Genomic DNA, 57,671 nt, shown 5'->3' on the forward strand with positions numbered 1-57,671 from the left:
CCCACGCCCACGCCCACGCCCACGCCCACGCCCACGCCCACGCCCACGCCCACGCCCACGCCCACGCCCACGAAGAGCAGCACAGGGAAGTTCGAGTCGAGCCCGATCGGGTTCGGCGCGGGCACCACCGGCGGCGCGGGCGGCACTACCGTGCAGATCACGTCGCTGTCGCAGCTGAAGACCGAGGCCGCCTCGGACGGCAAGAAGGTTCTGCAGCTCTCGACCGTGCTGAAGGGCTCCGGCACGGACGAGGTCGTGGTCTCCTCCGACAAGACGATCGTCGGTGTCGGCGCTGACGCGGGGCTGACGGGCGGCGGGTTCTTCGTCAAGAAAGCCAGCAACGTCATCATCCGCAACTTGAAGATCTCGTTCGCGCAGGCGCCGGTCGACCTGATCGCCGCGCAGAAGTCGGACCACCTCTGGTTCGACCACAACGAGCTGTTCAACGACACCAGCCACGACAAGGACTTCTACGACGGGCTGCTCGACCTGACCCACGCGACGGACTTCGTGACGGTCTCGTGGAACCACCTGCACGACCACGCGAAGGGCTCGCTCATCGGGCACAGTGACAGCAACGCCGCCGAGGACACCGGTCACCTGCGGATCACGTACAGCCACAACTGGTTCGACAACGTGGCGTCGCGGCTGCCGCGGGTCCGCTTCGGCACCGTGCACCTCTACGACAACCTGTTCACCGACGCCAAGACCAGCGGCATCCACTGCCTGATGAACGCGCAGTGCCTGGTGCAGAACAACGTCTTCGTGAACGTGAAGCTCCCGGTCTGGACGACCGAGGACTCGGACCTGGACGGGTTCGCGGTCGCCACGGGCAACGACTTCGGCGGCGAGGAGCCGGTCATCACCCAGGCCGGCTCGTTCAAGGCCGCGCCGTACTCCGTCACCCTCGAACCCGCGTCGGCGGTGTCCGCTCTGGTCGAGGGCGGCGCCGGAACGGGCAAGATCTAAGTCCCCGGGCACGGCGTCCTCGCCTGGTGTACAACAATCAACCGAGTTGATCAACGCCAGGCGAGGACCCCGAGTGAACACAGACGATTACGCGCCGTACGCCTCGATCCCGGAGATGCTGTTCCACCGCGTGCGTGCCACGCCCGGCTCGCGCGCGTTCGCCGTGCCGACCCCGGACGACACCGGCCTGAGCTGGCTCACCTGGGCGCAGACCGGTGAGCGGGCAACGCGGATCGCCGCCGGGCTGCGCGGGATCGGCGTCACGACCGGTGACCGGGTCGCGCTGCTGTCGGGCACCCGCCTGGAGTGGGTGCTCGCCGACCTGGGCGTGAACTGCGCGGGCGCGGCCACCACCACGGTCTATCCGACGACCGCGCCGGACGATGCCGCGTACATCGTGGCGGATTCGGGCTCGAAGGTCTTCATCGCCGAGAATGCCTCGCACGCTGCCAAGATCTCCGGCGCGCAGACCTCCGTGACGCATGTCGTGCTGATCGACGGTCCCGCCGACCCGGCCGCGCAGCCACCCCAGCTCACCCTCGCCGAGCTGGAGGACCGGGGTGCGGCGGCGCTGGCGGCCGAGCCAAGCCTGATCACGGACATCGTGGCGACGATCGGGCCGGACGACCTGGCGAGCCTGATCTACACGTCCGGGACGACGGGGCGCGCCCGCGGCGTCGAGCTGACCCACGGCGGCTGGGTCTGGCAGGCCGTCGCGCAGGACGGCGTCGGCGTCTTCGACCCGGCCGGCCTGCAGTACCTGTGGCTGCCGCTGTCCCACTCGTTCGGCAAGTCGCTGCTCTGCGGCGTCATCCATGTCGGCGTGCCGACCTACGTGGACGGGCGGGTCGACAGGATCGTCGACATGCTCGCCGTGGTCCGCCCGACGGTGATGTGCGCCGCCCCACGCATCTTCGAGAAGGTCTACAACAGGGCCGTCACCACGGCGATCGCCGGCGGCGGGCTCAAGGCGATGATCTTCCAGTGGGCCGTCACGACCGGCAAACGCAAGGTCGCCGCGGAACAGGCCGGCAAATCGGTGGGTACGCTCCTCAGGGCACGGTACGCCGTCGCGGAGAAGCTCGTGTTCAGCAAACTGCAGCGCCGCCTCGGCGGTAAGGGCATCGTCCTGGTCTCCGGCTCGGCCCCGCTCGGCCGCGACATTGCCGAGTTCTTCGCCGCGGCGGGCCTGCCCGTCCTCGAGGGCTACGGCCTGACCGAGTCGAGCGCGGTCAGCTTCGTGAACCGCCCGGGCGCGTTCCGCATCGGCACGGTCGGGCAGCCCCTCGGCAACCTCGAGGTGAAGACCGACACCGACGGCGAGATACTGCTGCGCGGCCGGTCGATCATGCGCGCCTACCACCACCTGCCCGAGGCCACGCGCGACACGTTCACCGACGACGGCTTCCTGCGCACCGGCGACATCGGCCACGTCGACGCCGACGGCTACCTCACCATCACCGACCGCAAGAAAGACCTGGTCAAGACGTCGGGCGGCAAGTACATCGCCCCCAGCGCCATCGAAAACCAGTTCAAGGCCGTCTGCCCGTACGCCTCCCAGGTCCTGGTCATCGGCCAGTCCCGCAACTTCGTCACGATGCTCGTCACCCTCGACGAGGAGTCCATCGTCGCCTGGGCCGGCGGCAGACCGTACGCCGAGGTGGTCGCGGACCCCGGCACCGAGACGCTGATCGCGGGCTACGTCGTGCAGCTCAACACGAAGCTGAACCGCTGGGAGACCGTCAAGAAGTTCGCGATCCTCCCCCGCGACCTCACCATCGACGACGACGAGATCACCCCGTCGATGAAGGTCAAACGCAAGGTCGTGGAGACCAACTTCGCCTCACAGATCGAGCATATGTACGCGGGAAGCGTCGCCCAGCTGTAGGCGTACTCTCCATTCATTGATGCTTGTCGATGATTAGGAGCGCGACGTGACCACGATCCGAAGAATCCTGCTCACCCTGCTGGCAGCAGTCCTCCTGATCCCGGGCGGCGCGGGGGTGGCCCACGCCGCCCCCGCCACCTGGAGCCCACCCGCCGGCCTCGTCACCCCGCTGAACGAGGTCTGGCAGCACGTCGAGTCCACGTACAACAACGGCAACCTGTACGGGTTCCGCAACTACGGCTGGGACCAGGTCATGGCCAACGGCGGGTACATCAACTACTGCGTACGCTGGGATTCCTCGGCGACCGTCACCGCGGCGCAGCGTGACCAGATCCAGGCCACCCTCGCCCGCCAGCACAAGAAATGGATGGACGAGCTCGCCGGCCACAACGGCTGGCCCTACACCGACGTCCCCGTGCGGGTCGTCGGCTGGGCCGTCCGCGACCGCGCCCAACTCCAGTGGACCGACACGTCGGTCGACATCTACGTCGGCAACATCAACGAGAACGCCCCGCAGTGCGCACCCCCGTGCGGCCGCTTCTTCAACCAGACCGGGCAGTACCCCACCTGCCCCGGCGGCATCACCCACCACTACGACCAGTCCCTCTGGCTGACCGACGGCTTCAACGGCGGCGCCGGCGGCGACTGGGGCCAGCGCATCGGCCGCGAGTACTACATGTCCAACCTCAGCACGGACAACATCCACATCCTCCTGCACGAAATGGGCCACACCTGGGGCCTCGACGACTTCTACGACTGGACCCCCACCGGCGTCGGCGGCTTTCTCATGCAAGCAGGCTCCGCCACCCGCATCACCGAATTCGACGCCTGGATGTTCCGCGACTGGTGGCGCCACCTCAAGAGCCGCTACGGCCTCTAGCCCACACTGGGCTATTCGCAGGCCACGCCGTCGCCGTCCCGGTCGAGCTTGCGGGAGTAGCCGGGATCACCGGCGTAGATCGGGTCGGCACCGACCGCCCTGACCGCGGCGCAGTTCGCGTAGTAGACCTCGGCGGCCGGCTTCTTGGTCTTCGGCTTGGTGGTCGGCCTCTTCGTGGTCGGCTTTTGGGTGGTCGGCTTTTGGGTGGTCGGCTTTTGGGTGGTCGGCTTTTGGGTGGTCGGCTTTTGGGTGGTCGGGCGTGGCTGCGGGTTCGTGGTGGTCGGCTTCGGTTTCGGGCTGGCTGTCACCGCCGGCTTCGACGTCGTCGGCACCGGCTCCGACTCCGACTCCGGCGAGCTGGCCGTCGGCGACGCGGTCTCCGTTGGCACGGGGGTGTCCGCGCCGGCCGTTGCGCTGCTGGGCGCGACGATCAGCTTCGAATCCGCGGTGTCCTTCTTGGCGGGGTCGCCGGCAGCCAGGCCGATCGCGGTAACTCCACCGCAGCACAGCAGCACTCCCAGCACGGACGCACCGACAATGATCGGCCACTTCTTACGCTTGGCGGGCGGAGGGACAGGCAGCTGCCACGGTTGCGCCGGTGTGACCATCGAACCACTGTGGTCCACAACCCCAACCCTGTGGATCACCTGTCCGGCCAGCCCCCCAGCGACGATCGGGGCCCAATTCCGCATCCCAGCCAACCGCACCGCACCGCACCGCACCGCACCGCACCGCACCGCACCGCACCGCACCGCACCGTCGAGCCTTCACCGCGCGACTCGCACCCTGCGTGACCGTCAAGCGACGCAGCATCACGCCTCATAATGAATATGTGATGGGCGAAAGCACGATGTTGCGCGTTTGACAGCCGTCGCCACATAGCATTGCGCCGATCCAAAGCGAACCGCAGCATTCCGCCATCAACGACAACAGTTAACTTTCGCCAGCCTCACCCTGCGCTCCTCCAGGCTCACACGCGGTGGCGAGATCCAGATCGGTGCAGGCATACAGGACCGGTCCGTCGACTGTGCTTCCCTGACAAGCAACCACCGAGGACAGCCCGACCCGATCCGCCGCCGTGCCACCATGCCCGCCGACCCCACGGCCCACCGCGCCGGCCTCGCGCCGCCAGCCCTGAGCCCCTGGACCCAGCCTGTGCAGCTGGTCAAGGGCAGCGGGCCAAGGACAGCACGCCAAGGAGAAGTCCCTCCCAGAGCGGAAGGGACCTCTCGATGGTTGTGGGTGTCGGTCAGTGCTGGGCCTCAGCCGCGTACAGGGCGGCGACCTCGGTGTCGGTCAGTGCATGGTCGAATGCGTGGACCTGGTCGATCGAGCCGGACCAGTAATCCGTCTTGTTCCCCGCGTACTTCGCTCGACCGGCGGACAGCGGGCCTGTGCTGACGACGTCGGGGCCGGCTGTGGCGTTACCGGCGGGTCGGCCGTCGACGTAGAGCCTGACCTGGCCGGTGGTGTGGTCGCGGACGCCGACGAGGTGGTACCAGCGGTTGAGGTCGGGGGTGATGGCCAGGCGGGCGCGGTTGCCGCCGGGGGTGCTGAAGGCGAAGGCGCCCTGGCCGTACTGGAGGTAGAAGGGGCTTTCGGTTTTGCGGCCGTCCTGGCTGATGGCGGTGGCGTAGTTGCCCGGGATCTTGTCGAGGGTGACCCAGGAGGCGATGGAATAGTCGCGGGTGGTGTCGACAACCGGGCCGGCGGTTTCGGCGGAGTCGCCGTCGCCGTCGAAGGCGAGGGCCGTGCCGGTCACGCCGGGGGCCCACTTCGCGTCGCCCTTCAGGGAGAGGGGGCTGCCGCCCGTGCTGCTGTCCGCTGCGGTGGTGCCGGTGCCTTCGTTCAGGGTCCAGTCACCACGGCCCGGGAAGGTGGCGTCCTTGCCCGCGTCGGCGCCGGCCTGGATGACCATGCGGTTGATGGCTCGTACGGGGGCCGGGTCGACCTTGATCTCGCGGCGGTCGTACGTCCACAGGCCGTTGAGCTCGGTTTCGAGGTCGGTGATCTGGGTGTAGACCGAGCCGGACAGTTCGGCGCCCGCGGCCTCGAGGTAGTACGTCTGGGTGTTGTCGACGTACTTCGCGGTCAGCGCCGCCTTGTCAGCCACACCGCTGTAGATGGCCGCGGGCGGGCCGGGCCACATGTGCCCGGGCGTACGCAGGGTGAAGCCGCCGTGCTCGCCGTCCATGGCAACCCGGGTGGCGTCGGGGTACGGGGCCTCGCGGTTCAGGTAGTCGTGGTGGTCGATGACGTCGCCCTTGCCGGAGTCACCCTTGGAGTCGCAGCAGTTGACGCCGCTGTGCGCGTTCACGATTCGGCTCGGGTCGGCGGCCTTGACCTCTTCGGCGATGCGGCCGGTCGCGGTGCGGTCCCATTCGCCCCAGCCCTCGTTGAAGACGACCCAGCCGATCAGCGCCGGGGAGTTGTGCAGCTGCGCCATCTCCTGGTCGGCCTGGGTGCGCCAGGCCTGCTGACCCGCGGGCGTGCGGATGGCCGCGGAGACGAAGTCCTGCCAGACCAGCAGGCCCAGCTCGTCGGCGTGGCGGTACCAGCGGGCCGGTTCCACCTTGATGTGCTTGCGGATCGCGTTGAAGCCGAGCGCCTTGGTCGCCTTCAGGTCGAAGAGCATCGCCTCGTCGCTGGGCGCGGTGTAGAGCCCGTCGGGCCAGAAACCCTGGTCCAGTGTGGCGAGCGAGAAGATCGGCTTGCCGTTGAGGACGAGCTTCTGGAAACCGCCGACGTTCTGCACGGCGATGGACCGCATGCCGAAGTAGCTGCGTACGGTGTCCTTCTTCAGCGTCACGTCGAGGTCGTAGAGGTACGGGTCGTCCGTACTCCACAGGTGTGGCTTCGCGATCTTCAGCCGGAGCGCGGTGTTGACGGCGCCGGAAACCGTGCCGACCTTGTGGCCTTTCTTGTCCCGTGCGGTCGCGGTGACCTTGGTGCCGGCGGTCGCGGTGGCCGACTTGACCGTCACGGCCAGCGAGCTCGTCGCCAGGTCGGGGGTGGTGACGATGTCGTCGATCGAGACCGGCGCCACCGGCTCCAGCCAGACGGTCTGCCAGATGCCCGACGTCGGGGTGTAGACGATGCCGCCCGGGTTCGTGGACTGTTTGCCGATCGGCTGGTCCTGCCCGGTCGTGTCGGTGACGGCGACGACGATCTCCTGCTTGCCCCGGCCCCGGACGGCGTCGGTGATGTCCGCGGTGAACGCCGTGTAGCCACCGGTGTGCTCGGCGACCAGGGTGCCGTTGACCCACACCTTCGCCTGGTAGTCGACCGCGCCGAAGTTCAGTTTCAGCCGCTTGCCCGACCAGTTCTGCGGGATCGACACGAGCTTGCGGTAGAACGAGTGGTCCTCGTGGCGCTCCACACCGGACAGCAGCGACTCCATCGGGAACGGCACGGTGATCCGCTCACCGAGCGCCCTGCCGAAGACCGGTTGCTGCGCCGCGCCCGCCCCGGCGAACTCCCACTGTCCGTTGAGGTTCAGCCAGTCCTTGCGTACCTGCTGGGGCCTGGGGTATTCCTGCAGTGGCCTGGCGGGGTTGACCTTGTCGCCCCACGTCGTGGTGAGGCGGTGGGTGGAGGCGTTCGTCGCGGTCCGGATGACCTGCGGCACGGCTGCGCCGCCGACGATCAGACCACCATTCCCGTCGTACGAGACCCGCACACGCTGGCCCTTCTGCACCGGCTCGCTCAGTGTGATGACGAGCTTGTCCCCGGCGACCCGCACGGACTTGATCGGCATCGGCGTGGTGTCCGCCTCGACAACCAGGTGCTGCGCCGCTTGTCCAACGTTGTCAATCGCGCCCTCGAAATCGGCGACGACCTTCGTCCCGGCCCGGTCGACGGAGAAGTCCACCGGGTACACCTGGAACCCGTCCGGCGGGGTGAACGCCGACTCCGGCACGAGCTGCCTGGCGATCCCGGCCCCGGCCCACCGCAGGAACAGGTTCGCGCCGCCGACATCCTGGAACATCTCTATGCGTACGTCATGAGCCTCACCGGCCACCAGATGCACCGGACTGCTGGTCTGCTCGACATCCCAGTCCCCGACCCAGTGATCGATCACCGCGGCATCGTCGATCAGGAACCGGAACCCGTTGTCCCCGACCATCGAGAACGTGTAGTCCCCGGTCGCCGGCGCGGTGATCTTCCCGGTCCAGCGCGCGGTCGTGTGCTCGGTGCGCCCGGTCAGCGACTCAAACGTGCCGGCCAGCCCGGGCAGGTCGATGTTCGGATCCAGCAGCACCCCGCCGAGCTCGGCGAAGTCCCGCGCCCCCGGCGCGGACATGCGGAAGTATTCGCCCTTCAGACCGTGCACAGTGGCCGCCCCCGCGGGGCTCGACGGCACGGCGAGGACCGAGATGGCCAGCATGACAACCAGCAGAAGTGGCCTCAGAGATGATCGGCGCATGCCACACACATTGACGCAAATGTATGCGGCATGTCAACAGAAGGTAACAGGAACGGACATTTGCTCCCGCCCGCAACTCGCAGCCGCAACTCGCAGCCGCAACTCGCAGCCGCAGCCCGCCGCCCGCGGAAGGGTTGGTCAGTGGGGGCGCTCCCGGCCGGGCCGCAGCCGGCGCAGGAGGACGACCGCGGCCAGTGCGGAGAGGATTTCGCCCAGGGCCAGGGCGATCCAGACGCCTGTTGCTCCGAGGTGAGCGAGCGAGATCACCAGGGGCGCCTTGATGACGACCAGTGTGCCGATGGAGATGGCGTAGGAGATCGCCGGCCGGCCGATCGCCTGGCTGTATGCCGATATCAGGGGTGTGACCCCGGCAGCGACGAACCCGGCGGCGATGATGCGCAGAGCCTGCTGAGTGGTCGTCGCGGCGTCGCCGCCGGGCAGGAACAGCGTCACGAGGGCGTCCGCGCCCACGATGACCGCGACTGCCGCGACTGCGCCGTAGCTGACGGTGGCACCCAGAGCCAGGGTCCTGGCGCGCGCCACCCGGTGGTGCAGGCCGCGCCCGGCGTTGTATCCGACGATGGGTTGCAGGCCCTGGCTGATGCCCAGTTGCGGCATCATGACGAACGTCTGGATCCGGGCGCAGACGGCGTAGGCGGCCAGCGCGGTGGCGCCGCCGGCGTGCGACAGGGTGTTGTTGACCAGTACGGCGACCAGGGTCGTACCGAAGCCGGCCAGGAAGGACGGGGCACCGACGCCGATCAGGGCGCGCAGGGTCGGGCCGTGGGGGCGCAGGTCGGCCCGGGCGATGCGGTAGGGCCGGTCGCGTTGCAGGAAGAAGAACCAGATGCTCATCGCCGCGGAGACCGCTTGACCGACGACGGTGCCGAGGGCCGCGCCACGAACGCCCCAGCCGAGTCCGAAGATCAGCAGCGGGTCGAGGGTGATCTGGACCAGGACCGGGACAACCCACAGCAGGGTGGAGAACCGCAGCCGGCCCTCGGCGCGGACCAGGCTGGAGAAGCCGGTCGAGACGAGGGCCCCGCAGAGCAGCACGATCGTGTAGTCGCGGGTGAGGCCGCGGGTCGCGGGATCGGCACCGAGCGCGGTGAGCAGCGGCTCGACGGCGAGCAGGCCGGTGACGGTGATCAGGGCGGCGGTCAGCCAGAAGACGACGAAGGCGTTGCCGGTGGCGCGGGCCGCGCCGGCCGGATCGCCGGCGCCGAGACGCCGGGAGACCAGCGACGCGCCGCCGGCTCCGACGGTGGTGGAGACAGCGCCGAGGAGGAGCAGAACCGGGGCGGCGAGGTTGACGGCGGCCATGGCGTCGGTGCCGACGCCGCGGGCGACGAACCACGCGTTGGTCAGGGCGTAGATGCCGTAGACGCCGACCGACAGCGTGGTCTGGGAGCAGGCGTGCCACAGCAGCCGCCCGATCGGGCGGCTGCCGAGCATCGCCGTGGTCTCGGCCGGGGGCCGGCGGGTGGAGCGGCTCAGCGGGATTCCCGGCCGAACAGAGCCATGACCTCGTGCAGGCGTTCGCGGGCCCAGTCGTACTGCCCGGTGTCGGTGTGGCCGCGGTAGTCGGTCTCGATGATCATGATGAGGACCAGGTAGAGGGTGTAGAGCCTGCGGCGCTGCCGGTCACCGGTGGTGAGTCTTGCGTGGCCGTACCCGCGCAGGAACGCCGCGGGGTCGCCGAACGCGGGCAGATCGACAGCGGTGAAGCCGGCCTCCATGAGCGGGTCGCCGTAGAACGCGCGTTCATGGTCGATGATCGCGATGATCTTCCCGTCGCGGATCATGACGTTGCTGTCCCACAGGTCCCACTCGACGAACCGGGGCTCGGTCACCTCGTCCAGGCAGTCCTGGTTCCCGGCGATCACGTCGCGGATCAGCTCGTAGTCGTAGCCGATGCCGACGGACCGGCGTTGCCCGTCGGCGAGGACGTCGCCGATCATGCGGGTGAAGCACGCCCGCCAGGTCGGGTCGCCGGGCCCTGCGAGGGGGCCGAAAGCGCCGCCGCGGATGCTGTTGAGCTCGCGGTTCGCCGCGCCGAGCGCCTCGTTGTACGCGTCGAGCTCGGCGGCGGTCAGGCTGTCCTTGACGATGCCGAAGTTGTCCGCGTCGATATAGGGCATGAAGAACCAGTCGGCGTCGCAGAGTTCGTGGCTGCGGTCGGCGTAGTCGACGCGCGGGACCGGCACGCCGGTGCGTTCGGCGATGAGCCGCAGCGATGCCAGCTCGATCCCCATCGCCCCGCGCTCGTACGTCATCACCTCGATATGCGGCGGCGGCGCGATCTTGAGCACCACCTCGGCGCCGTCCCGCAGCCGGATCCGGTAGGCCACGTTGAACCAGCCGTGTCCCAGCTCCTGCACCCGGTCGCCGTCCTCGGGGACCTGGTCCGGGCCGTACGCCCTGTCGATCATGGCGCGCAGGGTGTCCAGGGACTGCCGGTTCTTGGTGATGCTTTCCATCGGTGCCTCGACTCGTATGCGGGATGAGCCGTTCTACCTGGCCCAGGTCGTCGCACGGTACGGGCGGGACCGCTCTCACCACCAGCACCGCCGGAAGATGTCCCGGCGGGTCCCGGATCTGCTTCGCGTGTGAAGATCGATCAGCGGAATTGGCCGGCTGACGAGAGAGGGATCTGTGGCGCACAGCGACGAGTTGGCGGTTTCGGTCGAGGCGGGTATGGCGCTGGTGGAGATCCGGCGGGCGCCGAACAACCATTTCGACGAGGGGCTCGTCGGTGGGCTTGTCGAGGTGATGGGCGGCCTCGGGGACGATCCGGGGTGCCGGGTCATCGTGCTGGCGTCGCAGGGTAGGCATTTCTGTGCCGGCGCCGACTTCGCCACGGCGGACTTCGCGGGCGATCCGGCGGCTGCGGCCGGGCGGTTGTACCGGCGGGCGGCGCCGTTGTTCGAAGTGCGGGTGCCGGTGATCGCGGCGGTGCAGGGTACGGCCGTCGGTGGCGGGCTGGGGCTGGCCTGTGCGGCGGATTTCCGGGTGGCGGAGGCGTCCACGCGGTTCGTCGCGAACTTCGCGCGGCTGGGGTTCCCGCAGGGGTTCGGGCTCAGTGTGACGCTGCCGCGGCTGGTGGGGCCGCAGCTGGCCGGGGACATGCTGTTCACCGGACGGCGGGTCGGTGGGGAGGAAGCGGTCGCCGCGGGGCTCGCCGATCGGCTGGCTGCTCCGGGCACGGTTCGGGAGACCGCGATGGAGTGGGCGCGGTCGTTCGCGGCGGCGGCACCTCTGGCCGTACGGTCGATGCGGGAAAGCCTGCGGGGCGACCTGCCGCAGCGGGCCCGCGCAGCGATGGAGCACGAGCTGGCCGAGCAGGCGAAGCTGTGGCAGACCCGGGACAGCGCCGAGGGCATCGCCGCGAGCCTGCAACGCCGCGAGCCGATCTTCCGCGGAGAATGAAAAGGTGAGTGAGTGATCCGAATCCAGCTCGGCGAGTCGACGCTCGACCGCACCCGGATCGCGATCAGCCCGCTCAACGAGCTGGTCGCCGGGCTCGAGCTGGTGCATCGCGAACGGGCGAACGAGCGGGCGCCCTGGCCGTACACGGAATGGGTCGATCGTGCCCGTAAGGTCCTGCGGGATGTCCCGGAGACCGCGCCGTTGCGGGTCTACGCCGAGCTCTACGGCGCCGAGCACGCCCGCAGGACGCCGGATCTCTTCACGCACGTGCCGATCGGGGCCCGCCCTGCGCTGGCCGAGCAGGTGGAGCAGCTCCGCGCCACCCCGCACGAGACCGTCGAGGAGCAGTTCACCACGCACTACCCCGAAGGGCTTCCGAGCTTTCTGGAGCCCTATATGTACGACGGGGAGCGCGCGTTCACCCTCCTCGCCGACGCCATGCTGGCGTTCTGGGCGGGGGCGCTCGCGCCGTACTGGCCGGTGATGCGGGCCGCGCTGGACGAGGAAGTGCTGCTCCGGGCGCGTACGCTCGCCGCGCACGGCCCCGAGGCGGTGCTGACCGGGCTGCGCTGGGTGGCGCGCTGGGACCGGCCGGTGCTGTCCCTGCCGAAGCGGCGCGAGTCGGTGCTGCCCGCGCACGACAAGCGGCTGCTGCTGGTGCCGCTGATCCTCGCGCAGGACCGGCCGAGCGTGTCCACGGATCATCCCGAGATCCTGATGGTGACCTATCAGGCCCGGGGCGCGGCGGTGCTGGCCCGCAAACCGGTGCGCCCCGCGCGGGACCGGCTGGCCCAGCTGATCGGGCCCGGGCGGGCCGGGGTGCTGCGGGCCCTGACCGAGCCGGCGACGACCACCGCGCTCGCCGCCACGCTGGGCCTGTCCCCCAGCACGGTCTCCGAGCAGCTCAGCTCGCTGCTGGAGACGGGGGCTGTCACGCGGTCGCGCACCGGCCGGCACGTGCTCTACGAGCTCGAGCCCGCGGGTGCCGCCCTGCTCGCCCAGTTCACGGACGATCCGGATCCGGCCGAAGCGTTGGAGGACCCGCCGCATCGTTCCTAGCGTCTGAGGGCATGCGATCCCTCCTCACCGGCGTGCTGCGGCGCCGGGCCCGCCCGCTCGCCCTGGCCTGCGCGGCGTCGACCGGGCACCAGATCTGCGAGGCGCTGGTCCCCCTGGCCATCGGCCTGGCCGTCGACCGCGCGGTGAACGGCGGGTCCGCCACCTCGATCCTGATCGCGGTCGGCGCGATCCTGGTGCTGTTCACCATCCTGGCGAGCGGCGGCGGCACCACCTTCTGGCAGCTCACCGCGGCTTCCGCCGCCGAGGCCCACGATCTGCGGGTACGCGCGACCGCCGCGATCCTCACCGATCCGCACCCGGGCGCGGGCCGCCGCTCCGGGGACCTCGCCAACGTCCTCGTCTCTGACGCCAAGGCCACCGCGGACGTCATGCGCGCGGTGGTGAACGTGGTCTCGGGAGCCGCCGCCGTGATCGTGACGGTGGTGGTGCTGCTGGGCGTCGACCCCTGGCTCGGGATCGGCATCGCCGTGGGCGTACCCGTGCTCACCATGGGGATCGACCGGATCAGTCCCCTGGTGGAACGCCGGATCGCCGCCCGGCAGCAGAGCTCCGGGCTGGCCGCCGCGCTGGCTGCCGAGCTTGTGCACGGGTTGCGGCCGTTGCGGGGCTTCGGTGGTGTCCCGCAAGCGGTCCGGCGCTATCGCCGGGCGAGCAGGGAGTCGCTGGACGCCGCACTGCGGGGCGCCACGGCGACGGCCGCGGTGGAGGGTGCCGGGCAGGTCGCCACGGGAATCGTGCTGGTGGGAACCGCTGCCGCCGCGGGGGCGATGACGCTCTCCGGGCGGATCACGATCGGCGAGCTCATCACCGTGGTCGCCATGGCCTCCTTCGCCGGCGAACCGGTCCAGCGTCTCACCGCGGGCATCAAACTCGCCGCCATCGCCCGCGCCGGCGCCGCCCGGGTCGCCGCTCTGCTGGACCGCGCGGACCCGGCGGAACAATCAGGCCCGGCGGAACGGTCAGGCCCGGCGGAACGGCCGGGTACAGCGGAACGGCCGGGTACAGCGGACACGGCGGATCCGGCGCCGGCGGGAGCTGGGGACGGTGCGGTGGGTGCGGGTCTGTGGCTTCGGGGTGGGGGGCTCGAGGTCGAGGTGCGGGTGGGTGAGTTGCTCGGTGTTGTCAGCGTGCGGCCGGAGGTCACGGACTCCGTGATCGAGTCGCTGCGGGGTCCGGGGGTGCTCGTGGAGCCGCACGCGGTGCACCTGTTCGGACGGAGCCTGGCGGAGGCGCTCGACACCGGCCGGGGTGGGGACCCTTCCCGGGCTCTCGCCGCGGCGCAGGCGGCGGAGGTGAGCACCGCGCTTCTCGACGGTGGCGTGAACCTCTCCGGTGGGCAGCGGCAACGGGTCGCGCTGGCCCGCGCACTCGCCGCCCGGCCGCCGGTGCTGGTGCTGCGCGACCCGCTCACCGCGGTGGACGCCGTCACCGAGGACGCGGTGGCCGAGGGGCTGGCCGCACTGCGCCGGGACGAGGCCAATGCGGGTGCGGGTGGCGGTGGCACCACGGTTGTCGTCTGTTCCTCGCCGCCGTTGCTCGCCCGTTGCGACCGGGTGGTGTTCTTCCCCGGCGACGGGCCACCGGTGCTGGATACGCATGCACGGCTGGCCGGGGACGCCGGCTACGCCGGGGCGGCGCTGCGATGACGACCAGCATCCCCACGCTGCCCATCGCCACCGCGCGAGAAAGTTTTGCGGTGCTCGGGGAGACTGTTCGGGCTCATCCCGGGGCGGCCCGGCTCGCGTTCGGGTGGACCGGGCTCGGGGCCGCCGCCACCGTCGCCGTGCCGTTGGTGCTGGGGCGGTTGGTGGACGCGGTTCGGGGCGGGGGTGCGTACCCGTATGGATTGATCGTTGTTCTGGCCGCGGCGGTCCTGGCCGGGGCGGTCTGCACCGCGCTGGCCCTGCGCGGCAATGAGCGGCTCGGGTCACTGATCGCGGCGGACCTGCGCGAGAGGGTCGTGGAGCGCACGCTCGGGCTGCCACCGGCGCTGCTGGAGAACGTCGGTGGCGGCGAGGTGTCGTCCCGGGTGACCGAGGATCTGGAGGACTTCGTCGCCGCCGTTCCGGTGGTGGCGCAGGTCCTGAGCGCGGGTGTCACCGTGGTGCTGTCCGCGGTGGGGTTCCTCGCGCTGGACTGGCGGCTGGCGCTGGCTTTTGTCGTGGTGTTCCCGATCTACGGGTTCAGCCTGCGGGCCTACCTGCCCCGGGCGGCGCGGCTCTACGCCACGGAGCGCGGGCTGGCCGCCGAACGGGGACGGGTCATGCTGGAGTCGTTGCACGGCAGGTCCACCGTCCACGCGTACGGAATGGCGGCGCTGCAGACGCGGCGGCTCGCGGCGGCCTCGCAGGACAACCTGACCGTGGCTCTGCGCGCGGCCCGCAGCTATCTCTGGTTCAGCAAGTCGATGAACGCGGCCGAGGCGGCCGGGCTGTCCGCGGTGCTGCTGACCGGGTGGTGGCTGGTCCGCACGGACGTCGTCACGGTCGGTGCGGTGACGGCTGCCGCGCTGTTGTTCCACCGGCTGTTCTCGCCGCTGGGTGAGCTGCTGCTCTCCTTCGACGACGTGCAGCGTGCGCAGGCTTCGCTGGCCCGGACCGCGGGGGTGCTTCTCGTGGCGCCGCCCGCGCCGGGGATCCGGGCCGCTCCCGGGCGATCCGTTGCGGTCGCGGTGAGCGGGGTGCGGCACGCGTACGGCGAGGGGCCGGTGGTGCTCCAGGGCATCGACCTCGACGTGCCGGCGGGTACGTCGCTCGCGCTCGTCGGCGGCAGCGGGGCCGGGAAGACGACCCTGGCGAACCTGGTGGCCGGGACGTTCCCCGCGACGGCCGGCACGCTGACGCTGGACGGGACCGGCATTCAGGACCTCGACGCGGGAACGCTGCGTGACTGGGTCGGGGTCGTCTCGCAGGAGACGTATGTGTTCACGGGGACGCTGCGCGACGATGTCACGTTCGCGGCGAAGGGGCCGTGCGGTGACGATCAGATATTCGCGGCGCTGCGGGCCGTACGCGCGGACACCTGGGTGAAGGCACTGCCGTCGGGCCTGGACACGCTGGTCGGGCCCGGCGAGCACCCGCTGACCGCCGCGCAGATCCAGCAGCTCGCCCTGGCCCGCCTCGCCCTGCGCGACCCACCCGTGATCATCCTCGACGAGGCCACCGCCGAGGCGGGCAGTGCGGGCGCCCGTGACCTCGAGGAAGCGGCGTCGGCCCTGATCGCCGGACGCACCGCGATCGTGGTGGCGCACCGGCTGACCCAGGCCCGTGCCTGCGACGCCATCGCGGTCCTGACCGACGGCAGGATCGCGGAGACGGGTACGCACGACGAGCTGCTCGCGCGCGGGGGCCACTACGCAACGTTGTGGGCGGCGTGGTCCCGGTGACCCGTACTGATTGTGCGTGGTTACCGGCCGGCCCGGAATCTACGTTCTGATCATGAACGAACAGAACCCGGTCATCCTGGTGCACGGCATGTGGCACGGAAGCTGGTGCTGGAGCCGGCTGACGGGACAGTTGGCGGCTTCGGGCGTACCCTCCATCGCTGTTGACCTTGATGGTCACGGCCTGAAGGCACGCTCGCCGCGCTCCCGATGGTCCCGGCCCTTCGACCCGGCGGCCTTCGCGACCGAGCCCGCGCCGTCGGCCGGTGTGACCGCGTCGTCCGCGGCGGCCGACCTGGTCGCGCAGATCCGCCTGGCCGGCAACGGACGGCCGTGCGTCGTGGTCGCGCACAGCATGGGCGGGGTCGTCGCCACCGCCGCGGCGGAGCTGGCCCCCGAGCTCTTCGCCGAGCTGGTGTATCTCGCCGCGTTCGCGCCGGTCAGCGGGGTCCCGGCCGCCGACTACATCGCGAGCCCGGAGAACGAGGGCGAAAAGGTCGGCGCCCTGCTGCGCGCCGACCCGGCCGTGGTCGGGGCCCTGCGGCTGGACCCGGGTGACCCGGCCGGGCACGCCGCCGCCCGGGACGCTTTCTACCACGACGTCGACGAGCCGACGGCCGAGGCGGCGATCGCCCTGCTCACCCCGGACGGCCCCGCCGGCATCCCGGGCGAGACCTTCCCGATCACCCCCGCACGGTACGGATCCGTGCCGCACACCTACATCGTGTGCACCGGCGACCGCGCCGTCCCGGCCGCCCTGCAACGCCGCTTCGTCGAGGAGATCGACGCGGTGTCCGTCGCGCCCACGACGGTCGTCGAGCTGGCCACCTCGCACTCGCCGTTCCTGTCCGCGCCGGAGGAGCTCGCCGAGGTGATCGTTAAAGTAGGGCGATGAGCCTCGACCAGCTGGGGGATTTTCTCCGGCACCGCCGCGAATCACTGGCACCCGCGGCGGCGGGCATCGCCGTCATCGGGCGGCGGCGCACCCCCGGCCTGCGCCGCGACGAGGTGGCGACCCTGGCGAGCATGTCCCCGGTCTACTACGAGCGCATCGAGCAGGGCCGCGGGCCGAAACCGTCGGCTGCCGTCCTCGGTGGCCTGTCCCGCGCCCTGCAACTGACCGGTGACCAGCGCGAACACCTCTACCGCCTCGCCGGTCAGGCCGCGCCGCTGCAACCCGAACCCGACGGGTACGTCGACCCGGGCCTGCTCTGCGTCCTCGACGCGGTCGCCGCGACCACACCGGGGTTCATCTCCGACGAGCTCGGCACCGTGGTCGCCCAGAACACGCTCAACGTCGCCCTGTTCGGGCAGTTCGCCGGGCGGCCCGGCTTCGAGCCGAACCTGGTGTGGCGGTGGTTCACGTCACCGGCGTGGCGGCTCAAGCTGGAACCCGAGGAGCAGCACGAGCAGACCGGGCGGGCGTACGTCGCCGACCTGCGCACGATCGTCGCCCGCCGCGACGGCGATCCCGCGACCGCCACCCTGGTCGCGGAGCTGAGCAAGGCCAGCGACGAGTTCGCGGCGATGTGGAGCGACCACGAGGTGTCGGTGCTGCACTGCGCGACGAAAGAGGTCCACGACGAGCGGGTCGGCCGCCTCGACCTGGACTGCGTCGTGATGCTCAGCCCGCTCTCCCGCCAGCGGATGCTGCTCCTGCGCCCCGCCGCCGCGGACACCGCCACCGCGCTCACCCGCCTGCACTCGATGATCACTCAGGCTTGACGCCCAGCAACGCCGACAGGGTGGTCGTGGCGAGTTCTTCCGGCTCGCCGCCCAGGCCGTAACGCTCGTGCGGGCGCTGCAGGTGGAGCACCGCGAGGCCGTGCAGCGTGGCCCAGATCGAGCGGGCGGTGAGCTCCGGCGACGCGTACGCGGGGATCGCGCCGCTCTCCTGCGCGGCGAGGACCGCACGTAGCAGCGTCCCGAACGCGGCCTCGCCCGCCGCGGAGGCCTCACCGCCCGGGCGGCTGCGGAACATCGTGACGAACAGCCCCGGATGCTCGTGCGCGAACCGCACGTAGGCACCGCCGAGACCCACGAGCCCGGTGGCCTTTTCGAGATCGACGGCGAGGGTCTGGTACCCCTCCTCGGCCACGGCGCTCAGCAGGTCGTCGCGGTTGGTGAAGTGCCGGTAGGGCGCGGCCGTGCTGACCCCGGCACGACGGGCGACCTCGTTGAGGCTGAACTGCTCGTGCCCGCTCTCGGCGAGGATCTCCTTCGCCCCGTCGATCAGCGCCTGCCGCAGCGCCCCGTGGTGATACGTCTTCCGCTCCGCCATGTTGACGACTCTAACATTGCTGCTATGTTAGTGCCGTTCACATAACTACTTGAGGGCGGTTTTCATGCAGCAGATGACGGCAGCACAGTTCCAGCGCTACGGCGGCCCGGAGGTCCTGGAGATGGCGTCGGTGCCGCGGCCCACGGCAGGCCCCGGCGAGGTGCTCGTGAAGATCGAGGCCTCGGCGGTCAACTGGCACGACGCGGTGGTCCGCAGCGGCACCCTGAAGATCGTGACCGGCCGCAAGTTCCCGCTCGGCGTCGGCCTCGACTTCGCCGGGACAGACCTTGCCACGGGTACGCCCGTCTGGGGCATGGTCTCCCCCAAGTCAGGCCACGTCACCGGAGCCGCCGCGGAATACGCCGTGGTGCCCGCGGACCGGATCGCCCCGATGCCGTCCACGCTGACCTGGACCGAAGCCGCCGCCCTGGTCACCTCGGGCACGACGGCGCTGACGGCCCTGCGCGACATGACCCACGTCCGCCCCGGCGAACGGGTGCTGATCCGGGGTGCGGCCGGCACTGTGGGGATGGTCGCCGTGCAGCTCGCGGTCGCGCTGGGCGCCCACGTGGTCGCTCTGGCCGGCAGCCGTGACCTCGATTTCGTGGCGGAACTGGGCGCGCACGAGGTCATCGACTACCGGACGGTGGTGCCGGCCGATCTCGAGCCCGCCGACGTCATCCTGGACACCGTCGGCGCGGACCTGCTCGCCTACCGCCGCCGCCTCAAGCGTGGCGGCCGCATGGTCACCGTCAACTTCGGCTCAGCGAAGGCCATGACCGCGATCGCCGCCTCGGCCATCTTCGGCGAGCAACGCGTCCGCACGTTCAGCAGCTACCCGGACGCCCGCCTCCTCGACGATCTCGCGGGATTCGTCGCCGCCGGCTCGGTCCGGCCCGTCGTGGACACGATCTTTCCGCTGCAGCGCATCGCCGACGCCCACCGCGCCCTCACCGAACCGGGCCACCGCGGCAAACTCGTCCTGGTCCCCTGACGCTCCGAGAAGATCAGTTGACGGCTGGGAGCGTGGCCGAGCGTGGGGCGCGTACGCTCCGGGTGTGGTTGAGGAGCAGATCGAGAAGCGGCAGGGGTCGTTCTGGCGGGAGCTGCCGATTCTTGTCGGGGTGGCGATTCTTGTTGCTGTCCTCATGCGAGCGTTCGTGCTGCAGACCTTCTTCATACCGTCGCCGTCGATGGAGCACACGCTCAATATTGACGACAAGGTGCTGGTGAACAAGCTCGTCTACGACTTCCGTGACCCTCGGCGCGGTGAGGTCATCGTGTTCAGGGCGCCGAAGCAGTGGCAGAGCGGCGACGAGGGCGAGGACTTCATCAAGCGGATCATCGGCGTCGGTGGCGACCGGGTGCAGTGCTGTGACGCCGAGCAGCGCATCACGGTCAACGGTCATGCGCTCGTGGAGCCGTACATCTACAAGGATGCCGATGGGGTGTCCAACGAGGCTGCCGGTGCGCCGTTCGACATCACCGTGCCCAGTGACCGGATCTGGGTGATGGGTGACCATCGCGAGGCCTCCGCCGATTCCCTGGAGCACTGGCGGACCAGCCAGAACATTCAGGAGGCGACGATCCCGGCGGATTCGGTCGTGGGCCGGGCTTTCACCGTCTTCTGGCCGGTCAGCCGGGCGACGTGGCTGACCGTGCCGAAGACGTTCGACAGCGTTCCCGCTTCCTGAGCGCTACCCCACAGCGTTACGCCATCGATCTGATCCCGCGGCTGAACGTCGCGACCAGGGCGGACACGCCGACGAGCAGGGGGAAGACCAGCATCGCCAGGTCCGGGGCGAAGTGCGCCATCAGCAGGCCCGCGAGGCCGGGAGCCAGCGCCGCCGCTGACGTGGCGGCCAGGAAGATCACGCTGACCACCCTGCCCTGCAGGCGGTCGGGGGTGATCGCCGCCTGGTATCCGAAGAGGACGGCGTTGCAGGTCGGGCCGAGGAAGACCGCGGCGGCGAGCGGGACGGCGGCGAGAATGCTGTCGGTCAGGCGGGTGCTGGCGACCATCAGGGCGACGGTGGCCCAGCACAGGACGATGACCAGGGTGGGCAGGCGGAACCAGCGCTGGATGGCGGGGGCGGCGAACGCGCCGAGGAAGCCGCCCAGGCCGAAGATGGTGCTGGCGAGGCCGACCAGCACCGACGGGGTGCCGTTGCGTTGCAGGGCGATGATCAGCGAGAAGATCATGCCGGTGAACGCCATGTTGAGCGGCGCGGCGATGATCAGCAGGGCGCGCAGGAACGGGTTGGCGAGCACGAAGCGGATGCCTTCGCGCGCTCCGGTGCCGGTGTCCTCGGTGGTGGGTTCGCGGTGCTCCTGCAGTGGTGAGCGGATGAGCAGGATCGTGACCAGCGACAGCACGTAGGTGATCGCGTTTCCCACGAACGGCAGGGAGCGGGACAGGCCGAAGAGCAGGCCGCCCAGGGGTGGGCCGGCGAGCGAGGTTCCGTACGACCGTGCCTCGTTGCGGGCCACCGCGGTGCTGAGCTGTGCCGGTGGCACCAGGTTGCGGATCGCGGCGTGCTCGGCGGTGCTGAAAAGGGCGTTGGCGGCCGCGGCGATGACGGCGACCACGATGATGGCGAGCAGCGTCGCGGTGCCGGTCACGACCATGATGCCGAGCACGCCGAACGCCGCGATCCGGACGGCGTCGCAGATGACCATGAGCCGGCGGCGGTCGAGCCGGTCGGCGAGCACCCCGGCGGGCAGCCGGCAGGCGAGGGTGACGAGCAGCCCGGCCGTGCCGACGAGACCGGCCTGCGCGGGTGAGCCGGTCAGGGCGAGGACCAGCAGCGGCAGGGCCAGGTTTGCCACCGCGCTGCCCAGGTCGGACAGGACCTGGCTGGACCAGAGCAGGTTGAAGTCGCGGTTGCGCCAGAGGCTCGGCGGGCGCACGTCGGTGGCGGTCATCGGGGCCACCACGAGCCGAGGGCGGGCCGCAGGTCGCTGAACCATTCGGCGCCCGGGTCGAGGTGGGCGAGGAACTGCCGGCCGACCTGGGCGGGGTCGCGGGACTGAAGCATCCGCAGGGAGAACACGTCGGTGCCGGCGACGGTCATGGTGCCGTCGATCAGCACCTTGCCGGGGGCCGCGGACATGACAGGGCCGCGAGCGGTGCGGGCGAGACCGGACACCTGCCGGACGGCGTCGGTGTAGACCTGAAGAGCTTTGACGAGGGGTACGCCGAAGTAGCTCTGCGCCCCGGTGTCCCGCTCGACGAACATGTAGTAAGGGATGGCGCCGACCTCCACCAGGCCCTGCCACAGGGTCGCCCAGTCCTCGGCGCGATCGTTGACGTGCGCGGTGACCGGGGCCTGCGCGCGGATCACGGCGCCCGTGGCCCGGATCCGCCGGATCGCCTCGCGGACCAGCGGCGTCTCCAGCTCGCGCGGATGCGTGAAGTGAGCCATCACAGCAACATGCTTACCAGCCGCGACGCAGCGTTCAAAGAGCCGCAGCAGGTCGTCGGCGTCGGCGTCCGTGGTGAAGCGGGCCGGCCAGTACGACAGTGCCTTGGTGCCGAACCGCAGGGTGCGGACGTGCTCCAGCTCGGGGGCCAGCGCCGGGGACACCCACCGGTCCAGCACCGCGGCGCTCATGATCATGGGGTCGCCGCCGGTGAAGAGCAGATCGGTGACGTTCGGGTCGGCGGCGACGTACGCCATCACCTCGGCGACGTCCGGCGCGGCCTGCTTGAGCTCGCTGTTGCCGACGAACTGGGCCCAGCGGAAGCAGTACCCGCAGTACGCGTGGCACGTCTGCCCCTGTGCGGGGAAGATCAGGACCGTCTCGGCGTACTTGTGCTGGACGCCTTCGAGACGCCGGCCGTGCCGGGTCGGGACGTTCGCCGACACCTGGGCCCCGGGGTTCGGGTTGAGCTGCGCGTGCGCGTCCAGGGCCGCCTTGCGCAGGACGGCGGGCTCGGCGGAGCTCTGCATCAGCTGCGACAGGTGCTCGAAGATGGGTTCCGGGAGCATGTCGCGGTGCGGGAAGGTGAGCCGGAAGATCGGGTCGTCGGGGGCGGCGGACCAGTCGATGAGCTCGTTCACCACGTAGTCGTTCACCTTGAACGGGAGCACGGACGAGACCACCCGCAGGTCGTGCAGGTACTCCTCGGACATGCCCCGTCCGGCCGCGAGCCGGGCCAGGCGTTCGTGCGAATAGACCTTCATACCGTCACCTTCGATCGTGGAGAGGGAGCGGTCCGGGCGTGGTGGCCGCCCGGACCGCACTCGCAGGGGTCAGTTGCCGGCCGCGGCCATCCGCTCGCGCAGGCTCAGCGGGCGCATGTCGGTCCACACCTCGTCGATGTGGGTCAGGCAGTCGGGCTTGGTGCCCTCGAAGCCCGTCGCGCGCCAGCCGGCCGGGATCTCGCGGTCGGCGAACCAGATCGAGTACTGCTCCTCGTGGTTGATCACGACGCGGTAGGTGCGGGTGTCCTCATCGGTGGTGGCCATTGCCGTACTCCTTCTGTCGTCACGGTTTCGGATCGGTGCGGGCCGGTCGGCGCTCAGAGCCGGACCGGGAGTTCCTCGAGGCTGCGGTTGAGCAGCGAGGGTTGCCAGCGCGGCGGGCCGCCGGCGAGCGCGATGCCGGGGGCGGCGGCGAGCAGGTCGGTGATCGCGGAGCCGGCGACGAGCCGGGCGAGCGGGGCGCCGAGGCAGAAGTGCGCGCCCTGACCGAACCCCACGTGCGGGTTCGGGCTGCGGGTGATGTCGAGGCGGTCCGGGTTCTCGAAGCGGGCCGGGTCGCGGTTGGCGGCGGCGTGCACGAGATACATCCGCTGGCCGGCGCGCAGGTGCTGCCCGGCGAGGTCGAAGTCGGTGCCGACCTGCCGGATGGACATCTTGGACGGGCCGTCGAAGCGCAGCAGCTCCTCGACCGCCGGGCCCGCGAGCGCCGGGTCGGCGCGCAGCCGGTCCAGCTCGGCGGGGTGGCGCAGCAGGTTCCACATGCCGACCGCGATCAGGTTGCTGGTGGTCTCGCCACCGGCGAACGCGATGTGGGTCAGCATCGCGACGAACTCGTCGTCGCTGACGGAGTCGCCGACCAGGCCACCGGCGAGAGCAGCGCTGATCAGGTCCTCGCGCGGGTCGGCGCGGCGTTCGGCGACGAGTCGCTTGAGATAGCCGAAGAGGTCGAGCAGTGCCTGCTGGGAGCGTTCGTCGTCCTCCGGCGACTGCACCGCGCCGAGGGCGAGGTCGCCGACCCGGATCGCCCAGCGCTGGAACATCGCGGTGTCCTCGACCGGCACGCCCATCCAGGCCGCCGCGACCGTGGCGGGCAGCGGGCGGGCGAAGTCGGCGACCAGGTCGGTCACCGTACGCCCGGCACCGGCCTGGGCCGTGAGCCGCGCGACGGCCGCCTCGACCATGGGCCGGTTCCGGCGGACCTGGCGGGGGCCGAACGCGCCCTTGAACACCGACCGCAGCCGGCGGTGCTCGGGCGGGTCGACGAACACCATCCAGCCCGCCATGATCTCGAACGCGCGCGCCGCCTCGGGGGTCAGGAGGTGCTTCGGGGTCAGCCGCATGACCGGGCTGATCCGGTCGGCGGAGACGGCGGGCTCGTGGAAGCACGCTGCCACCTGCTCGTACCCGGTGATCAGCCAGGCGCGGTGCACGGAGCTGAAGTGGACCGGTGCGGCGGCGCGCAGCTCGCCCAGGTAGGGGTACGGGTCGGCGACGAGCTCATCGTCCAGCAGGTAACGGTCGCGAATCCCGGTGATCATGCGATTTCTCCGATCAGTTCGGCGACGGCGGCCACCTCGGGGGCGGTCATCATGCTGCGGTGGGTGCCGGGCAGGTGGTGCACGGTGAGGTCGCCGGGGAACATCCGCCGGCATTCCCGCTCGTACGTGGCGTATCCGGCGGGAGCCACCACGGACGGGCGCCCGGGTCCGGCGGTGAGCGCCTCCGCGGTGACCACGAGGTGCACCGGGCCGTGGTACTCGACGGGACGGTAGGTCGCGGAGGCGCGCAGCAGCGCCGTCCACATGCCGACCGGCCAGTCAGCGCCGAGCTGCGCCTCGGCCTCGTTGACGCCGGCGGCGAGCAGGGTCGCCACGAGCTCCCGTTCCTGACTCAGCCGGGCCGGGGTGCCGGGGGCCAGCTCGCGGATCGCCGCCCGCATGGTGACCGCCCGGTCGAGCAGGTCGAGCGCCTCGGTGACGGTGAACATCCCGGCCTCGTCGGGGGCGGCCGGTTCGAGCAGCAGCAGCGGCGCCACCTCGGCCCCGGCGGCGGTCAGCTGGATCGCCATCTCCTGCGCGATCGTGCCGCCCATCGACCAGCCGGTCAGCGTGTACGGGCCTGAAGGCCGGTAGGCGCGGATCTGCCGGACATAGTCCGCGGCGAGCCCCGTCATGGTGTCCGCGTCGGTGCCGCCGTCCATGCCCCGGGCCTGGATGCCGATGACCGGCCGGCCCGTGGTGACGTGCTGCGCGAGCGGGAGGTACCAGGCGACGCTGCCCCCGCTGGGGTGCACGCAGAACAGGGGGTCTCCGGTGCCCTCGCGCAGCATCACGAGGCCGTCGCCGGCGCGGCGGGTGTGCTCCTGTCCCCCGCCGGTGCGCCGGTCGACCGCGGCGGCGAGCGAGGCGACGGTCGGGTTCTCGAGGATGTCCGCGACGCCGATCGCGATGCCCTGGTCGCAGGCCCGCGCGGCGAGCCGGACGACGGCGAGGGAGTGGCCGCCCAGGTCGAAGAAGTCGTCGTTGATGCCGACCCGGTCGAGCTTGAGCGCCTCGGTCCAGAGCTTGGCGAGGAGACGTTCGGTTTCGGTACGCGGTTCGGCGTACGGCCGGTCGTCATCGGCGTAGCTGTCCGGGGCGGGCAGCGCGTTCCGGTCGAGCTTCTGGTTAGCGGTCATCGGCAGTTCCCGCATCACGACGTACGCCGCCGGCACGAGGTAGGCGGGCAGCCGGTCGCGCAGGTAACGACGCAGTTCCGCGGCATCGGGCGGGGTGTCGCCGACCGGCACGACATAGGCGACCAGGCGGGCATCACCCGAGGTGTGGATGACCACGGCGGCCATCGCCACGTCCGGGCGGCCGGACAGCACCGCCTCGATCTCGCCCGGTTCGATGCGGCGGCCCCGGATCTTGACCTGGCCGTCGATCCGGCCGCCGAAGTCGAGCTCGCCGTCGGCGCGCCAGCGTCCCCGGTCGCCGGTGCGGTAGAGCCGCCGGCCACCACCGGCCGGGTCGGGGCGCAGCCGGTCCGCGGTCAGCGCGGGCAGCCCGACATAACCACGGGCCGCGGCGTCGCCGCCGAGGTGGATCTCGCCGGTGACACCGACCGGGACGGGCCGCAGCTCGTCGTCGAGCACCAGCACGGCGGTCCGGGCGAGGGGGCGGCCGATCGGCACGCTGATCGCGTCCTGCGGCACGTCGTTCACCTCGTGGGCGGTGGCGAAGAACATCGTCTCGACCGGGCCGTACCCGTTGATGATCGCCAGCTCCGGCCAGCGGGCCCGCAGGTCGCGCAGGTGGGTCGGGGAGGCCGCCTCGCCGCCGAGCAGGATCCGGCGCAGGCCGCCGAGGTCGTCGAGGCGTTCCTCGGTGACCAGGTTGAACAGCGTGGTGGTGAGGAACGCGGTGGTGACGTGGTGCCGGTCGATCGCGGCGACGATGCCGTCCGGGGTGATCGGCGCGTCCGGGTAGAGCGCGCAGGTGCCGCCGTGCAGCAGCGGCCCGAAGATCTCGAAGACCGCGGCGTCCCAGCTGAAACTGCTCAGGTGCAGCACGGTCTCGTCGCCGGACAGGCCGAGCACCTCCTGCTCGACCAGCGAGTCGGCCAGGGCGCGGTGGGCGAGCGCGGTGCCCTTGGGCCGGCCGGTGGAGCCGGAGGTGTAGAGCACGCAGGCCACCTGGTCGGCGTCCGGTGCGGGAAGCGTCCGGGCGGGTCCGTCGATGTTGTCGTCAAGCGCGACGATGTGGCCGGCCGTGACCGCTGTGGTCCACTGCGGCTGGGCGAGCACGATGCGGGCGCCGGTGTCGGCGATCAGGGCGTCGAGGCGGCGGCTCGGGTCGCGCGGGTCCAGCGGCAGGTACGCCGCTCCCGCCTTGAGGATGCCGAGCACCCCGGCGATCAGCTCGACCGAGCGCTGGGCGCACAGGCCCACGACGTCCTCGGGGACGGTGCCCGCGGCGAGCAGGTAGCGGGCGATCCGGTCGGCACGCTCGCGGAGCTCGGCGTACGTGAGACAGCCCTCGTCGGTACGCAGTGCCACGCGGTCCGGCTGCGAAGCGGCGTACCCGTCGAAGATCTCCACCACGCTGCGGTCGTCGTGCCGGGAGGCGGGGCGGGCGGTGACCGGGTCGGCGTCGAGGGCGGGCACCGGGCGGCGGTCCGGGTGCCGGACCATGTCGGCGAGCAGCGTCACGAAGTCGTCGGCGAGGCTCTCCACCTGCGCCGCGGACATCCGGCCGGCGTCCGCCTCGAACGACACCCCGCCGGGCCCGGTCGTCACCATCAGGCCGAAGTTGGTGCGGGCGATCTCCTCGATCTCCTGCTTGTGCTCGGTGTCCAGGCCGTGGAAGTGGACGTAGTTGAACGCCGTGTCGACCAGCACCTCCCCCGCCCAGCGGCCCTTCTGCAGCTCAGCCAGGGGGTAGCGGCGATGCGGCATCAGCTCCTGCTCGGCGGTGAAGACGTCGGCGAGCAGACCGGTCCAGCTCGGGGCGGACGACTCCACGCCGAACGGCACGATGTTGAGGAACAGCCCGCGCATGCCCTCCGATCCGGCGCGCTCCGGACGGCCGTTGGTGGACATCCCGGTCGAGTACGCCTCACCGCCGGCCAGCCGGCCCATCAGGACGTGGTACGCCGTGAACAGCACCGTCCTGCGCGGCACCCCGGCCCGCGTGGCGAGCTCCTCGATGCCGCTCAGCAGCTCGTCGCCGAACGCGCGCAGGGCCTCGGTGGTGGACTTGTCGCCGTCCCCGGCCACCGAGCGCGGGATGCGTACCGGCGGGAACGTCTCGATGATGTGGTCCCAGTAGGAGCGTGCGGCCGGGTCGTCGAGCGCGGCCCGTTCCAGCGCCACGTACTCGGCGAAGCGCGGCCCCGGCGCTCCGGTGGCGGGCTCGTCCGCGCCGGTGAGCAGCGCGCGGTGCCGTTCGACGATCTCGGCGATCAGCGAGGTGAGGCTCCAGCCGTCCAGCACGGCGTGGCAGTCGGTGATGGTGAGCCGGTACTCGCGGGCGTTGAGGCGGTGGGCGTGCAGCCGGATCAGCGGCGGGACCGACAGCTCGAACCAGTGCACCGACTCGGCCCGCACGTAGTCGCGGACAACCGCGGTCTGCGCGTCGTCGTCGAGCCCGCCGAGGTCGTCGACGCCGACCGGCAGTGCGGCCTCGTGGTGCACGAGTTGCAGCGGTTCCTCGTAGGCACTCCAGTCGAAGCCGGTACGCAGGATCTCGTACCGCCGGACCACGGCGTCGACGGCCTCCTGCAGTGCCGCGGCGTCGAACCCGGCGGGCTCCTGCACCCGGAAACTGGTGACGTTGTGGTACGCGCCCTTGCCCGCGTCGGCGAGCAGCTCGTACAGCATGCCCTGCTGCATCCGGGTCAGCGGGTACGCGTCGTCGAGCCCCGCCGGCAGCCGGTCCCGGTCGGCCGCGGTGACCATCGAGAACCGGTCCACCGGCCCGTCGTGCCGATCGCCGTGGTCCACCTCCTCGTCCACCGCGCGGGCCAGGTCGCCGAGCGCCTGGTGTGCGAAGACGTCCCGCAGGCTGACCCGCAGGCCACGGCGTTCCGCGAGCCCGACCACGCGCAGCGCCAGGATCGAGTCGCCGCCGAGGTCGAAGAAGCGGTCCAGGATGCCGACCTGGTCCGCGTCGAGGGCCTCGCACCAGACGTCGGCCAGGATCCGCTCGGTCGGGGTGGCCGGGGGGACGTGCCGCCGGGCGGTGTCGAGGGCGGCGACCCGGCCGGTGGGCAGCGCGGCCCGGTCGACCTTGCCGTTCGCGGTCAGCGGCAGGCGGTTCAGGACGTTGAAGGCGGCGGGCACCATCGGCTCGGGCAGCCAGCCGAGCAGCCAGGCTCGCAGTTCGTCGCGCGACGGGCCGGCGGCGGCGTCCAGCACCAGGTAGGCGTCGAGGCGGTACTCGCCGGAACGCTCGCCGCGGGCCACCACGGCGGCCTGGGCGACGCCGGGGTGCCGCAGCAGCGCCGCTTCGACCTCGCCGAGCTCGATGCGGTGACCACGGATCTTGACCTGGTCGTCGGCGCGGCCCCGGAATTCGAGGTCGCCGTCGGAGGTCCAGCGGGCGCGGTCACCGGTGCGGTACATGCGGGCGCCGGGGGCGTACGGATCGGGCACGAAGCGGTCGGCGGTCAGTCCGGGGCGGCCGAGGTAGCCGCGGGCCAGGCCGGCGCCGCCGACGTACATCTCGCCGGTGACACCGATCGGGACCGGGCGCTGGTTGCGGTCCAGGACACGCACGGTGAGGTCGCCGAGCGGGCGCCCGATCGGGGAGGTCGCGTCGGCGGTCAGGTCGGCGGCGGTGACCAGGCGCTGCGTGACGTGCACGGTGGTCTCGGTGATGCCGTACATGTTGACGAGCAGTACGCCGTCGCCCGCAGGGGTGCCGAGCCAGCCGTCGAGCTCGGGGACGTCGAGCTTCTCACCGCCGAGCACGACCGTGCGTACGCCCAGCCCGGTCAAGGGTCGCTCCCCCAGCGCCGCCCGCAGGTTGCGGAACGCGCCCGGGGTCTGGCTCAGCACCGAGACCTGCTCGGCTTCGAGCAGGGCCGCGAAACGGTACGGGTCCCGCGCGGTCTCCCGGTCCACCAGCACCACCCGGCCGCCCCGGGTCAGCGCACCCCACAGCTCCCACACCGAGAAGTCGAACGCGTACGAGTGGAACAGGCTCCACACCCCACCCGCGGGCAGGTCCAGGGCGTCGTCGCAGGAGTCGAGCAGCCGGATCACCTGGCGGTGCGCGACGCACACGCCCTTGGGCCGGCCCGTGGACCCGGACGTGTAGATGACGTACGCGAGCCCGTCCGCCCCGGTGAGCGCACCAGGATCGCCGTCCGGCGCCGCCGCGATCGCCGGATCGTCCAGGAGCAGCAGATCATCGGGGTCGAGCGGCACCCGGTCCCCGAAGCCTGACGACACCACGGCGAGCCGTACCCCCGCGTCCCCGACCATGTATTCGAGGCGTTCCCGCGGGTGCTCCGGGTCGAGCGGCAGGTACGCGCCACCCGCCTTGAGGATGCCGAGCACCCCGACGGCGAGGTCGACGTCCCGGCTGACACACAGGCCGACGATCGTTTCCGGTCCCACTCCGGCGAGACGCAGCCGGTACGCGAGCCGGTTGGCGCGGCGGTTCAGCTCTGCATAGGAAACCCGATCAGCGCCCGCGGTGACGGCGACAGCGTCGGGGTGGGCGGCGGCGTGGCGCTCGAAGCGCTGGTGCAGCATGTCCGCCGACGGGTAGGAACGCGGCACCTCGGTCCAGCCCGCGAGCTGCCGCTCCTCGGCGGCGGGCAGCTCCAGCATGGACAGTGGCGCGTCGGGCCGGGTGGCGACCTGCTCCAGCAGCAGCCGGTACTGCGCCACCCAGCGGGCGACGGTCTCCGGCCGCCACAGCCCCGCCTTGTGGAAGAACGCGCCTGCCAGCCCACCGGCGCGCCGCGCGACCTGCAGGATCAGGTCGAACTTGACGGCGTCCAGGTCCAGGTCGAACCGCTCGCCGAGCACGTCACCGAGGCGCACCGGGCGGTCGTCGGTGTCGTCGTCGAGGCTGAACATGGTCCGGAACGGCGGCTGCGACGGGTCACGGCCGGGGCGCAGGGCGTTGATGACCTGCTCGTACGGGACGTCCTGGTGCTCGTAGGCCCCGAGCGCGTCGTCGCGTACCCGGCCGAGCAGCTCACCGAACGACGGATCGCCAGACAGGTCCGCGCGCAGGACGAGGGTGTTGACGAAGAACCCGATCAGGTTCTCCACCTCGGGCCGGTCGCGTCCCGCGACGGGGGTGCCGATGCCGAAGTCGTGCTGGCCGCTGAGCCGGGCCAGCAGCACCTGGTACGCGGCGGCCAGCGTCATGTAGAGCGTCGCGCCGTGCGCCCGGCCGACGCGTTCCAGCCCGGCGAGCAGCTCCGCGTCGAGGGTGAACTCCTGCGCCCCGCCGGCCCACGAGCTGCCGGGTGCCCCGGACCGGTCGGCGGGCAGATCGAGGGCCGGCACCCCGGTGAGCCGGTCCCGCCAGTAGCCGAGGTCCCCGGCGAGCCGGTCACCGGTCAGCTCCCGGCGCTGCCACGCGGCGAAGTCGGCGTAGCGCACCGGCAGCTCCGCGAGCTCCTCGCCGGCGTAGAGGGCCTCGATCTCGCGGACCAGAACGCCCATCGACCAGCCGTCCGCGACGATGTGGTGGACGCTGACCTGCACAACGTGCTCGCCGGCGCCGAGCCGCCAGACCACGACCCGGAACAGCGGGCCTGCGGACAGGTCGAACGGGAGCCGGGCCTGCGCCGCGGCGAGCTCGCCGACGGTGTCCGGGCGGTCCGACAGGTCGGCGACGGTGATGCCGTACCAGCCGGGGTCGATGTCCTGGCGCACCTCGCCGTCCTCCAGGGAGAACCGGGTCCGCAGTACGTCGTGCCGGGCGACCAGGGTGTCGAACGCGGCGGACAGCCGGTCGAGGTCCAGCGCGCCGGTGAGCCGCCACGCGACCGGGACGGTGTACGCGGGCCCGGAACCCTCGAGGCGGTCGAGGAACATCAGCCGGGCCTGGCCGAACGAGACGGGAAGCCCGCGGGTGGCCGTGCCCCGGGTCATCGGCTGCGCGGGTGACTGCGGCTCGATGCGTCCGGCCAGCCGCCTGCTGAGCAGCTCGCGTTGCGCGGTGGTGAGGACGGTCATGCGATTTCCTCCAGCTTCCGGGCGAGCCTGGCGATCGTGCGGGCCTCGAAGAAGGCGCGCAGCGTGAGGCGTACGCCGATGCGGTCGCGCAGCCGGGAGATGACCCGGAGCGCGGTGAGCGAGTGGCCGCCGAGCGCGAAGAAGTCGTCGTCGACGCCGAGGTCGCCCCGGTCGAGCAGGTCCTCCCACACCTCGGCGAGGACCTTCTCGGTCGTGGTGCGCGGCGCGACGTACTCGCGGGCCGGTGCCGCGGCGGCGATCTCGGGCAGCGCGGCCCGGTCGACCTTCCCGTTGCCCAGCAGCGGCAACTCGGGCGCCACGAGCAGGTCGGCGGGCACCATCGCGTGGGGCAGCCGCTCCTCGAGATGGGCGCGCAGGGCGGCGGTGGTGAGCCCGGGGCCGGCCTGGGCGTACCCGGCGAGTTTCCATCCACCGGCACCGTCGGGGCGGGCGAGCACCGCGGCGCCCCCGACCCCGGGGCAGGCCGCGAGCGCCGCCTCCACCTCGGCGGGCTCGACGCGGACCCCGCGCACCTTGACCTGCCGGTCGAGCCGGCCCCGGAACTCCAGGGTGCCATCCGCAAGACAGCGGGCGGCGTCTCCGGTGCGGTAGAGGCGGGTGCCGTCCGGGGCGGGCACGAAGGACGCGGCGGTCGCCCCGGGACGGTTCTGGTAGCCGCGGGCGACCCCGGCACCGCCGATGAAGATCTCGCCGAACACGCCGGCCGGGACCGGCCGCATCCCCCGATCGAGGATCTGCACGGTCGTGCCGGGCATCGGGCGGCCGATCGGCACCCGGTCGTGCTCCGCCGCCGGGTCGAGGTCGTGGACCGTGGTCGTGATGGTGGCCTCGGTCGGGCCGTACTGGTTGACGACCCGCCGCAGGCCCGGCAGCGCCCGGTGGAGCTTGGTGAGCAGGCCGGGCGTGCAGGCCTCGCCGCTCACCGTCAGCAGGCGCAGGCCGGGCAGCTGGCCGGCGGTGAGGTCGCCGCCGTCGAGCAGGTGGTGCAGCAGCGACGGCACGATGCTGAGGATCGCCGTCGGCGCGGGTCGCCCGGCGAGGTCGGTGCCGAGCGTGGACAGATCGGACTGCTCAGCCATCAGCACGGTGGCGCCGACGGTCAGCGGCCCGACGCAGTCCCGCAGGAACGCGTCGAACGACGGGGTGGCCCGTTGCAGGACGACGTCCGCGCCGCCGAGGCGGTAATGCTTCAGGATCGTCTCCAGGTACGCCGCCACGTTGCCGAAGTCGGTCAGCACTCCTTTCGGGCGACCGGTCGAGCCGGAGGTGTACGTGACGTAGGCGAGGTGATCGGGGCGGATGTCCACGGTGGGGGCGCTCTGGGCGTACCCCTCAAGGCTTGTCATTGTTCGGGGGGTGACCAGGAGCTGGGCGTCGGAGTCCTCGCGCAGCTCGGCGATCCGCCGGGCCGGCAGGTCCGGGTCGAGGGCGACGAACGCCGCGCCGGCCTTCCAGATCCCCAGCACCGCGACCAGCGTGTCCGCGCCGCGGGGCAGCCGCAGCCCGACCCGGCACTCCGGTCCTGCGCCGTGCGCGAGCAGGTAGTGCCCGAGCTGGTTGGCGCGTCCGTCGAGCTCGGCGTAGGTGAGGGTCGCGTCGGCGGCGATCACCGCGGTGGCGTGCGGGGTGAGCCGGACCTGCTCGGTGAGCGTGTCCAGGAGCAGGGTGGACTGTCGCGGGGGTGATGCCGTGACAGCGCTCGGGAACAGGTCACCCAGCCGGGTCGCGGGGTGGTCCACGATCACGGCGAGCAGCTGCCGGTAGGCGCCGGCCATCCGCTCGGCCGTCGCGGTGTCGAGGATGTCGGTGCTGTAGTCGAGGCTCCCGGCGAGCCCGTCCGGGCCGTGCACCATTTCGAGGGTCAGGTCCAGCTTCGCGGCACGGCGGTCCAGCGGCACCGCCGGCCCGGTGGCGGATCCGAGATCCAGCTCGCCCAGGGTCCAGTCGTTGAACGTGAACATCGTCTGGAACAGCGGCGACCGGGCCAGGTCGCGGTCCGGGTGCAGGGCCTCGACCAGCTTCCCGAAGGGCACCGCCTGATGACGGTACGCGTCCAGCGCCCGGTCACGCACCCGGTCGAGCAGCTCCCCGAACGCGGGGTCGCCACCGAGATCGGCCCGCATCACCAGCGTGTCCAGGAAGAACCCGACGACGTCGCGGATCTCCGCCCGGCCCCGGCCCGCGACCGGCGTGCCGACCCCGAAGTCGTCCTGCCCGGTCCAGCGCCCGAGCAGCGCCTGGAACCCCGCGAGCAGCGTCATGTAGAGCGTCGCGCCGTGCTCCCGGCCCAGCTTCTCCAGCCCGGCCGCCACCTCGGGGGCGACGGTGAACTCGCAGGTGCCACCCTCGCCGGTGCGGCGCGCGGGCCGCGGGTGGTCGGCGGGGAGCTCCAGGTCGGGCAGTGCGGCGAGCCGGTCGCGCCAGTAGTCCAGGTCCGCCGTCGCACGGTCCCCGGTCAGCTCGCCGGCCTGCCACGCGGCGTAGTCGGCGTAGCGGACGGGCGGGGCCGGGAGGTCCGCGCCGCCGTAGAGGGCCTGGAGGTCGTTGATGAGGACGCCGAGGGACCAGCCGTCGGCGACGCTGTGGTGCATCGCGAGGAGCAGGACGTGCTCGTCGTCGCGTACCTGCCAGAGGACGGCCCGGAAGAGGTTGCCCGCGGTCAGGTCGAACGGCGTCCTGGCAGCGTTCTCGGCTGCCTGCACTGCTTCGGCGAGGGTGGGCGCGGTGTGCCGGGTCAGGCCGGTCCAGCCGGGTTCGAGGTCCTGGCGCACCTCGCCGTCGGTGAGCGTGAAGCGGGTACGCAGCGCGTCGTGCCGGGCCACCAGGATGTCGAGCGCGGTGGCGAGGCGGGCAGGGTCGAGCGGGCCGGTGAGGTGCCAGGCCACCGGGATGATGTACGCCGCCCCGGCGTCCTCCAGGCGGTCCAGGAACACCAGCCGCGCCTGGCCCGAGGTGACCGGCAGCCCGGTCGTCGCGGTGCCGCGGACGATCTCACCGGTCACCGGGGATGCGTCGTCGAGGAGCCGGGCGAGCGCGGCGACCGTCCGGGTGGCGAAGAGGTCGCGGAACGAGATCTCCCGGCCGGTGCGGGCGGCGATGGCGCTGACCACGCGGATGGCGAGCAGCGAGTGGCCGCCGAGGTCGAAGAAGTCGTCGTCGGTGCCGGGTTCGGGGATGCCCAGGACGTCCGCCCAGACCTCGGCCACGGCGTGTTCCATCGGGGTTCCGGGGGCCCGGCGGTTCTTGGTCGGCGTGGGTGTGGGCTCGGGTAGTGCCGCGCGGTCGACCTTGCCGTTGGCGGTGATCGGGAGGGCGGCGAGGATCTGGACGGTGGCGGGCACCATGTACGCGGGGAGCTGCTGGGCCACGAAGCCGCGCAGGTCACCGGGCTCCTGGTCGGCTATGGCGTATGCGGCCAGGGAGAGGGTGCCGGCGCGGTCCGGGCGGGCCACGACGACGGCGTCGCGGACGGCGGGGTGGCGGCGGATTGCCGCTTCGATCTCGCCGAGCTCCACGCGGAAGCCGCGGATCTTCACCTGGCCGTCGGCGCGGCCGATGAACTCGAGGGCTCCCGTCCTGTTCCAGCGGACCAGGTCGCCGGTGCGGTAGAGCCGGCCGCCGGGCTCGCCGAAGGGGTCGGGCACGAAGGACGAAGCGGTGCGGGCCGCCGCGCCGAGGTAGCCGCGGGCCAGGCCGGGGCCGCCGAGCAGCAGCTCACCGGTCACGCCTTCAGGCACCAGTCGCAATTGATCATCGACCACGTAGGCGGTCGTGTTGGCCAGCGGCCGCCCGATCGGCACCCGCGCCACGTGGTCGGTGACCGGCCGCTCGCTCGGCTCCTGCGCCGCGGGGTCGGTGACCGGCTGCTCGCTCGGCTCCTGCGCCGCGGGGTCGGTGACCGGCTGCCAGGTGGCGAACGTCGCTGCTTCGGAGGGGCCGTACATGTGCAGGAGGGCGCCGGCACGGGCGCGGTGGGCGATGGCGTTCACCGCGGTCGGGTCGGCGGCCTCGCCACCGAACAGGACGTGGCGCAGGCTGTCGAACGCGTCGGGGCGCTCCCGGACCACCTGGTTGAACAGGGCGGTGGTGAGGAACAGCGTGGTGATCCCGTGGCGGGCGAGGTGTGCGGTGAGCGCGGCGGGTGACAGCACCACGTCGGGCGGGGTGACGACGACGGTGGCGCCGGCGACCAGGGGCGCCCACAGCTCGAACGCGGCGGCGTCGAAGACCGGGTTGGCGGCGAAGGCGACCCGGTCGCCGGGGCCGAGGTCCGCGTATCCGCCCTCGCGCACGGTCCGGACCGCTGCCCGGTGGGTGATGCCGATGCCCTTGGGTCGGCCGGTCGAGCCGGAGGTGTAGACGATGTACGCGAGGTTGTCCGGGTGCACGCCTGCGTCGAACGCCGCCGCAGCGGGATATTCGGCCGTGGGGTCGACGATCCGGCAGCCGTCGGCGCGGCCTTCCACGGTGATGAGCAGGTCGGCGTTGCAGTCGGTCATCATGATCCGGGTACGCGCGGCCGGCTGCGCGGTGTCCAGCGGCAGGTACGCGCCACCGGCCTCGAGCACCGCGAGCTGCGCGACGACAAGCTCCGCCGAGCGCGGCAGGCTCACCGCGACCACCGTCTCCGGCCCGACGCCGAGGCCGCGAAGGTGCGCGGCGAGCCGGTGCGCCCGCTCGAGCATCCCGGCATACGACCAGACGCGCTCGCCGTCGACGATCGCCGGGCCGTCGCCTGTGACGAGCTGGTGCAGGCAGAGCTCGGGTAGCCGCGGCCGGTCCGCCGTGCCGAGGCTCAGCAAGCGGTCGCGGTCGCCGGCGCCGAGAGCTTCCTCTCCGTCGAGCAGGCGCCGGAAGCCGTCGGCGAGCCGCTCCACCGTGGAGTCGTCGAACAGGTCGGTGGCGTACTCGAAGAGGCCCGAGAGCGTGCCGTCCGGGCCGCGATCGATGAACAGCGTGAGATCACACTTCGCGGTGCGCCAGCCGACCGGCACCTCGGTCACAGTCGTCCCGGGCAGCCGCAGCGCGGTCTCCCCCGTGTCACGCAGGGCGAACATCGCCTGGAAGACAGGCGTACGGCTCGCATCGCGTACCGGCCGCAGATCCTCGACCACCCGCTCGAACGGCAGATCCTGGTGCTCCTGCGCGGTGAGCACAGCCTCGCGGACCCGGTCGATCAGCTCGCCGCGCGCCGGGTTACCCGTCAGGTCGGCCCGGATCGCGAGCGTGTTGACGAAGAAGCCGACGACGTCCTCGGTCTCGGGGCGCGACCGGCCCGCGGCGGGCGTACCGATGGCGAAGTCCTGCTGGCCGCTCCACCGGCCGAGCAGCACCTGGAACGCCGCGAGCAGCACGGTGTGGACGGTGGTGGCGTGTTCCTGGGCGATCCGGGTCAGCGCCGGGACCACGTCGGCGGGCAGCTCGAAGCGGTGGGTGGCGCCGGCGCTGCCGAGCACGGTGGGCCGCTGCCTGTCGGTGGGCAGTTCCAGCGCGGGTACGCCGCCCAGCACGCCACGCCAGTGCGCCAGCTCCCGCTCCTCGCGCTCCGGGGTGAGTTCGGCGCGCTGCCACGCCACGAAGTCCTGGTAGGAGGAGGCGGGAGCGGGGGTGAGCACGCCGGCGTAGAGGTTGCCGAGTTCCTGGGCGATCAGGCCGAGCGACCAGCCGTCCGCGACCACGTGATGCAGCACCAACAACAACACGTCGTGCTCCGGCAGACGGAACAGCACGGCTCGCCACAGCGGCCCGGCGGCCAGGGCGAACGGGCGGCGCAGCTCGTCAGTGGCCAGCTCGCCGGTCCACTCGTCGTGGTCGGCGCGGCGCAGGTCCACCGCGGGGGTCTCCTCGACGACCGGCTCGACCTGCCCGGCGACGACCGGGAAGCGGGTGCGCAGCGCGTCATGCCGGGCGGCGAGCCGTTCCAGCGCGCGCCGCAGGCCGGTCTCGTCGAGCCGCCCCTCGATCCGCCAGGCCACCGGGATCACGTAGGCGGGGCTGTCCGGCTCGAGGTGCTGCAGAAACAGCAACCGATCCTGACCGGAGGAGGTACGCGGACCAGCGCCCTCCACCACCTCGGCGGCAGCGGCAACCGGCGCAGCCCTGGTAGCGAGCGTCTCCACGGTCAGGCCGTCGAACAGCTCGCGGACGGTGAGGTCGACGCCCACCTCCTCGCGCAGCCGGGCGATCAGGCGCACGGCGAGCAGCGAATGGCCACCCAGCTCGAAGAACGTGTCGTCGATCCCGACCGCGCCGATGCCGAGCACCGACGCGTACACCGCGGCGATCCGTTCCTGCGCCGGCGTCTGTGGTGCGCGGTAGGCGGTGGCGATCTCGGGGCGTTGCGGGGCGGGCAGCGCCTTACGGTCCAGTTTGCCGTTCGGGGTCAGCGGCAGCTCGTCCAGCGCCACGAACGTCGACGGGATCATGTAGGAGGGCAGCCGGTCGGCGAGGCGGTCCCGCAGCTCGTTCAGGTCGAGGCCCGCGCCGACGACGTACGCGATGAGGCGCACCTCGGCAGCGGACCCGGCCGCCACGACGACCGCGGCACGGACCCCGGGCTGCTCGCCGAGAACGGCCTGGATCTCGCCGGGCTCGACCCGGTTGCCGCCGAGCTTGAGCTGCTCGTCGACGCGGCCCAGGCAGTCGACCACCCCGGGGCTGTGCCAGGCGGACAGGTCGCCGGACGCGTACATCCGGGTGCCGGGCTCGCCGTAGGGGTCGGGCCGGAACCGGTCCGCGGTGAGCCCGGGCCGGCCGAGATAGCCACGGGCCAGCTGGACGCCCGCCAGGTACAGCTCGCCGGAGCGTTCGGCGGGCCGCAGCTCGTCGTCGAGGATGTGCAGCTGGGTGTTCGCGACGGCGGACCCGATCGGGACGCGCGGGCCGGTCCAGCCGGGCTCGCAGTGCCAGGCGCTGACCTCGATCGACGCCTCGGTCGGACCGTAGAGGTTGTGCAGGTCCACGTCGGGCAGCAGCCGCATCAGCCGCTCGGCCAGGTCGACCGGCAGGGCCTCGCCGCTGGTCATCACGCGGCGCAGGCTGTGGCACCGCTCGACGCCGGGCTCGCCGGTGAACATCGCCAGCATGGTCGGGATGAAGTGCACGGTGGTGATCTCGCGGGAGCGGATGAGGTCGAGGAGGTAGCGGCTGTCGCGGTGGCCACCGGGGCGGGCGATCACGAGCCGGGCGCCGGCGATGAGCGGCCAGAACAGTTCGTAGACCGAGACGTCGAACGCGTACGGCGTCTTCTGCACCACCCGTTCGTCGGGGGTCATGCCGTACTCGTTCTGACCCCAGCGCAGCCGGTTGACGACGCCGCGGTGCTCGACCACCACGCCCTTGGGCAGCCCGGTCGAGCCGGACGTGAACATGACGTACGCGGTGTTGCGGTCGCTCAGCACGGCCGGTTCCAGCACGTCCGGCTCGTCGGCCGTGTCCGCCGTGGTCAGCTCGGTGAGGCCGGGCAGGCCCAGGTCGCGGTCCATGCCGGGGCCGCGGAGCAGCGCCACCGCGCCGGCGGATTCCGTCATGTAGCTCAGCCGGTCGGTCGGCAGTTCGAGATCCAGCGGGAGGTACGCTGCCCCGCTCTTGAGGATGCCGATCAGCCCGACGACGAGGTCCAGGGAACGTTGCGCTGCGAACGCGACCACCGTCTCGGGACCGGCCCCACGGCGGCGCAGCGCGTTCGCCAGGCGGTTGGCGCGCAGGTCCATCTCCCGGTACGTCAGCTGCGTACCGTCGAATTCCAGGGCAATCGCGTCCGGGGTGCGCCTGGCCTGCGCCTCGATCAGCTCATGGATGGTCTTCACGCCTGGCCCCCCATCGCGCGGGCGACGTCCTCGTCGGTCATGGCAGCGATCTCGCGCACGAGTTCCTCCTCGACCGCGGCGGCGAGCCGGGCCACGGTGGGTCGTTCGAACAGGGTCCGCAGGCCGACGTCGCAGCCGAAGGCCGCCCGCAGCCGTACGGTGACCCGGGTCGCGAGCAGCGAATGGCCACCCAGGTCGAAGAAGTTGTCGTGCACCCCGATCCGGTCGGTGCGCAGCACCTCGCGCCACACCGCGGCGACGGTCTCCTCGGCGGGCGTACGCGGCGGCTCGTAGGCGGCCAGGTCCGCGCGGTGGCCGTCCGGGCTGGGCAGGCGGGCCGGATCGAGCTTCCCGCCGACCGTACGCGGCAGCTCGTCGACGAGGATCGTGACGGCGGGTACCAGGTACGCGGGCAGCCGTTCGGCGAGCCATTCGCGGGCCGGTGCGCGGCCGGCGACGTACGCGACGAGCCGGTCCTGCTCGGCAAGCACCGCGACGTCACGCACGTCCGGGTGTTCGCGCAGCCGGGCCTCGACCTCGTCCGGCTCGACCCGGAACCCGCGGATCTTCACCTGGTCGTCGCGGCGGCCCCGGAACTCCAGCTGTCCCGCGGTGTTCCAGCGCACCAGGTCCCCGCTGCGGTACATCCGTGCGCCGGGTTCGGCAGGGTCGGGGAGGAACCGGTCGGCGGTCAGGCCGGGGGCGCCGAGATAGCCGCGGGCGAGGAGGCTGCCACCGATGAACAGCTCGCCGACCGTGCCGACGGGCACCGGCCTCAGGTTCTGGTCGAGGACCTTCAGGTCGCGGTCGCCGAGCGCGCGGCCGATCGGCACCACCGGGCCGGACACACCGGCGGGTACGTCGTAGGCGGTCGCGGAGATGGTGGCCTCGGTCGGCCCGTACGTGTTGACGACCGCCGCGCCGGGGTGCAGCTCGTTCCAGCGGGTCAGGTCGGCGGGCCGGACCGCGTCGCCGCCGAGCACCAGCAGCCGCAGTGTCGACAGGTCCCGCGCGGTGGAATCGGCGAGGAGCTCGGTCAGGTACGCGGGGACCAGCTCCATCACGGTCACGCCGTGCCGGTCCACGTCGGCGACCAGCTCCGCCGGGTCGATGAGGCCGTGACCGGGCAGCACCAGGGAGCCGCCGCAGGTGAGGACGGGGAAGATCTGCTCGACGGACGCGTCGAACGCGAGCGCGGCGAACTGCAGCACCCGGTCGGCGGCGGTCAGCGCGAACCGGCGGCGCATCCGCTCGGCGTGCGCGCTCATCGCGCCCCGGGACACCCCGACGCCCTTGGGCCGGCCGGTGGATCCCGAGGTGTAGATGACGTACGCGAGCTGCTCCGGGTCGGATCCTTCTCTCAAAAAGCCTTGGGACGACGGCAGCGTGTCCTGCAACGTGAGGGTGAGCCCCGCGTCGGCGGTCACCAGGTCGACGCGCTCGGCGGGCCAGGACGGGTCGATGGGTACGTAGGCGGCGCCGGCCTTCAGCACACCGAGCACGGCGATCACCATGTCGATACCGCGCGGGAACCGGACGCCCACTGTGGACTCGTTCCGCATGCCTTGCTTTTGCAGCCAGACCGCTACGCCATCGGAACGCGCGGCGAGGTCGGCGTAAGACACCGTCAGGTTTCCACTGCGCACCGCGACGGACTCAGGGGTGAGGGCGGCTTGACGGGTGAACGCCTCGACCACGTCGTTTGCGGTGGCGCTGTCCTCGCCTGCGCCGTAGTTGCTCAGGAGATCGTTTTCCCCGGCGGGCAGGTCGAGCTGTGACAAGCGGACCGACGGGTCGCGGACGACGTCGGTGAGGGTCCGGCGGCAGCGTTCGATGAGCGCCCGGACGGTCGTGGGGTCGAACAGGTCAGTGCGGAACTGCACGAAGCCGCCCGCCGCACCGGGGTCGGTGGTGAACGTGACCATCAGGTCGAACTTGGTCACGTCGAACGGGATCTCGGCGGGCCGCAGCCGCGCGGCGCCGAGCCGGGGTGCGCCGACGGACCGGACCTCGAGGTCGAAGAGCACGTCGAACAGCGGGGTACGCCCCGGCTCGCGCTCCGGCCGCAGCTCCTCCACGACCCGTTCGAACGGCACGTCCTGATGGGCGTACGCGTCCAGCGCGTGATCACGTACCCGGGTCAGCAGCTCGCCGAACGACGGGTCGCCGCCGAGCCCGGCCCGCATGACCAGCGTGTTGACGAAGAAGCCCACGACGTTCTCCACCTCGGGGCGGGTTCTCCCTGCCACCGGCACGCCGACGGCGAAGTCGTCCTGCCCGCTCCACCGGCCCAGCACCGCCTGGAAAGCGGCGAGCAGCGTCATGTACAGCGTCGCGCCGTGCTCCCTGCCGAGGCGTTCCAGCCCCGTGACGAGCTCCGGGTCGAGGGTGAACCCGCAGGTGTCACCGGACCAGGACGGCTGCTCGGGGCGCGGCCGGTCGATGGGCAGCCGCAGCGCGGGCAGGTCGGCGAGGCGATCGCGCCAGTAGTCCAGGCCGCTGTCGGCTCCCGCCTCGCGGCGCTGCCAGCCCGCGTAGTCCGCGTACTGCACCGGCAGGTCGGCGAGGGTGTCGCCGTCGTAGAGCGCGCCGAGATCGCGGACGAGTACGCCCATCGACCAGCCGTCCGAGACGATGTGGTGCATGGCGAGAACGAGCAGGTGGTCGTCGTCGCCGGCCCGCCACACCAGCGCCCTGAACAGCGGGCCGCGGCTCAGGTCGAACGGCACGTGCAGTTCCTGCGCCGCGCGGCGGGCCGCGTCGTCCCGGTCGTCGGCCTCGCGCCAGTCGCTCGTGATCTCCGAGGTCGCCGAGACCCTTTGCACGGGCCGCGACTCCATGACCGGGAACGTGGTGCGCAGGGACTCGTGCCGGTCGGCAAGGCGGCGCAGCGCCCGGTCGAGGCGGGCCTTGTCCAGGGGTCCGTCGACCCGCCAGGCCAGGGCCGCCATGTAGTCGGGCGACTCCGGGTCCATCCGGTTCAGGAACCACATGCGGTCCTGCGCGAACGACAGCGGGAAGTCACCCGTACGCACGAGCCGGTCGATCGTCGTCCGGGAGGCTGGTGCGTCGGCGGGCAGGGCCGCGGCGAGCTCGGCGATCGTGGGGTGCTCGAAGAATCCGCGTACGTCCACGGGCCGGTTCAGGGCCTTGGTCAGGCGCGCGGCGGCGATGGTGACGAGCAGCGAGTGCCCGCCGAGGTCGAAGAAGTTGTCGTGCACGCCGACCCGGTCGAGCTGCAGCACCTCGCACCACACCCGGGCGAACGCCTGCTCGGTGGCGTCGCGCGGGGCGACGAAACCGGTGGCCGGTTCGGGGCGGTGGCCGTCCGGGTCGGGCAGCCGCGCCGGGTCCAGCTTGCCGCCGACGGTCCGGGGCAGCTCGTCCATCGGCACGAACACGGCCGGGATCAGGTATTCCGGCAGCCGCCCGGCGAGCCAGTCCCGGTCCGGGCCGGAGCCCGCGAGGTACGCCACGAGCCGGTCGCGCCAAAGGATCACCGCGGCGTCGCGGACGCCGGGGTGTTCACGCAGCCGGGTCTCCACCTCGCCCAGCTCGACCCGGAAGCCGCGCACCTTGACCTGCCCGTCGCGGCGGCCCCGGAATTCCAGGGTGCCGTCGCCGCGCCAGCGCACGAGGTCGCCGGTGGCGTACAGGCGGGAACCGGGGGTCAACGGGTCGGGCACGAACCGGTCGGCTGTCAGCGCGGGACGGCCCAGGTAGCCGCGGGCCAGGTGGCCGCCGCCGATGAACAGCTCGCCGACCGACCCGGCCGGGACCGGGCGCAGGTCACCGTCGAGCACGTGCAGCCGGCGGTCGCCGATCGCGCGCCCGATCGGCACCACCGGACCGGCACCGGCGGGGATCTCGTGGAGAGTGGCGGTGACGGTCGTCTCGGTCGGCCCGTACGCGTTGAGCAGCTCCACATCCGGGGCGAGCCCGGACCAGCGGGCGAGGTCGGCCGGGCGGACCGCCTCCCCGCCGAGGATCATCAGCCGCAGCGGGCCCGGCGTCCAGCTGGTGTCCTCCAGTGCACCCAGCAGCTCCCCGAAGTAGGCGGGCGGCAGGTTGGCCACGGTGACGCCGTGGCGGTCCAGCAACGCGCGCAGCACCGGCGGCGCGACCAGCCCGTGCTCCGGCAGCACCAGCGTCGCGCCGCAGGTCAGCGCCGGGAAGATCTGCTCGGCGGACTGGTCGAACGCGAGCGCCGCGAACTGCAGCACGCGGTCGGTGCGGCCCAGCGCGTACCGGCGCCGGATCCGCTGCACGTGCGCGCCGATCGAGCCGCGGGAGATGCCGACGCCCTTGGGCCGGCCGGTGGATCCGGAGGTGTAGATGACGTACGCGAGCTGCTCCGGGTCGGCGACCGGGGTGACCACCGGCTCGGCGTCCTTCTCGGGCAGCGTCCCCTGCAGCATCAGCGAGACACCGGCGTCGGCGATCACGAAGTCGACCCGTTCGCCGGGCCACGCGGGATCGACCGGCAGGTACGCCGCTCCGGCCTTGAGCACGCCCAGCACGGCGACGATCATGTCGGCGCCGCGCGGGAACCGTACGCCGACGATGGTCTCGGCTCCGGCGCCGTGGGCCCGCAGCCAGGACGCGACCCGGTCGGCGCGGGCGTCGAGGCCGGCGTACGACAGCGTGGTGTCCCCCGCGATCACCGCGACGGCGTCCGGGGTCCGCCGCGCCTGCCGTTCGACGGCCGTGACCAGGTCTCCCGGGGTGGCCGTGTCCCCCGCGCCGAAACCGCGCACCAGCGCCAGCTCGGCGGCGGGCAGCTCCAGGGTGCCCAGCCGGGTGGACGGGTCGGTGACCACGGCGGCGAGCAGGTCACGGAACCGGCTGACCAGCCACTCGATCGTGGTGCGGTCGAACAGGTCGCTGCGGTAGACGACCGTGGCGGCAAGGTCGTCGGCGCGGGGCTCGACGAACAGCGACACGTCGAACAGCGCCTTGGGCCGGTCCGCCTCGAAGTCGGTGAACCGCAGCGATCCGTGCTCCGCGCCGCCCGGCACGTTCTGCATCGCGAACCACGCGTGCACCAGCGGCGCGCCGGCGTCGTGCCGGTCCGGGCGCAGCTCGTGCACCACGCGCTCGTAGGGCACGTCCTGGTGGTCCAGCGCGTCCAGGGTGTTGTCGCGGACGGCGTCCAGCAGCCCCGCGAAGTCCGGGTCGCCCGCGAGGTCGGTGCGCAGGACCAGGGTGTTGACGAAGAATCCGATGAGGTTCTCGACCTCGGGGCGGCTGCGTCCCGCGACGGGGGTGCCGATGCCGAAGTCGGGGGCGCCGCTCCACCGGGCGAGCAGCATCTCGTACGCGGCCAGGAGGGTCATGTAGAGCGTGGCGCCGTGCTCCTGGCCGAGCTCGCGGAGCCCGGCGGTGAGCTCGGCGTCGATGGTGAACTCGCAGGTCGCGCCCGCCACCGAGGGCTGCTCGGGGCGCGGGTGGTCCACCGGCAGGTCGAGCGGGCCCAGGCCGGCGAGCCGGTCGCGCCAGTAGCCGGCCTCCGCGGGGTCGCCGTCGACCTCGTCGCGCTGCCAGGTGGCGAAGTCCGCGTACGTCATCGGCAGGTCCGGCGGGGTGCCGTCGTCGTAGAGGGTGCCCAGCTCGCGGATCATCACGCCCATCGACCAGCCGTCGGAGACGATGTGATGCGTCGCGGTGAGCAGGACGTGCTCGGTTTCGGACATCCGCCACACGATCACCCGCAGCAGCGGCCCGGTGGCCAGGTCGAACGGTTGCTGCGCGACGGCTTGTGCCTCGCGGGCCACCATGGCGGCGGAATCGGCGTCCCGCCACTCGATCGGCACGCCGGACTCGCCGGCGATCACGGCGACGGGGGCGCCGTCGCGGGCGGTGAAGGTGGTCCGCAGCGAGTCGTGCCGCCCGGCCAGCGTCGCGAACGCCCGCTCGAAGCGGGTGCGGTCCAGCGAGCCGTGGATGCGCCACATCGGGGTCGCCACGTAGGAGGTGCTGCTGCCACCCTCGAGGTCGTCCAGGAACCACAATCGGCGCTGGGCGAATGAGGGAGCGTATTCGACAGTTTCCGTGTGACGCATTCCGACTCCTTGAAACGATTGTCCTGTGCGAAGGGTTTACCGGCCTTTCCTACTGCCAGCCCATGTCCCGGTCCTGCATGGTGATCTGCCTCCTTGCCTCCAGTCCCCCGCCGGTCAACTACCAAAAGCGTCACGCATTCATGGCGGCGAATCCAGGGAATGCGACTGGACACAACCTGCAGTGGCCGGATCAGTCCACCGGTGGCCGGATCGGGACAGCCGCGCAACGCACCAGCGTCGCGCCGCCCGCGGTGAGGCACCGCAGCACCATTCCCCGTACGCCGAGTTCCGCGGCGACCACCGAACCGGCCACCACATATGCACCGAGTACGACATCGCGGTCGCTGTCCACGTGAATCGCCACGTGCCGGACACCGGCCATCATGGACAGTCGATCATGCGGCGCGGTCCACCAAGATCCGTTTCCGGACGCGCCCGGCCGCCGTCGCAGGTGGACCTGGATGAGGTACATCGGTCTAAGGTCGCATCGGACATTTGATACGTCATGGGCGTTGATCTGGCCGGAACAGGACAGTTCCGGAAACGGCCAGAGCGCCGGATGCGAATCCTTGACGATGTGCAATCATGGACAGGGACAGGAAAAGGGAGAACCGTGGATCTCTTGACGCTGTACGCACTGGCCGACAAGGTTTACACGGAATTGCTGGTGAATCCGACGACGAGCGTGGACGAGATGTCCGGCCGGCTCGTTATCGGCCCCGACGACGTCCGCGCCGCGCTCGATCTGCTCAGCGAGCTGGCCCTGGTGCAGCAGCACGACCACGGCTCGGGTGAGCTGCACCCGGTCGACCCGCGGATCGGCTTCGACGTGCTGCACAGCCGTCAGCAGGCCGAGCTCGCCGCCGCCCAGTCCAAGGTGGAGGAGTCCCGCGCCGTCGCGGAGCAGATCATCTCGGAATACTCCAGCACCCAGCCCGACGCCGACCTGACCGGCGCCCGGCAGCTGGTCGGCGTCGACGAGGTCCGCACCCAGCTCGCGCTGCTCACCGACCGGGTGCACACCGAGGTGCTGACGTTCGCCCCCGGTTCCCCGCCGACCGAGGAGAACATGCGCGCGTCGCGCCCGCTGAACGCCCGGCTCCTCGGCCGCGGCGTCCGCATGCGCACGGTCTACCTGGACAGCATCAAGAACAGCAACGCCGCCCTCGACAACGCGAGGTGGCTCGTCGAACGCGGCGCCGAGGTGCGTACGCTCCCCGCTCTGCCCGCCCGCATGATCATCCTGGACCGCGCGACCGCCCTGGTCTCCGCCGACGAGCTCGACAGCTCCCTGGGCGCGACGATGCTGACCGGCAGCGGGGTGCTGAGCGCCCTGTGCGCCCTGTTCGACAACCTCTGGCGCACGGCCGGCCACCTCGGCGACCCGCCACCTCGCGAGGACGCCGGGCTCACCCCGCCCGAGGCCGCCGCCCTGAACATGCTCGCCGCCGGCATGACCGACGACGCGGTCGCGAAACGCCTCGGGGTCTCCACGCGCACCGCCCGCCGGATAGCATCCACGCTCATGGAGAATCTGGGCGCCCGCAGCCGTTTCCAGGCCGGCGCGCTGGCCGAACGTCTCGGCATGCTCGACGACATCGAGCAGTGGTCCGGAACGCACCCCGCCCAGTGAAGACGACATACGTGGGTTCGCGCCGGCGCCTGACGCTCGCCACGATCACCATCGGTCTCGTCGCGTCGGTCATCGGGTGTGCCGTCGGCTATCTGGTGCTGTCCGCGACCTTCGGGCGCTGGGTCTCCGAGCCGATCAGCAGCGGGATCATTCACGTCGGGACGTGACGCGGTCCTGATCCCGCATACCGCGGTGGCGCGGACCCGGGTGTGGGCGAGGTGGCCCATCGCGGTGTTCGAGGTCTTCGTCGACGAGGCCGACGATGCGCAGGTGCTGCACCTCAACCGCCTCGGACGGCGGGCTCAGCGCAGGCGCAGGGCCGGTCAGGTGCGATATTCCATGCTGATCAGCGGCCTGGACGCGTCAACGGACACCATCCGTTCGTGGGCAGGCCGTCCGGCCGCGGTCTCGCGGCCGGACGGTCCGTGACTCAGCCCTTGTGCCACTTCTGGTTCTGCGTGCCGGCGCAGTCCCAGAGCTGAAGCTTCGCGTGGTCCGCGGAGTTCCAGTCCTTGATGTCGATGCACTTGTTCGCCTGCGGGTTCACGAGATCACCGGCGGCCGAGAGCACCCACTGCTGCGCGGCGTTCCCGGAGCAGTTGGCGATCTGGATGGCGGAGCCGTTCGCGGTCGAGCCACCCGCCACGTCCAGGCACTTGGCGTTCTGGGTGCGCAGCGTGCCCCCGGTGGCGGTCCACTTCTGCGGGGTCAGGTTGTTGCACGGCCACATCTGCACCTGGACACCGTCGGCATAGTTCGCCGCCGGAACGTCGATGCACTTGCCGTTCCAGTCACTGATCAGCGACGTTCCTGAGGAAGCAGGCGGCGTTGTCGGAGCCTGCGTCGTGGGCTGCGTCGTGGGCTGCGTCGTGGGCTGCGTCGTCGGGGTGCTGCCGCCTCCACCGCCGGTGAACGGGTTCAGGGTGATGCCGGCCGAGGTGGGGGCGCCGTCGTGGACCAGGGACTCGAAGTTGCCGACGTCGTCGAACGCGAACGCGTACGCCTTGCCGTCTGCCATGTTCTGGTGGACCAGTTTGGCGTACTGATTCGTCGGGTTGCTCTTGTAGAAGTCCGCCGCGTTGGTGCTCGGCTGGGTGTCGATCGTCCCCAGCGTGCCCCGGTTGAGCGCCGCGCACAGCGTCCGCGCGATCGGCCCGACGACCTGGTCGTTCGGCGCCCCGAGCGCGCCGTCACAGCCCCACACGTTCGCCGAGCTCGGCTTGCTGAACGACGCCACCTGCTGCCCCGACGAGTTCGTGAAGTTCATGACGTTCCCCGACGTACGCCCGGAGTACTTCAGGTTCGGCTGATCCCCGAACGGCACGACAGTCAAAGTCCTGCTCGTGTACGCGTTCCACGCACTCGTGATGTACGAGTCCAGATACGTGGTGCTCAGCCCGCCGGTGTCGGCCGCCTTACCCGGTGCCAGCACGCGCAGCACCGTACCGTCCGACCGGGTGTAGACCGACCCGGACAGCCCCGCGGACTTCATCCCGTTGATCACGTTGGCCCGGCCGTTCGCGACGAGCGTGCCGGTCGAGTGGCTGCCCTCGGAGCCGTTGGTCGACACGGTGTGCGGCACCGCGAACATGTCGACCTGCGAGCTGTTGAGCCAGATCCCGGCATCGTTGTAGGTGAACTCGCTCCAGTCGAACAGGATGTCGCGGTTCGCGTCGCCACCCGCCCACGGCGCCGGCTGCACGAGGCCGTCCGGCGTCAGGAAGAACTTCAGCTTCTGCCCGAACGAGAAGTAGAGCCGTCCGGAGATACCCTTCGGCAGCTGCAACGTGCTGCTGCCACCGGTACCCGGCCCGCCGATCGCCACGTCGGGAGCCGCGGACGGCGGGTTCGCCCCGGCCGGCCAGTTCGCGAACGACCCGGCGGCGTTGACATAGCCGAGCTTGCCGGTGTTCAGGTTGGTCCCGATCACGTACAGATAGACGGCCTCACCGCGACCGGTCTGGTTACTGACGGAAACGGGCAGCAGCGCGGGCCCGGTGGCCGCCGACGCCTGCCCGATCGCGGCATAGGTGCCGCCGGCCACCACCACGGCAAAAGCCGCGGCAATGCCGAGAATCTTCTTCTTTGTGCGCACGGGGATGAACCTCGGGGGGAGAGACGATAAACAAACCTAAGAGCATTACCACCTTCCGGGTACGCGCGGAGCCGGTCAAGATTCGCCCCCGACCCCTGCCCCTTCGTCCGCCCCGTAACAGTTTTCCGCCAAGTATTTTCCGGCCGTCGCCCCGGCCGTACGCGCCTGCGACCGCGGGCCGGACCGCGCTGCGTCACCGGCGAATCCTCGACGGCGGCACCCTCGTTTCCCTCTTGCCGGATTCGTCCGGAGAGGGAGCTGCCGCGGGCCGGCGTGGTCCGACAGCGAGGGGACACAGCGGTGGACGGGGCGATGGCAGCGGCCGGGGCGGCGGGGCTGGCGTGGGGTGGGTCGGACTTTTTGGCGGGGGTCTGCGCACGGCGGCTGCCTGTGCGTGCGGTCCTGGTGGGCGCCAAGGTCATGGGGATGGTGATCGCCCTGCTCTACCTGGCCGACCGGACGCAGGCGCTGCCCGGTGGTGCCCGCGTCCTGATAGGGGCCGCCGTGGCCGGGATGATCGGGATCCCGGCGATGGGGCTGCTCTACCGGGCGATGCGCGACCACTCACTCACGGTCGTCGCCCCGGTGGCGGCGGGTGCGGCGCTCATGCCGCTGGCGTGGGGTCTGGCGCACGGTGAGCACCTCGGCCTGCCCGAAGCGATGGGCACGGCCGCCGCCCTCGCCGCTGTCGTGCTGACGAGCCGCCCCTGCGAGCCGCAGGCCGACCGCGCCGCCACCCTCCGCTCGTCGCTCTCGGCGGCGGGCGCGGCTCTCGGCTTCGGCACCTATTTCGTGCTGCTCCACGAGGCCGCACCGGGTGATCCGTATGCCGCGACGGCCTACGCCCGGATCACCGGCGGCGTCGTTGCCCTGCTGCTCGTGATGTGCCGTCCGGCGTGGTCCACGGCGTTCCGGGAGCGTCCGGGCTCTGCCGCGCCGAGCTGGTTCCTGCTCCCCGCGGCCGTGGGTGCACTGGACACGATCGGTGACGCCACGTTCGCCGTTTCCGCCGCGGCGGGTGCGCTCGGCGCGGCCGCGATGCTCGCCTCGATGTACCCGGCGGTCACCGTCCTGCTCAACGTCGGTGTCCTCCGCGAGCCACTCCCCCGCGTCCACCTCGCCGGCGTCCTCAGCGCCCTGGTCGCCCTGGCCTGCTTCGCCGCCTGACGCTCGCCCGAGTCAGCTCTCCTCGCGCCGCCGGGGCCGTGCGGCGAGGCGTCGCGGGGGCTGCGCGGCGAGGCGTCGCGGGGGCTGCGCGGCGAGGCGTCGCGGGGGCTGCGCGGCGAGGCGTCGTTAGGGCCGTGCGGTGAGGCGTCGTCAGGGCCGTGCGGTGAGGCGTCGTGGGGGGCGGACGGTGAGGTAGAGGAGGACGGCGGCGGTGAGCAGGAGGACGGGGACCAGCCAGGCCCAGACGCTGGTGGCGTTCGGGGGCTTGGCAGCGGCCTGCGGGGGTGCTGACGGGCCGGCGGCGGCGAGGAGTTCCGGTTTGGGCTGGTCGGCCGGCGCTTGCCAGCTCGGCGGGGCGGGGGTCGGGCTTCCGGCGTACACAAATCGGAGTTGGCCTTTGACCTGGTCGCCGTCGGAAGCGACGGTGTGGTAGCCGACGACGTAGGTGCCGGGCACCGGCCAGTGACTCACGGTGACCCGGACGGGGAAGCCGGTGCGGTAGGCCTGCGGCTGCCAGACGCCCTCGGTGAGCTGGTATTCGGTGACCGGGGTGGTGAGCGGGACCGGTTCGGCGTTCGACCAGCCGCTGTCGACCCGGGCTCCCGTGGGGGCCGTGACCGTGAAGTAGGCGAACGGCGCGGGCTTCTCGGTGAAGGTGAGCGTGACCGCGTCGGCCGGGGCGCTGAGCTGCTGACCTTCGGCGGGAGTGGTCACGACGAGGCCGCCGTGTGCCAGCGCGGGTCCGTATGCCAGCGCGGGTCCGGGCGCCAGCAACAGGGAGACGAGCAGCAACGGGGAGACGAGCAGACCGGCAACGATGACGGCGAACCAGCGTCCCATCGAAGGAGCTTAGCCGTCACACCGCCCGAAGTGGAGCCCCCACCTCATGGAGATAGCTCAATGCCTGACGGTACGACTCGACGAGGCTCGTCGATTCGTACGCGACCCCCATCCCCTCGCAGTAAGCCCGGACGATCGGCTGTGCCTTGCGCAGGTTCGGGGTCGGCATCGCGGGGAACAGGTGGTGCTCGATCTGGTAGTTCAGGCCGCCGAGCGCGGCGTCGGTCAGGAACCCGCCGTTGACGTTGCGCGAGGTCAGGACCTGTTTGCGCAGGTAGTCCTCGTCGCCGTCCGGGTGCGGCATGCCCTTGTGATTCGGGGCGAACGTCATGCCCAGGTAGACCCCGAACACCGCGTGGTGCAGCAGGAAGAACGCGAGCGCCTGCAGCGGCGACAGCACGACGAGCAGCGCGGTGACATACGCGACGAGGTGCAGCGCCATCAACCCGGCTTCCAGGCCGCGCTTCTTCATGCCGGGCCGGGCCAGCGCCTTGATGCTGGACACCCGCAGGTCGATGCTGAGCAGCGTGAGCAGCGGGAAGAACAGGCCCGCCTGGTGCCGGGTGATGAACGCCGCCAGGCCACGGCGGCCGAGCGCGGACTCGGTGGCCCAGATCAGGACCTCGGGCTGGACGTCCGGGTCGAGGTCGTCGTGGTTGGGGTTGTTGTGGTGGCGGGTGTGCTTATCCATCCACCAGCCGTAACTCATTCCGACGGCGACGTTCGCGGCGATCCGTCCCGCCCGCTCGCTGGGCGCCTTCGTGCGGAACACCTGGCGGTGCGCGAGGTCATGGGCGATCAGCGCGACCTGCGAGAACACGACCCCCAGGAAAGCCGCGACCGCGAGCGTCCACCAGGACGAGCCGATCAGGAAGAACGCGGCCCAGCCGCCGACGAGCATGGCGGCCACCACACTGATGCGTACGGCGTAGTAGGCCGGTCGCCGTTCGAGCAGTCCCGCTTCGGCGATGGTCCTGTTCAGGGCGGCGAAATCGCTGGCCGCCGGCCTGCTCGGTCGATGCACAGCTGTCGTCGTCATACCCTCAAGGATCTCGTGGCCGCCCGGGGCAGGTCAGGAGTGCTAGCACCCCCCGCAGCTGTGAAGTCGCTGCGAACCTTTCCGCCGCCCCGCGCGTCCAGAAGACATGACGAGAACGAGGACAGCCCATGGCGCGCGGTGACGCTGAGTTCGCCGAGTTCGCGGGGGCGAGCTTCCAGCGCCTGCGCCGCGCCGCGTACCTGCTGACCGGCAACAGCCAGCAGGCCGAGGACGCCGCGCAGACCGCGCTCGTGAAGACGTACGCGGCCTGGCGGCGGGTGCAGCGGCAGGATCCGTACGCGTACACCCGCCGGATCATGGTCAACCACCTGAAGGACCAGTGGCGCCGCCCGATCCGGGAGGACGCCCACGAGCCGGAGCGCCTCCCCGACCGGGCGTCGGAGCAGGACCTCGCCGGCGACATCACCGAGCAGCGCTGGCTGCTGGCCGCGCTGGCGAAACTCGCGGACCGCGAACGCGCCGTGGTCGTGCTCCGGCACTACTTCGACCTCAGCGAACGCGACGTCGCGGCGGAGCTCGACATCGCCGTCGGCACCGTGAAGAGCCTCAACGCCCGCGCGCTGGCCAAGCTGCGGATCAGCCTCGACACCGGGGAACCGATAATGAACGGAGTGACGTCATGAACGATCTCGACACCTTCCGGACCGCCCTGCACGGCGACGAGGACGGCCTCCCGCCCGCGCTGGACGACATCATGAGCGCGGGCCGCAAGCTGCGCCTCAAGCGCCGCGCCGCGATCGCGACCGTCGCGGCGGCGGCCCTCGTGGTCACCGGCGGCGTGACCGCCACGACCTGGCAGGCCCAGGCACCCCCTGCCCGGACGGGAGCCCCGGCCGCGAGCGCCTGGCCCACGCCGACGGCCTCCGCCGCCCCGGACGGCTACTGGGGCCTGCCGGTCGACACCGGCATCCGCCAGCGCAACTCCAAGATCAAGATCAATGCGTTCCACAACGACAACCCGGCATACCCGGACATCGAGTTCGGCATCCGCGTCTGCGCCGCCACCCCCACCGACCCGCAGGCCTTCTGCGACAACACGTTCGACGAGGAGGCCCCGGACAACAGCCCCGGCTTCCACGCCATCGGCCTCCCGTCCGCCTCCGAGAACGTCAACCTCCCGATGTACGGCTACTACGTCGGCCCCGCCACCACGATCACCGTCAAGTCCCGCGGCAAGGTCCGCACGGCGAAGACGGCGACCTGGAGCGAGGACCCGAACGTCGTCTTCTTCTGGTTCCCCCTCGACCAGGTCTACCTCCAGGCGGACAAGAACGACCCGATGTACAAGCTCGGCAAGGTCACCAAGAACGAGCTCCCGGACACCAGCGACTGGACCGCCTACGACGCCGCCGGCACCAAGCTGCCCGTCGGCAAGCCCTTCGTCATCGGCTGACACCGGGATGCGCCGCGCCCCGCCGCTGGTCAGGCGGGGCGCGGCGCCGCACCCAGGTCGATCACGAAGCGGCACTTCACGTCCTCGACTGCGGCCCCGGCCGGCATCTGGGCACCTCGATGGCCGTCAAGTTGATCGGCTTGAATGGCAGGGCTAGCGTGGCGCGGAGCATCGATACGTTCATCGAACGAGGAGACAGCTTTGCGTCGCAGAAAAGTAGGGTTACTCGCCGGCGCGGCCACTGTGGTGGTCGCGGCGGGGATTGCGATGTTCGGCATCGGGCCGGCCAATGCGATCGCCAACGGTGAGGCCGTGCAGGACGGCAAGTACCGGTTCTCGGTCAAGCTGACGATGACCGGGATTCCCGTGCTCGGGGGCGGCACGCGCAACAGCGCCTGTTCCGGTGCCCTGATCGCGCCGGACTGGGTGGTCACGGCCGGGCACTGCTTCCGGGACGAGAACAGTGTGCGGGTCGAGCGGCCGGTTGCGGCGTCGACCGTGGCGACGGTCGGGCGCACCGACCTGACGACCGGGACCGGCGGTTACGACCTCGAAATCGTCGCGGTCCGGCAGTCGGCGACCGCCGATGTGGCGCTCGCGCAGCTGGCGTCGCCGATCACGGACATCAAGCCGCTCAAGGTCTCCAAGCGGGCCCCGGAGGCCGGCGACGTGCTGCGCCTCACCGGGTACGGCTCGCTGACCAGCACCAACCCGGTCCCGGCCACACATCTGCAGACCGGGCAGCTCGAGGTGGAGTCGCTGCAGGAGTCGACCCTGGGCGTGCGGGGGCTGGCTCCGCAGGCCGACACGACGCCCTGCCCGTACGACTCGGGTGGCCCGTTCTTCCGCGAGCCGCGCTGGCGGGGCCCGGAGCTGGTCGCGGTCGTGAGCAACGGGCCGAGCTGCCCGCACACCGAGATCGAGAGCCCGGCCCGGACGGACAACATCGCCGGCTGGATCCTGGACATCGTCAACGCCTGATCCCCGGTGGTCGCCGCCACGTCGTGGGGCGGCGACCACCGCCGGGAATCACGGCTTCAGTACGACCTTGACGCAGCCGTCCGTCTTGTTCTTGAACATCTCGTACGCGTCCGGCGCGCCTTCGAGGGGCACCCGATGCGTGACCAGGTCGTCCACGCCGAGCGGGTCGTCGTCGCCGGTGAGCAGCGGCAGGACGTCATCGACCCAGCGCTTCACGTGGGCCTGGCCCATGCGCAGCGTCACGCCCTTGTCGAAGAGATCCATCATCGGGAACGGGTCGGCGTTGCCACCGTACACGCCGATGATCGAGATCGTGCCGGCCCGGCGGACCGCGTCGAACGCCGTCCGCAGGGCACCCATCCGGTCGACGCCGAACGCCTCGGTGGCCTTGCGGGCGAGCGCGTCGGGCAGCATCCCCGCCGCTTTCATCGCCGCCGACTGGAACGGCGTGCCGTGGGCCTCCATGCCGACCGCCTCGATGACGCTGTCCGCGCCACGTCCCGCGGTCTGGTCGCGGATCGCCGCCGGGATGTCGTCGACCTCGTCGAAGTTCAGCACCTCGATGCCGTGACGCTGGGCCATCGCGAGCCGCTCCGGGACGTTGTCGATCGCGATCACCCGGCCGGCGCCGAGGTGGCGGGCGATCCGGGCGCTCATCTGGCCGATCGGCCCGAGACCGGTGACGGCCACCGTGTCACCGGGCGCGATGTCCGCGAACTTCGCCGCCTGCCATGAGGTGGTCAGCACGTCGGACAGGAACAGGTAGCGCTCGTCGGGGTGGCCGTCCGGCACCTTGATCGGGCCGAACTGGGCCTGCGGGACGCGCAGGAACTCGGCCTGGCCGCCCGGCACCTGGCCGTAGAGCTTGGAGAAGCCGAAGAGCGAGGCGCCCGTACCCTGCGATCGGGTCTGGGTGGTCTCGCATTGGGCGAACAGCCCGCGGGTGCACATCCAGCAGTGGCCGCAGGAGATGTTGAACGGGATCACCACCCGGTCGCCGGCCCTGATGTGGGTGACCCCGGGGCCGACCTCCTCGACGATGCCCATCGGCTCGTGCCCGAGGACGTCACCGGCGTCGAGGTACATGCCGAGGACGTCGTACAGGTGCAGGTCGGAGCCGCAGATCGCGGTGGACGTCATCCGCACGATCGCGTCCGTCGGTTCTTCGATTACCGGGTCCGGCACGGCTTCCACGGACACCTTGCCGGTTCCTTGCCACGTCAGAGCTCGCATTGTCACGGGATGCCCCGGCGCCCCCGGATTATTCATCGATGTTTCAGCCGCTTCACCACGGGCACCCGACCATCGTTCATGGTTTCCATTATGTGATCGAGGTTGTGCATGGCTGCGAAGAAGAAAACCCCGGCTCCGTCCCCCGCCGCTCTCGATCCTGCGGAAACCAGCCCCGTGAGCAAGGCCCTTGCCCCGGAGCAAGGACTGCAGAACGGCGCCTTTCTGACCACCGCCGAGGGACTGCGGTTGCCGGACACGGATCATTCCCTGAAAGCCGGGCCGCGGGGGCCTTCGCTGCTGGAGGATTTCCACCTGCGGGAGAAGATCACCCATTTTGATCACGAGCGCATTCCGGAGCGGGTCGTGCACGCCCGCGGTGCCGCCGCGCACGGAGTTTTCCGAGCGTACGGCAGTGCCGGCTCGGTGACGAAGGCGCCTTTCCTGGCCGAACAGGGCCGCGAGACACCGGTATTCGTGCGGTTCTCCACGGTGCTCGGATCACGCGGGTCGGCGGATACCGTACGCGACGTCCGCGGCTTTGCCGTGAAGTTCTACACGGCCGAGGGAAACGTCGACCTGGTCGGCAACAACATGCCCGTCTTCTTCATTCAGGACGGCATCAAGTTCCCGGACATCATCCACGCCGGAAAACCGCACCCGGATCGCGAGATCCCGCAGGCACAGAGCGCGCACGACAGTTTCTGGGATTTCGTCTCCCTGCACACCGAGGCCACCCATCATGTCATGTGGGCGATGTCCGACCGGGGCATTCCGCGTTCCTACCGGACGATGGAGGGCTTCGGCGTCCACACTTTCCGGCTGGTCGACGCCGACGGTGCCACGAGTCTGGTGAAATTCCACTGGAAGCCCGTGGCCGGGGTGCATTCCCTGGTCTGGGAGGAGGCCCAGCTGGCGGCGGGCACCGACCCGGACTTCCACCGCCGGGACATGGCCGACGCGATCGACGCGGGCGCGTTCCTCGAGTACGAGCTCGGCATCCAGGTGATGCCGGACAGCGACGAGGAGACGTTCGAGGGCATCGACCTGCTGGACCCCACGAAGATCGTCCCCGAGGAGCTGGCACCGGTCCAGCCGATCGGCAAGCTGACCCTGAACCGCAACCCGGACAACTACTTCGCCGAGACGGAGCAGGTCGCCTTTCACACCGGCCACCTGGTCCCCGGCATCGAGATCACGAACGACCCGCTGATGCAGGCGCGGATGTTCTCGTACCTCGACACCCAGCTCACCCGGCTCGGTGGCCCCAACTTCGCCCAGCTGCCGATCAACCGGTCGCACGCCCCGGTCAACGACAACCTGCGCGACGGCATGCACCAGAGCGTCATCCACCGCGGCGTCGCGCCGTACCTGCCCAACAGCCTGGCCGGCGACGAGGGCCCCGAGCCCGCCACCGAACCGCAGGGCGGCTACGTCCAGGTCCCGCGGCTCGTCCACGGCGAGAAGGTACGCGCCAACCCGGTCTCGTTCGACGACCACTTCTCGCAGGCCACGCTCTTCTACGCGAGCATGAGCCCGGTGGAGAAACTGCACATCGTCGAGGCCTTCACGTTCGAGCTCGGCAAGGTCTACGAGCAGCCGATCCGGGAACGCGCCCTGGGCGTCCTCGCCAACGTCGACGCCGACCTGTGCGAGCAGATCGCCGCGGGTCTCGGCATGCCGGCACCGGTCGGCAAGCCGGCTGACAACGTGCAACCGTCCCCGGCCCTGTCGCAGATCTCCCCCGTCCCCGGCCCGATCGCCGGCCGCGTCATCGGCATCGTCGCCGCCCCGGGCGCCGACCTCGCGGGCATCGGCAAGGTCCGCAAGGCCTTCGAGGCCAAGGGCGCCTTCGTCCGCGTCATCGCCCCGGCCGGCGGCACCCTCGGCAAGGGCGCCCGCACCGAGATCATCGAACGGACCCTGCTCACCACCCGCTCGGTGGAGTACGACGCTGTCCTCATCGCGGGCGGCGCCGGCGCGCTGGCCGACATCAAGCTGACGGTGCTGCTGCAGGAGGCCTTCCGGCACGCCAAGGCCATCGGTGCCTGGGGCGACGGCGAGCAGGCCCTGATCACGGCGGGCATCGACACGACCGCGCCGGGCATCCTGCTCAGCGACGGGGTGTCCAGCGCGTACACCAAGGATCTGA

The 57,671-nt window shown here is 71.4% G+C and carries 36 protein-coding genes (1 of these 36 running past the window's edge); 19 read left to right on the forward strand and 17 right to left on the reverse strand.

Translation table 11 applies throughout. The features are described from left to right. The 3 genes from Ahu01nite_RS43090 to Ahu01nite_RS43100 form a co-directional block, all read left to right on the forward strand. The coding region (locus tag Ahu01nite_RS43090) for a pectate lyase family protein (RefSeq protein WP_203842565.1) at positions 1 to 969 on the forward strand (969 nt) is incomplete at its 5' end. A 115-nt stretch (positions 970 to 1,084) separates the two neighbouring features. After that, on the forward strand, positions 1,085 to 2,857 hold the full coding sequence (locus Ahu01nite_RS43095) for an AMP-dependent synthetase/ligase (RefSeq protein WP_203842614.1): 1,773 nt from the start codon (positions 1,085 to 1,087) through the stop codon (positions 2,855 to 2,857). 46 nt (positions 2,858 to 2,903) lie between these two features. Beyond that, positions 2,904 to 3,737 carry a hypothetical protein gene (locus Ahu01nite_RS43100; protein ID WP_239159602.1) on the forward strand — a complete coding sequence of 278 codons (834 nt, stop codon included), beginning with the start codon at positions 2,904 to 2,906 and terminating at the stop codon, positions 3,735 to 3,737. 11 nt (positions 3,738 to 3,748) lie between these two features. On the opposite strand, the gene Ahu01nite_RS43105 is transcribed toward Ahu01nite_RS43100, so the two are convergent. The 4 genes from Ahu01nite_RS43105 to Ahu01nite_RS43120 form a co-directional block, all read right to left on the reverse strand. Then, positions 3,749 to 4,345, reverse strand: coding sequence for an excalibur calcium-binding domain-containing protein (locus tag Ahu01nite_RS43105; protein WP_239159603.1), 597 nt, complete (start codon positions 4,343 to 4,345; stop codon positions 3,749 to 3,751). Positions 4,346 to 4,986: 641 nt separating this feature from the next. Then, entirely contained in the window at positions 4,987 to 8,124 is a 3,138-nt protein-coding gene (locus Ahu01nite_RS43110) for a LamG-like jellyroll fold domain-containing protein (RefSeq protein ID WP_239159604.1), read from the reverse strand. Between the two features lie 177 nt (positions 8,125 to 8,301). Beyond that, on the reverse strand, positions 8,302 to 9,618 hold the full coding sequence (locus tag Ahu01nite_RS43115; protein WP_203842568.1) for an MATE family efflux transporter: 1,317 nt from the start codon (positions 9,616 to 9,618) through the stop codon (positions 8,302 to 8,304). 38 nt (positions 9,619 to 9,656) lie between these two features. Next, positions 9,657 to 10,643, reverse strand: coding sequence for a phosphotransferase family protein (locus tag Ahu01nite_RS43120; RefSeq protein WP_203842569.1), 987 nt, complete (start codon positions 10,641 to 10,643; stop codon positions 9,657 to 9,659). A gap of 175 nt (positions 10,644 to 10,818) precedes the next feature. Here Ahu01nite_RS43120 and Ahu01nite_RS43125 point away from each other — a divergent pair, with 175 nt between their 5' ends. From Ahu01nite_RS43125 to Ahu01nite_RS43150, 6 genes are read left to right on the forward strand one after another with little or no spacing between them, the layout of a single operon-like run. Next, the gene (locus tag Ahu01nite_RS43125) at positions 10,819 to 11,592 is read left to right on the forward strand and encodes an enoyl-CoA hydratase/isomerase family protein (protein WP_239159605.1); all 774 of its coding nucleotides are present in this window, start codon (positions 10,819 to 10,821) and stop codon (positions 11,590 to 11,592) included. A gap of 12 nt (positions 11,593 to 11,604) precedes the next feature. Beyond that, a complete protein-coding gene (locus Ahu01nite_RS43130) occupies positions 11,605 to 12,651 on the forward strand; it encodes a helix-turn-helix domain-containing protein (protein ID WP_203842570.1) in 1,047 nt (348 codons plus the stop codon). A gap of 11 nt (positions 12,652 to 12,662) precedes the next feature. Continuing rightward, entirely contained in the window at positions 12,663 to 14,318 is a 1,656-nt protein-coding gene (locus Ahu01nite_RS43135; protein WP_203842571.1) for an ABC transporter transmembrane domain-containing protein, read from the forward strand. Beyond that, positions 14,315 to 16,057 (forward strand): ABC transporter ATP-binding protein, encoded by a 1,743-nt coding sequence (locus Ahu01nite_RS43140; RefSeq protein WP_203842572.1) that lies wholly within the window; start codon positions 14,315 to 14,317, stop codon positions 16,055 to 16,057. Before Ahu01nite_RS43135 ends, Ahu01nite_RS43140 begins: the two co-directional genes overlap by 4 nt. Positions 16,058 to 16,109: 52 nt before the next feature. After that, complete coding sequence (locus tag Ahu01nite_RS43145) at positions 16,110 to 16,949, forward strand: alpha/beta fold hydrolase (RefSeq protein WP_203842573.1); 840 nt, start codon at positions 16,110 to 16,112, stop codon at positions 16,947 to 16,949. Continuing rightward, positions 16,946 to 17,779, forward strand: coding sequence for a helix-turn-helix transcriptional regulator (locus Ahu01nite_RS43150; protein WP_203842574.1), 834 nt, complete (start codon positions 16,946 to 16,948; stop codon positions 17,777 to 17,779). Before Ahu01nite_RS43145 ends, Ahu01nite_RS43150 begins: the two co-directional genes overlap by 4 nt. On the opposite strand, the gene Ahu01nite_RS43155 is transcribed toward Ahu01nite_RS43150, so the two are convergent. After that, on the reverse strand, positions 17,766 to 18,335 hold the full coding sequence (locus Ahu01nite_RS43155) for a TetR/AcrR family transcriptional regulator (protein ID WP_203842575.1): 570 nt from the start codon (positions 18,333 to 18,335) through the stop codon (positions 17,766 to 17,768). The genes Ahu01nite_RS43150 and Ahu01nite_RS43155 overlap by 14 nt on opposite strands. A gap of 73 nt (positions 18,336 to 18,408) precedes the next feature. Between Ahu01nite_RS43155 and Ahu01nite_RS43160 the strand changes: the two genes are divergently transcribed. Both Ahu01nite_RS43160 and lepB read left to right on the forward strand, forming a co-directional pair. Then, positions 18,409 to 19,329, forward strand: a complete 921-nt coding sequence (locus Ahu01nite_RS43160) for an NAD(P)-dependent alcohol dehydrogenase (RefSeq protein WP_239159606.1) — start codon at positions 18,409 to 18,411, stop codon at positions 19,327 to 19,329. A 64-nt stretch (positions 19,330 to 19,393) separates the two neighbouring features. After that, a complete protein-coding gene (gene lepB / locus Ahu01nite_RS43165; RefSeq protein ID WP_203842577.1) occupies positions 19,394 to 20,029 on the forward strand; it encodes a signal peptidase I in 636 nt (211 codons plus the stop codon). A gap of 16 nt (positions 20,030 to 20,045) precedes the next feature. Here lepB and Ahu01nite_RS43170 read toward each other — a convergent pair whose 3' ends face one another. The 8 genes from Ahu01nite_RS43170 to Ahu01nite_RS43205 all read right to left on the reverse strand — a co-directional run bounded on the left by Ahu01nite_RS43170 (position 20,046) and on the right by Ahu01nite_RS43205 (position 45,592). Beyond that, positions 20,046 to 21,260 (reverse strand): MFS transporter, encoded by a 1,215-nt coding sequence (locus Ahu01nite_RS43170; protein WP_203842578.1) that lies wholly within the window; start codon positions 21,258 to 21,260, stop codon positions 20,046 to 20,048. Next, positions 21,257 to 22,522 (reverse strand): KamA family radical SAM protein, encoded by a 1,266-nt coding sequence (locus Ahu01nite_RS43175; RefSeq protein ID WP_239159607.1) that lies wholly within the window; start codon positions 22,520 to 22,522, stop codon positions 21,257 to 21,259. The genes Ahu01nite_RS43170 and Ahu01nite_RS43175 overlap by 4 nt, the downstream gene beginning before the upstream one ends. 69 nt (positions 22,523 to 22,591) lie before the next feature. Then, positions 22,592 to 22,807, reverse strand: a complete 216-nt coding sequence (locus Ahu01nite_RS43180) for an MbtH family protein (protein ID WP_203842579.1) — start codon at positions 22,805 to 22,807, stop codon at positions 22,592 to 22,594. A 53-nt stretch (positions 22,808 to 22,860) separates the two neighbouring features. Then, positions 22,861 to 24,081 carry a cytochrome P450 gene (locus tag Ahu01nite_RS43185; protein WP_203842580.1) on the reverse strand — a complete coding sequence of 407 codons (1,221 nt, stop codon included), beginning with the start codon at positions 24,079 to 24,081 and terminating at the stop codon, positions 22,861 to 22,863. After that, the gene (locus Ahu01nite_RS43190; RefSeq protein WP_203842581.1) at positions 24,078 to 31,229 is read right to left on the reverse strand and encodes a non-ribosomal peptide synthetase; all 7,152 of its coding nucleotides are present in this window, start codon (positions 31,227 to 31,229) and stop codon (positions 24,078 to 24,080) included. The genes Ahu01nite_RS43185 and Ahu01nite_RS43190 overlap by 4 nt, the downstream gene beginning before the upstream one ends. Beyond that, positions 31,226 to 39,058 (reverse strand): non-ribosomal peptide synthetase, encoded by a 7,833-nt coding sequence (locus Ahu01nite_RS43195; RefSeq protein WP_203842582.1) that lies wholly within the window; start codon positions 39,056 to 39,058, stop codon positions 31,226 to 31,228. Before Ahu01nite_RS43195 ends, Ahu01nite_RS43190 begins: the two co-directional genes overlap by 4 nt. Further along, positions 39,055 to 45,120, reverse strand: coding sequence for a non-ribosomal peptide synthetase (locus tag Ahu01nite_RS43200; RefSeq protein WP_203842583.1), 6,066 nt, complete (start codon positions 45,118 to 45,120; stop codon positions 39,055 to 39,057). The genes Ahu01nite_RS43195 and Ahu01nite_RS43200 overlap by 4 nt, the downstream gene beginning before the upstream one ends. 190 nt (positions 45,121 to 45,310) lie before the next feature. Continuing rightward, positions 45,311 to 45,592, reverse strand: a complete 282-nt coding sequence (locus Ahu01nite_RS43205) for a hypothetical protein (RefSeq protein ID WP_203842584.1) — start codon at positions 45,590 to 45,592, stop codon at positions 45,311 to 45,313. A 141-nt stretch (positions 45,593 to 45,733) separates the two neighbouring features. On the opposite strand from Ahu01nite_RS43205, the gene Ahu01nite_RS43210 reads away from it, so the two are divergent. The 3 genes from Ahu01nite_RS43210 to Ahu01nite_RS43220 are packed head-to-tail and all read left to right on the forward strand — an operon-like array spanning position 45,734 to position 47,182. Beyond that, positions 45,734 to 46,753, forward strand: a complete 1,020-nt coding sequence (locus tag Ahu01nite_RS43210; protein ID WP_203842585.1) for a helix-turn-helix domain-containing protein — start codon at positions 45,734 to 45,736, stop codon at positions 46,751 to 46,753. Continuing rightward, complete coding sequence (locus Ahu01nite_RS43215) at positions 46,750 to 46,920, forward strand: hypothetical protein (protein ID WP_203842586.1); 171 nt, start codon at positions 46,750 to 46,752, stop codon at positions 46,918 to 46,920. Before Ahu01nite_RS43210 ends, Ahu01nite_RS43215 begins: the two co-directional genes overlap by 4 nt. A gap of 25 nt (positions 46,921 to 46,945) precedes the next feature. Continuing rightward, on the forward strand, positions 46,946 to 47,182 hold the full coding sequence (locus Ahu01nite_RS43220; RefSeq protein WP_203842587.1) for a hypothetical protein: 237 nt from the start codon (positions 46,946 to 46,948) through the stop codon (positions 47,180 to 47,182). 1 nt (position 47,183) lies between these two features. Here Ahu01nite_RS43220 and Ahu01nite_RS43225 read toward each other — a convergent pair whose 3' ends face one another. Beyond that, a complete protein-coding gene (locus tag Ahu01nite_RS43225) occupies positions 47,184 to 48,848 on the reverse strand; it encodes a beta-1,3-glucanase family protein (protein WP_203842588.1) in 1,665 nt (554 codons plus the stop codon). A gap of 300 nt (positions 48,849 to 49,148) precedes the next feature. Here Ahu01nite_RS43225 and Ahu01nite_RS43230 point away from each other — a divergent pair, with 300 nt between their 5' ends. Further along, the gene (locus tag Ahu01nite_RS43230; protein WP_239159608.1) at positions 49,149 to 50,015 is read left to right on the forward strand and encodes an EamA family transporter; all 867 of its coding nucleotides are present in this window, start codon (positions 49,149 to 49,151) and stop codon (positions 50,013 to 50,015) included. A 150-nt stretch (positions 50,016 to 50,165) separates the two neighbouring features. Here Ahu01nite_RS43230 and Ahu01nite_RS43235 read toward each other — a convergent pair whose 3' ends face one another. Together Ahu01nite_RS43235 and Ahu01nite_RS43240 are read right to left on the reverse strand one after the other, a co-directional pair. Then, positions 50,166 to 50,855: a copper resistance CopC family protein gene (locus Ahu01nite_RS43235; protein ID WP_203842589.1), complete on the reverse strand. Its 690-nt coding sequence runs from the start codon at positions 50,853 to 50,855 to the stop codon at positions 50,166 to 50,168. Between the two features lie 16 nt (positions 50,856 to 50,871). Continuing rightward, complete coding sequence (locus Ahu01nite_RS43240) at positions 50,872 to 51,894, reverse strand: fatty acid desaturase family protein (protein ID WP_203842590.1); 1,023 nt, start codon at positions 51,892 to 51,894, stop codon at positions 50,872 to 50,874. A gap of 128 nt (positions 51,895 to 52,022) precedes the next feature. On the opposite strand from Ahu01nite_RS43240, the gene Ahu01nite_RS43245 reads away from it, so the two are divergent. From Ahu01nite_RS43245 to Ahu01nite_RS43255, 3 genes are all read left to right on the forward strand, one after another. Continuing rightward, entirely contained in the window at positions 52,023 to 52,538 is a 516-nt protein-coding gene (locus tag Ahu01nite_RS43245; protein WP_203842591.1) for a SigE family RNA polymerase sigma factor, read from the forward strand. Further along, a complete protein-coding gene (locus Ahu01nite_RS43250; RefSeq protein WP_203842592.1) occupies positions 52,535 to 53,308 on the forward strand; it encodes a hypothetical protein in 774 nt (257 codons plus the stop codon). The genes Ahu01nite_RS43245 and Ahu01nite_RS43250 overlap by 4 nt, the downstream gene beginning before the upstream one ends. 201 nt (positions 53,309 to 53,509) lie before the next feature. Beyond that, positions 53,510 to 54,289, forward strand: a complete 780-nt coding sequence (locus Ahu01nite_RS43255) for a S1 family peptidase (protein ID WP_239159609.1) — start codon at positions 53,510 to 53,512, stop codon at positions 54,287 to 54,289. 48 nt (positions 54,290 to 54,337) lie between these two features. Here Ahu01nite_RS43255 and Ahu01nite_RS43260 read toward each other — a convergent pair whose 3' ends face one another. Further along, a complete protein-coding gene (locus Ahu01nite_RS43260; protein WP_203842593.1) occupies positions 54,338 to 55,522 on the reverse strand; it encodes a zinc-dependent alcohol dehydrogenase in 1,185 nt (394 codons plus the stop codon). A gap of 108 nt (positions 55,523 to 55,630) precedes the next feature. On the opposite strand from Ahu01nite_RS43260, the gene Ahu01nite_RS43265 reads away from it, so the two are divergent. Continuing rightward, positions 55,631 to 57,671 carry the 5' portion of a catalase gene (locus Ahu01nite_RS43265; protein WP_203842594.1) on the forward strand. 74 nt of this gene lie beyond the right edge of the window, so only the first 2,041 of its 2,115 coding nucleotides appear in the window; its start codon is at positions 55,631 to 55,633; its stop codon lies off the right edge, out of view.

This window comes from Winogradskya humida, assembly GCF_016862215.1.
In the GTDB taxonomy this organism is placed as follows: Bacteria; Actinomycetota; Actinomycetes; order Mycobacteriales; family Micromonosporaceae; genus Actinoplanes; species Actinoplanes humidus.

Excerpts from the sequence above, each read along its gene's own strand:
- Ahu01nite_RS43095 (WP_203842614.1), top strand. The coding sequence starts at position 1,085 with ATGCTGTTCCACCGCGTGCGTGCCACGCCCGGCTCGCGCGCGTTCGCC.
- Ahu01nite_RS43105 (WP_239159603.1), bottom strand. The coding sequence starts at position 4,345 with ATGGTCACACCGGCGCAACCGTGGCAGCTGCCTGTCCCTCCGCCCGCC.
- Ahu01nite_RS43110 (WP_239159604.1), bottom strand. The coding sequence starts at position 8,124 with ATGCTGGCCATCTCGGTCCTCGCCGTGCCGTCGAGCCCCGCGGGGGCG.
- Ahu01nite_RS43115 (WP_203842568.1), bottom strand. The coding sequence starts at position 9,618 with ATGCTCGGCAGCCGCCCGATCGGGCGGCTGCTGTGGCACGCCTGCTCC.
- Ahu01nite_RS43120 (WP_203842569.1), bottom strand. The coding sequence starts at position 10,643 with ATGGAAAGCATCACCAAGAACCGGCAGTCCCTGGACACCCTGCGCGCC.
- Ahu01nite_RS43135 (WP_203842571.1), top strand. The coding sequence starts at position 12,663 with ATGCGATCCCTCCTCACCGGCGTGCTGCGGCGCCGGGCCCGCCCGCTC.
- Ahu01nite_RS43140 (WP_203842572.1), top strand. The coding sequence starts at position 14,315 with ATGACGACCAGCATCCCCACGCTGCCCATCGCCACCGCGCGAGAAAGT.
- Ahu01nite_RS43145 (WP_203842573.1), top strand. The coding sequence starts at position 16,110 with ATGAACGAACAGAACCCGGTCATCCTGGTGCACGGCATGTGGCACGGA.
- Ahu01nite_RS43150 (WP_203842574.1), top strand. The coding sequence starts at position 16,946 with ATGAGCCTCGACCAGCTGGGGGATTTTCTCCGGCACCGCCGCGAATCA.
- Ahu01nite_RS43155 (WP_203842575.1), bottom strand. The coding sequence starts at position 18,335 with ATGGCGGAGCGGAAGACGTATCACCACGGGGCGCTGCGGCAGGCGCTG.
- Ahu01nite_RS43160 (WP_239159606.1), top strand. The coding sequence starts at position 18,409 with ATGACGGCAGCACAGTTCCAGCGCTACGGCGGCCCGGAGGTCCTGGAG.
- Ahu01nite_RS43170 (WP_203842578.1), bottom strand. The coding sequence starts at position 21,260 with ATGACCGCCACCGACGTGCGCCCGCCGAGCCTCTGGCGCAACCGCGAC.
- Ahu01nite_RS43175 (WP_239159607.1), bottom strand. The coding sequence starts at position 22,522 with ATGAAGGTCTATTCGCACGAACGCCTGGCCCGGCTCGCGGCCGGACGG.
- Ahu01nite_RS43180 (WP_203842579.1), bottom strand. The coding sequence starts at position 22,807 with ATGGCCACCACCGATGAGGACACCCGCACCTACCGCGTCGTGATCAAC.
- Ahu01nite_RS43185 (WP_203842580.1), bottom strand. The coding sequence starts at position 24,081 with ATGATCACCGGGATTCGCGACCGTTACCTGCTGGACGATGAGCTCGTC.
- Ahu01nite_RS43190 (WP_203842581.1), bottom strand. The coding sequence starts at position 31,229 with ATGACCGTCCTCACCACCGCGCAACGCGAGCTGCTCAGCAGGCGGCTG.
- Ahu01nite_RS43200 (WP_203842583.1), bottom strand. The coding sequence starts at position 45,120 with ATGCGTCACACGGAAACTGTCGAATACGCTCCCTCATTCGCCCAGCGC.
- Ahu01nite_RS43205 (WP_203842584.1), bottom strand. The coding sequence starts at position 45,592 with ATGTACCTCATCCAGGTCCACCTGCGACGGCGGCCGGGCGCGTCCGGA.
- Ahu01nite_RS43235 (WP_203842589.1), bottom strand. The coding sequence starts at position 50,855 with ATGGGACGCTGGTTCGCCGTCATCGTTGCCGGTCTGCTCGTCTCCCCG.
- Ahu01nite_RS43240 (WP_203842590.1), bottom strand. The coding sequence starts at position 51,894 with ATGACGACGACAGCTGTGCATCGACCGAGCAGGCCGGCGGCCAGCGAT.
- Ahu01nite_RS43245 (WP_203842591.1), top strand. The coding sequence starts at position 52,023 with ATGGCGCGCGGTGACGCTGAGTTCGCCGAGTTCGCGGGGGCGAGCTTC.
- Ahu01nite_RS43250 (WP_203842592.1), top strand. The coding sequence starts at position 52,535 with ATGAACGATCTCGACACCTTCCGGACCGCCCTGCACGGCGACGAGGAC.
- Ahu01nite_RS43260 (WP_203842593.1), bottom strand. The coding sequence starts at position 55,522 with ATGCGAGCTCTGACGTGGCAAGGAACCGGCAAGGTGTCCGTGGAAGCC.